We start from the raw sequence: 57,671 nt of genomic DNA, 5'->3' as shown, positions 1-57,671 counted from the left end.
AGCCTTTCTTTCACTACTTCCATATGCAAAAGCCCTAAAAAGCCTACCCTAAAGCCAAAGCCTAATGCCACTGAAGATTCTGGTTCAAAAACTAGGGCACTGTCATTAAGGCGAAGTTTTTTAAGCGCTTCTCTTAGATCTTCAAATCTATCAGTATCAAGCGGATAAATACCTGCAAATACAAAAGGTTTAGCTGGCTTAAAGCCTTCTATTATGTCTTTAGTAGGATTAGCAGCATCAGTTATAGTATCACCCACAGCTAGGGAATCTAAGCTTTTAAGACCAAGATTAAGTATGCCTATTTCTCCTGCTTCTAGGCTTGAAGTCTGCTCTTTATAAAGTGGGTGGGGATAAACAAGGCTAAGTACTTCATGGCTTTCTTTAGAGTTTACAAGCATCACTCTTTGGCCTTTGTTTATACTCCCTTCAAAAACACGAACCAGTGCTAACGCTCCAAGATAGTTATCAAACCATGAATCATAAATCAAAGCTTTTAAAGGTGCGTCTTTTGGGCTAGCTTTAGGAGGCGGGATAAGATCTACTATAGCTTTTAAAAGCTCATCTATCCCTCTGCCATCTTTTGCACTAACTAGCACGGCGTTAGAGCAGTCTATGCCTAAAGTAGATTCTATATCTTCTATGACAGCTTCTGGATTAGCAGCTAAAAGATCTATCTTATTAATAACTGGGATTATCTCAAGGTTGTTTTCTATGGCTATATAGACATTAGCTATAGTTTGGGCTTGCACGCCTTGAGCGGCATCTACTACTAATAAAACGCCCTCACAAGACTTTAAAGAGCGACTTACTTCATAGCTAAAGTCAACATGCCCTGGGGTATCTATAAGGTTTAAAATATACTCTTTGCCTTCTTGCTTATAATTAAGCCTTACAGACTGGGCTTTTATAGTAATGCCTCTTTCTTTTTCTATATCCATAGTGTCCATAACTTGAGAAGTCATCTCACGGCTTGATATACTCCCACAAGTGCTTATAAGGCAGTCAGCTATGGTGCTTTTACCGTGGTCTATATGGGCTATGATAGAAAAGTTTCTTATGTTCATAGGTAGTTTTCCTTATAAAAGGGCATTTTTAGTAAGCAGTGTATCAAAGTAACGCTTTTAGTAAGCTAAATGGTAGAATCTAACTCATTTTACTAAAGACATATAAGGACAAAACAATGCAAAAACAATACGTAGTAGCCATAGTTGGAGCAAGTGGTGCAGTTGGCTTAGAGCTTTTAAAGCTTTTAGATTCTGAAAAGTTTCCTATCTCAAAGCTAGTTTTGCTAGCAAGTAGCAAGAGTGCAGGTAAAAAGCTAAAGTTTAAAGGCAAAGATATAGAAGTAAAAGAAACTACAGAATCTATCTTTGAAAAAGAAGGCATAGAGATAGCCTTTTTCTCAGCTGGTGGAAGTGTAAGTGAAAAGTACGCACCTCATGCTGCAAAGGCGGGTGCTTTAGTTATAGATAATACTAGCTTTTTTAGGATGAATCCTGATGTGCCTTTAGTAGTCCCAGAAGTTAACCCACAAGATATATTTGAATATAAAAGTAGAATAATCGCTAATCCAAACTGCTCAACTATACAAATGGTGCATGTTTTAAATCCACTCCATAAAGCCTTTGGCATAAGGCGCGTTGATGTAAGCACTTATCAAGCAGTAAGTGGGGCGGGTCTTAAGGGTATGGAAGAGTTAGTTAATCAAACTAAAGAATATTTAGAAGGTAAGACTAAGCCAACTCCAAAGGCCTTTAAACATCAAATAGCTTTTAACCTCATCCCTCACATAGATGTCTTTTTAGATAACAGCTACACAAAAGAAGAGATGAAGATGGTTAATGAAACTAAAAAGATAATGCATGCTGATTTTGATGTAAGTGCTACTTGTGTGCGTGTGCCAGTTATCCGCAGTCATAGCGAAAGTATCACTATAAAGTTTGATAATGTCGTGGATGCAGATGACGCAAGAGAGGCTTTAAGCAAGGCAGAAAATGTCGTGGTGATAGATGAGATAGCAAAAGACATCTATCCTATGCCAACCATATCAACTGATACTGATTTTACTTATGTAGGGCGTATCCGCCAAGATATAAGTGATAAAAGTATCATACATCTATTTTGTGTAGCTGACCAACTTCGTGTGGGTGCTGCTACTAACGCACTTAGAATCGCACAAAAATACATAGCTAAAAACTAGCCTTTAACTAAGTCTAGATTCTACAACATAGAATCTAGTCCATATCTAGACTGTAGTAGTTTTCTAAAAAGACCTTATTTGCCTTCCCTTCAAACTTTCTTATACCTAAGTCTTGGAGTGCTAGCTCTAAAGCATTTAGCACAAAACTTGCTTCATTAACCGGCACATAGCCCATGTGATTAATCCTGCAAATCTTTCCTTTTAGCCTATCTTGCCCATTTGCTAATATAATCTTGTACTTTTTGGCTAAGAGTTTTATTATCTCATTTGCATCATCACTTTTAAACACTGACATGCAGTTAGCACTAACTTTTGGATATAGCTCTAAATCTATGGCTTGTAAGGCTTTTTTAGTGGCCTTAGATATTTTTAAGGTGTGATGATAGACAGATTCTAAGCTTTCTCCATAGGTATCAAAGTAGGCCTTAAGTCCTACTATCAAAGATGTGGCTGCGGTAAATGCTGTGGTGTTGTCATCTTGAGACTTTATCTCTTTAGCTAGGTTGAAGTAGTAGCCTCTAGAGTTAGTTAAAGCAAAGTTTTTAGCCTTTTTGCTTAGACCTAAGAGGGCAAGTCCAGGTGGCAGCATGAAGGCTTTTTGTGAGCCACCTATTAAGACATCTATATTAGTAGTGTCTATCTTTTCTACTCCTAGGGCAGTGATGGCATCTGCTATTACAAATATGTTTTTATTTATATTTTTTACAAAGGCGGCTATTTCTTTATAAGGGTGTTCTAGTCCACCAGAAGATTCACATATCTGAAAGCTTATAGAATCTATATCTGGGTACATATCTAGGGCTTCTTTAATGGAGCTTAGGCTTGCTGGAGTATCCCACTCATTAGTTATCTCTATGTGAGGGATATTAAAGGCTTTTGCTATTAAAGAGAAGCGTTCGCCAAACTTCCCACTATTAATAGTTAAAAGTCCTTTTTTGCTAAAAGTATTAAGAGCAGCTTGCATGGCACCTGTCCCACTGCTAGTTAGCATGACAACAGTTTCCATCCCGCACATGGCTTTTAAAGAAGCTTTTACGCTGCCAAAGATGGCTTCAAACTCCTTTGTGCGGTGGTGCATAGTGGGCTGAGCCATAGCTAAGCGCAAAGATTCTGGGGTAGGAGTAGGACCGGGTGTAAAAAGTAACGTAGATGAAAAATCTAGAAAAGCCATTCAAGTGCTCCTGTATAAAAATGTAGTATTATTTTACATAGACAAACATAAAAGTTTGTGAAAATATTTAGAAGGATTTTTTATGGCTATAGGTTTATTTTTTGGAAGCGATAACGGCACTACTACAGAAGTTTGTAACAAAGTGGCTAAAGAGTTAGGCGATGTTCAGCTTTTTGATGTAGCTAATGCTACTAAAGAACAGCTAGAAGGTTTTGATAAGTTAATACTTGCTAGCTCAACTTGGGGTGATGGCGAACTTCAAAGTGACTGGGAAAGCTTTGCTGAAACACTAAAAGGTGTAGACTTTAGTAAAAAAACAGTTGCTTTAATAGCCTTAGGAGATTCTGATAGCTATAGCGACACTTTCTGTGACGCACTAGCCGACCTTAAAGCAATTGCCAAAGGCGCTAAGTTTATAGGTGAAACTTCAACTGATGGTTATGAGTTTGAAAGCTCAAAAGCTGTGGAAAATGGTAAGTTTGTAGGTCTTGCAATAGATGAAGTTAACCAAGATGACCTAACTGATGAAAGAATCAAAAACTGGGTAGCTGAGATAAAAGGCAAATTCTAGTTTTAATATTTCATTTCTAGTTTTAGAATATAAACTTATGGAGAGGGGCTTTATAAGCCCCTTTTAAACTCTAAGTTCTGCATTTTGCTTTTTCTTCTTTTATGCTTTATTACGCACTTTTTAGCTGGCTAACTCTTAGTTTTATAGCTTAAAAATATTAAGATTAATTGTAATAATATTAGATTATAAGTTCTTGCACTTAGTGTAAAAATATAAAAGTAAAGTATGTTTTATCTTTTAAAAGATTTTTTATAAAGATATCATTTTGGCATTTGTCAAGATGCATGATAAAAGCCCGCGTTAATCTTCATAAATTTAAAAACACATATTGTAAATATTATTTTATGTTATATTTTTCCATTAAATTTTAAAACACATAAAAGAAGATAGATGAAACATAGACGCGATATTTTAAAACTAGCACTAAATCTCCCCCTAGTAAGCTTGCCTCTAGCAAACTCACTTTTTGCTAGCACAAGGCCTACTACAAGTGATCTAAAAAAGGGACTAAAGAAAGGCTTAAAGTTTGGCTATCTGCCAATAGCTGATCATCTTCTTATCTCAGCCCAAGATTTTTTTGATAATAAAACTCATACTTTAGTTCCTATAAAGTTTAGTGCTTGGAGTGATCTAGCTGAGGCTTTTAAGGCAAACGCTATAGACTTAGCCTTTATCCTAGCGCCTATTGCCTTAGAGTTAAAAGCACAAAACACCCCTATAAAAGCACTGCTTCGTGCCCATAGTGATGGCTCATCTTTAAATGTAAGGCTAGATTCTAAAATAGAAAGCTTCAAAGAGTTAAAAGGCAAAAAGATAGCTGTGCCCTCACGCTTTTCTTCTCAATACTTTTTACTAGATAGAATCTTGCATAAGAGTAATTTAACTCTAAAAGACATACAAACTATAGATATGTCGCCTCCTGAGATGCAAGCAGCCCTTTATCATAAAAGTATAGATGCTTTTATCGTTGCTGAGCCTTTTGGCGTCATAGGCAACTTAAGAAAGATCTCAAAAACCTTAGCTTATAGCAAAGATATTTATCCTAATCACAGCTGCTGTATCTTGTGTGCAAGAGAAGAGATTTTAACACCAAGTATCATAGCTTCTTTAAAAGATTCTTTGCATCAAGCTAGTATGCACCTCTTGCCTAATAAGGTAGGGCAAAAAGATGCGGTTATAAAAGTAGTGCTTGATAAACACCTAACAAGCTTTGATAACTTAAGACTTAAAAGAGAGCATTTAGAAGAGTTTAAAGACTTCATCATAAGAGAGAAGCTTTCAAGAAAGATGCATAATCTAAATCTTGATAACTTTATAGAGGACATAGCATGAAGATAAAACTACTTAGCATATTAGTTATTATCATCTTTGGCGGGATTTGGCAGGCCTTTAGTGGTGACATCATCCCAAGTCCTTGGCAAGTAGCTATCTTCCTGAAAGATTCTATTATGGATGGTAGTTTGCTTAAAAACATAGAATCTAGTCTCATAAGATATATCATAGGTTTTGTTATAGGCAGTGTAATCGCCATAGTGTGTGCTTTTATCATCTCTAGTTCTAAAACACTAAGCAAAGCCCTAGACCCATTAATCCAGATCCTTCGTCCTATCTCGCCTATAGCGTGGTTTCCTATCATAGTTATAGTTTTTGGTATAGGAGATCTTCCAACTATTTTTATCATAGCTTATGCTATCTTTTTTCCTATGCTTTTACTTACTCTAAGTAGCATTTATAGTATAGATAAAGTCTTTTATGATGCTAGTAAGAACTTTGGAGCAAGTGCTTTTCAAAGATTTATAAACGTCACGCTTCCGGGGAGTTTTGTAGGTATATCTAGTGCTTTAAAGATGAGTGCGTCCTTAGCTTGGATAAATCTAGTAGTAGGCGAGATGGTAGGGGCACAAAGTGGGCTAGGCTATATGATAATAGACCAAAGAAACCTACTTCAAACAGATGGCATCATAGCTGCTATGGTGGTTATTGGCATTATAGGCTACTGCTTACATCTTATCTTTGAGCGTATAGAAAAGGCTATAAAAAGAAGACTTGGGAGTAAAGTATGATAGAGATAACTAATCTTAAAAAGAGCTATCATGATAACCTTATACTAGATTCCATAAATTTGCATGTAAAAAAAGGTGAGTTTATCACCTTGCTTGGAGAAAGTGGCTGTGGTAAGACTACGCTTTTAAATATCATCTGTGGATTTATAGGCTTTGATTCTGGGAGTGTGTGTATAGATTCTAAGCTTTATGATAAGCCTAATAAAGAAGGTGAGATCTTTACTCCAGTAGCTAGAGATAGATTAAAAATCTTTCAAGACTATGCCTTGCTTCCTTGGAAGAGTGCTTTGCAAAATGTAGTCTTTGCATTAAAGGCTAATAAAGTCTCTAATCCTAATGAGGTTGCTTTAAAATATTTAGAGATAGTTGGACTAAAAGATCATGTCAATAAGTTCCCACGCGAGCTAAGTGGCGGGCAAGCCCAAAGAGTAAGCATAGCACGCGCTTTAGCTTTAAACCCAAAGATACTGCTTTTAGATGAGCCTTTTTCAGCCCTTGATAACTTTATAAGAGTTAACTTGCAAGTTTTCTTACAAAAGATGGTAGAGGCTAATGCCATGACTACTATCTTTGTAACCCATGATATACAAGAAGCCATCACCTTAGGAGATAGGATAGTTGTTATGAGTAAGGGACACATAGCTAAGATTGTAGAAAATCATATAAAGCCAGCGCGCGACACCAAAGACTTTATAGACTTAAAACATAAACTAGAATCCTTATTGCAAGGTGATAAGTCTATGTTTTATGATATCTAAGGGTTTTTTAAAGGCTATCTTCTTTGTGCCTTCATCTGTCCTAACATAGACATAAAGTCAGATGCACCTTTTTTGCCACTAAACTGTTTTGCCATCTTAGCTGCCATATCAAACTGTTTTAAAGCCCTATTTATATCGCTTACTTCTAAGCCACTTCCCTTAGCTATACGCTTTCTTCTTGAGCCATTAAGTATGCTAGGGTCAAGTCGTTCTTTTTTAGTCATAGAGTTAACCATACACTTTATGTTTTTTATCTCTTCGCTATTATCAAGATCCATATTTTTTAGATTACTAGCCATATTGCCAAGTCCTGGAATCATGCCTACTATTGAACTCATAGAGCCTATTTTTTTGACATTTTCTATCTGGGCTATGAAGTCTTCTATAGTAAAGCTTCCTTTTTTTATCTTTTTTTGTATGTCTTTTACTTCTTTATCACTCATGACTGAAGCAGTCTTTTCAGCCAAAGTCTGGATATCTCCAGCACCCATAAGACGAGAGATAATCCTATCTGGCAAAAAGACTTCTAAATCAGGCAGCTTTTCACCAACCCCTATAAAGCGTAAAGGCACACCTATCTGATAGGCAATTGATAGGGCGATACCGCCTTTGCTATCACTATCAAACTTAGTTAGGATGACGCCACTTATGCCTATTTTTTCATTAAAAGTACTAGCACTTCTTACGCCATCTTGCCCACTTAAAGAATCTGCTACATAAAAGATATCATGAGGCTTAACTAGCTTTTTTATAGAATCTAACTCATCCATTAAAGCTTCATCAATAGCAAGTCTTCCAGCTGTATCAAAGATTAAAACATCATAGTTTTTGCCAACCTTCAAAGCTTCCTTTGCAACCTCTAATGGCTTAGTGCTTTGGCTATCAAAGACATCTACTTCTATGCTTTCTCCTAGTGTTTTAAGCTGAGTTACTGCAGCTAGTCTTTGTAAGTCACAAGGCACTAAAAGTACTTTTTTATTTTTACCTTTTAGATATAGGGCAAGTTTGGCTGAAGTTGTAGTTTTACCACTTCCTTGAAGACCTGTCATTAGCACGCAAGTTGGCGGTACGCTTGAGTAAGAAAAGCCATAGTTTAGATTGGTTTTAAGTATAGATTCTAGGCTTAAAGATAGGGCTTTTAAGAAGTTTTCTTTACCTATAGGGTTAGTTTTAAAGTAATCTTTAGTTTGTGCAAGTATCTCTTTAGTGGTTTTGTGATAAACGTCATTTTTAAGAAGAGTTTTTTTAAGCTCATCAAGTGCTTTATCTAAAGCTTTAGAATCATCACTAAAACGTATCTTATTTAAGACTGTTCTAAAACCGCTTCCTAAGGTGTCAAACATACTTAGTCCTTTTACCAATTATAGTTGTGATTTTAATTATAACTTAAGCAAATACCAAATACATAAGTTTAAGATAAAATAAAAACTAAGTTTATAACTACCTATTTTTTTCTCAAGGTTAAAATGATGACTAAAATAATGAATTACGAAAACGAACTAAAAACCAAAAATTTAAAAGTTACGCCGCAAAGAGTTGCCATACTTAAAGAGATAGAAAACAGTGGTCATATATCCATAGAAGACATCTATGAAAAGATTAAAAAAACCTATCCGTCTATATCTCTTGCCACAGTTTATAAAAATATCAACACGATGCAAGATGCCCATATACTAAGAAGTGTAAAAGCCCCTTCACAAAAACAAAAGTTTGAGCTTTGTGATGACAAACATGTACATGTTGCATGTCAAGAGTGTGGCAAGCTAGAAGATGTTAGGCTTGATATGAGTGAGGCTATGAAGGCTTGTGCTGAGGCAACTGGATATGATATCTATGATGTAAGTGCTATCTTTATAGGCACTTGCAAAGAGTGCAAGCAAAAAGGCTAAGTCATTTTATTAAGTCATCAAAAAGGAAGTTTATGAAGTATGCACTTTTAAGTGTGAGTGATAAAAATGGCATTACAGACTTTGCTAAAGGTTTGGTGGCTAAGGGCTTTAAGATTCTAAGTACTGGTGGCACTAGGGCAGCTTTATCAAAGGCTAATATAGAATCTATAGAGGTTTCAGACTTTACTAAAAGCAAAGAGATTTTTGATGGAAGAGTTAAAACTCTTCATCCAAATATCGCAGGAGGTATCCTTTATAGAAGGGATAACAAAGAGGATCTAAAAGTCGCACGTGAGTTAGAGATAAAAGAGATAGCACTAGTTTGTGTTAATCTCTATCCTTTTAAAGCTACTACAAAACGCACAACTAACCTAGATGAGATAATAGAAAACATAGATATAGGTGGTCCAAGCCTCCTGCGCGCTGCTTCTAAAAACTATAAGCATGTTTATGTGGTTTGTGATTTTAAAGACTACTCTAAAGTGCTAGATGTTTTAGATAAGGACGAAAAAGCCCAAAGTGACTTAAGAGCTAAGCTTATGCTAAAAGCTTTTAGTCACACTGCAGATTATGACTGTGCTATAGCTTCTTTTATGCAAAAGCATTTTGGAGATGAGGCCTTGCCAGAGACTTTACTACTAAGTGCTACTAAGGCTTATGATTTAAACTACGGGGAAAATCCCCATCAAAAAGGTGCCCTTTACTCTAGTGATGTGCCTAATGACTTTGCAAGCTCTTTAAAAGCCCTAAAAGGCAACCCTAGCTTTAATAATATAGGCGATATAAATGCTAGCTTGAAATTAGCAACTTACTTTAAGGATTCTAAAATCGCTGTTATTATAAAGCATGGCAATCCTTGCGGTGTAAGTTTGAAAGACACTCACTTAGAAGCTTTTAAAAAAGCCCTTAAGTGTGATAGTGTGAGTGCTTATGGTGGAGTTTTAGCTATTAATGGTGTTTTGGACTTAGAGCTAGCTAAGGAGATAAATAGAGGCTATATGGAAGTTATAGTAGCACTTGATTTCACCAAAGAAGCACTAGAGCTTTTTAGTGCTAAAAAACGCATTAAGCTTTTTACTTATGACTTTAACCTCCCAGCTCCAAAGCTAGATATTAGAATCTTACAAGGTGGCGTGCTAGTCCAAGAGGCTGACTATGTAAAAGATTCTGAGATAGAAGACGCTAGGCTTGTTAGCAAGGCTTCTTTGCCAAAGTCACGCTTTTTAGACTTAAAGTTAGCTTATATAGTGGCTGGGCTTACTAAGTCTAACTCTATAGCTTATGTTAAAGATGCCTCACTAGTTGGCATAGGTATGGGCAATACAAGCCGTGTAGATGCCGCTTTTAATGCAGTTAAAAAAGCCAAAGATATGGGATTAGACATAAAAGGAAGCGTCATGGCAAGTGAGGCCTTTTTGCCTTTTAAAGATTCTGTAGAGATAGCTAGCAAAAATGGTATTAGTGCCATAATCCAGCCAGGAGGCAGCATAAGGGATGATGAAGTTATAGCTTGTGCAGATGAGCATAATATCGCCCTTTATTTCACAGGCACTAGGCACTTTTTACACTAAGTGATACTAAGCAGCACTTTTAGAACTTAGTCATAAATTTCACAGGCACTAAATTGCTAAAAGCACTTTTTTCTTTAGCGTGGCTTTACTGCCACGAAATACTTTCTAGTTATCAAAGCTACAACCTATCCATAAAAATTGAATAATTAGTGCTACTAAGTACTAAAATACTCTTAGCTTTTTACAAAAAGGAGAGAGTATGAAAAGTGTGATAGTTGCTCCAGATTCTTTTAAAGGCAGTCTTTCTGCGCTTGATGCTACGCGTGCTATAGTCATGGGACTTTTGCAAAATGTCCGTTTTAATGACCATGATTTTATAGCCCTTCCTATAGCTGATGGAGGAGATGGCACGCTTGATGCCTTAGTCAAAAAAGAAAAGCAAGAAGTTCTCACAGTTAAAGACCCGCTTAATAGGTCAATAAACGCTAGGCTTGGTTTTTTAGAAGAAAAAGAAGGCTTAAAGACTGCCATCATAGAAAGCGCTGAGGCTTGTGGACTTAACCACTTACAAAAAGATGAAAGAAACCCTATGTTAACTACCACTTATGGAGTGGGTGAGATGATGGCTTATGCCTTAGAAAAGGGGGCAGATTCCATCCTTTTAACTATAGGCGGCACTGCTACTAATGATGGTGGAGCGGGCATGCTTTGTGCACTTGGAGCGAAGTTTTACAACCATGAAGATAAGGAGTTTATCCCAACTGGTGGCACACTTATAGATATAAAAAGGCTAGATGTAAGTGGCCTAAACCCCCTCCTTAAAAAGTGTAAGATAGAAGTAGCCTGTGATGTTACTAATCCTTTGCTAGGGAAAGAGGGCGCTACTTATATCTTTTCTCCTCAAAAAGGTGCAAGTAAAGACATGCTTCCTCTTTTGGAATCTGGTATGGAGCACTACGCCCACAAGCTTGCCATAGCCGCTAGCATTAATCTTAAGCATATAGATATAGCAGGAAGTGGTGCAGGTGGCGGTTTGGCTACTCCTCTTATAGCACTTTTTAAAGCAGAGTTAAAATCAGGCATAGACTGCGTGCTTGACGCACTTAACTTTGACTCCTTACTTAAAGACTGCAAGCTTGTCATAACAGGAGAAGGCTGCCTAGATACACAAAGTATCAATGGCAAAGCAGTTTCTGGCATAGCTAGAAGGGCAAAGGCAAAAGGTGTGTCAGTAGTAGTTGTAGCAGGAATGCATAAAGAGTTAGATGAGAGAGTTTTAAAGTCTCTTGGCGTAGTTGGCTATAGCACCATACTAGATAGGGCAAAAGATGAAAAAGATGCTTTTAATAATGCTGCAAGCTACCTTAGTGAAATGGCAAAAAACATCTAGCCTTTAAAAGTTTTGTAAAAATAGCTAAGGATTCTATAAAAAATATTTAGAGGGTAAAGTTATTTTTACTTTAAATCTACTTTTTCATAAAAATATATAAAAATTAACATAAAAATTAGCATTTTTTAAGATTCCTAAATAATTTTAGTAAACAAAAGATTCTATAAGTAATAGAATCTGTCTTCAAGCAGCATTAAGCGTAAAACTAAAATAAGGAACTAAAAAGCATGAGTATTTCAAGAAGAAGTATATTAAAAGCAAGTGCACTTTTTGCACTAGTGCCACTAGCACCAAAACTACTAAGTGCAACTGAAGCAGATAAGTCTACTCACGCCATGAAGATGGGTGAAGTCATGAGTAAAGCGAAAGAGATGAGGTATGTAACTAAGCTAGTAGAAAACGGCGAAGTTCTAACTGGGGCACACTGGGGTATCTTAAAAGTAAAAGTAAAAAATGGCAAAGTAGTAAGCTCAAAAGGTGCTTATAAAGAAAGCCTTCCTAATCCACTCCAAAGCGTCACTAAAGATCTAATTTACACTAAGTCGCGAATCAAGTACCCTATGGTTAGAAAGTCTTTTCTTGAAAATCCACACAACAATAAACCTGAGCTTAGAGGCAAAGATGAGTGGGTGCGTGTAAGCTATGAAAAAGCTATAAAGCTTATAGCTACTTCTTTAAAAGAAACTAGAAAGAAAAAAGGTGCTAGTGGAATCTTTGCTGGAAGCTATGGCTGGAAAAGTAGTGGAAATATGCACAACTCCATAACACTTTTAAAACGCTTTATGGGCATGAGTGGGGGGTTTATAGATACTACTGAGACTTACTCAACTGCGGCTATTAGAGTTATTATGCCTTATGTTGTTGGTGGACTTCAAATCTATGATGCACAAACTACTTATCCAGTCATCCTTGAAAGCTCTAAAGTTATAGTTATATGGGGAGCTAATCCACTTAATACTCTAAAAATAGCATGGACTGTAAGTGATGGCACAGGACTAGAGTTCTTTAACAAGCTTAAAACTAGCGGCAAAAAGATAATCTTAATAGACCCTATAGGAAGTGAGACTGTAAGATTCTATAAAGATATAAAAGATGCTGAGTGGATAAAACCTATACCTAACACAGATGTAGCTTTAATGTTAGGAATCATGCACACAATGTATACAACTAAAAAGTATGATAAAAAGTTTGTGGATACTTACACTACTGGCTTTCCTCAATTCTTAGACTATATGATGGGTAAAACTGATGGAGTAGTTAAAGATTCTAAGTGGGCTAGTTCTATATCAGGTGTTGAAGAAAAGACTATAAAGCACCTTGCAAAAGTTATGTTTGAAAATAGAACTATGATAATGGCAGGTTGGGGATTACAACGTGCCCATCACGGTGAGCAACCTCACTGGATGCTTGTAACCTTAGCTTCTATGATAGGGCAAATTGGCCTTCCGGGTGGAGGCTATGGCTTTAGCTACCACTATGGTAATAATGGAAGTCCTAGAGCAAAGGCTGCAGTAGTAGGCGGTATGGATATGGGTAAACAGGGTAATCCTTCTAAAGTCCACTTCCCAGTTGCAAGAATTGCAGATGCTTTATTAAACCCGGGGGCTACTATAGACTATAAGGGAGAAAAGATAACTTATCCAGATATAGACTTAGTTTACTGGGTAGGTGGGAATCCTTTCCATCATCACCAAGATACTAATAAGCTTTTAAAAGCTTGGCAAAAACCAAAAACGATAATAGTCCATGAGCCTTACTGGACTGCTACTGCAAGGCATGCAGATATAGTTATGCCAATAACTACTGAGTATGAAAGAGATGATATATCTATGAGTGGTGAGTACTCTAACCTTAACATAGTCCCTATGAAAGCACTTGTAAAAAGACAGTTTGAAAGCAAAGATGACTATGAAGTATTTAGCGACCTTGCTAAAGAGTTAGGATTCTATGAAGAGTATACGGGTAATAAAACTCCTAGCGAGTGGATAGAAACTTACTATAATGAAGCTTTAAGTCAAGCTAAGGCTATGCATATAGATATGCCTGATTTTAAAACTTTCTGGAAAGAAAACAAACCTCTAACTTTTGAGATCCCAGAAGAAAATAAAGACTTTGTCTCAAGCACAGACTTTATAAGTGACCCTATATTAAACCCACTAGGCACTCCAAGTGGTAAGATAGAGATATATTCAGAAACTATAGCTAAGTATAACTATGATGACTGCCGTGCTTATCCATCTTGGTTTGAACCAGCTGAGTGGCTAGGTATGAAAGATAAACCTGCAGAATTCCACATGATAAGCTCTCACCCAGAATCAAGACTTCACTCTCAGTTAAACAACACTTCTTTGAGAGATAAGTTTGCCATAGCAGGTCGCGAGCCTATATGGATAAATGATAAAGATGCTAAGAAAAAAGGCATAAAAACTGGTGATCTTGTAAGGGTGTTTAACAAAAGAGGTGAAGTGCTAGCTGGGGCTTATGTCACTAAAGATATGAGAGAAGGCGTGGTTAATCTAAGTGAGGGTGCTTGGTATAATCCAGATTCTAAAGGTATGTGTAAAAATGGCTGTGCGAACGTGCTAACTATGGATATACCTACTTCAAAGCTAGCTGATGGGAACTGTGCACATACTGCTTTAGTAAACATTGAAAAGTATAAAGGTAAGGTAGAGAGAGTTGATATCTTTGAAGAGCCTAAAAATATGAAGGTCTAAAGATACATTATCTTTATACTAGATAAAAATCTTTAAAGCTTTTTTAAAGGTGGGAAACCACCTTTAAGCTGTGCTTACCACTTGTGCGTTTAAAGTATCAATGGAAGGAGAAAGCAATATTTGCTATGTCACATCATGTGTGTCTTTCTCCTAGCATCAAAACATAAAACAACTATCCATAAAAATAATCTTAAATCCAAGCTTTTCCATATAAACTAAAAAGTACAGGCCTTATCTTTGGAGGTATACCTTTTCTTCTATATAAGTCTTTTATCTTTTTAGGCAAAGTCACTTTAGAATCTAAAGTCTTAGCAAGATAGATAAAAGCATCATTACTTGCAACTATAAAGCGCGCGCCTAAAATGATGTCTTTTTTAGATTCTAAAGCTTCTTGCAAAAGCACTCTTTGGTCTTTACTCATCTGATAGCCTAGTGTTTTTAAAAGGCTATCAAGCAAGACTATATCTATATGTAAGGCTTTAGTTTTGAAGTAGTAAAGCCCCTTATCTTTGCAGACTAAAGGCAGTTTATAAAGCAGTCTAGATTCCTTGCTTAGTAGGTTAAGACTAGTTTTTATTTGCTCTCTTGCCATGTTAAGCAAAGGCGTGGCGTAGTTTTTTCTATAGATATTACGCAAGTATTTATCACTTAGGTTGCTTTCATCTAGAAAGTGCTTTATGTGACTAGAATCTAAAAATGCATTTATCTCATCTTTGCTAGTGTTAAGTAGGGGTCTTATAAGATAGATTAGCTTTGCATTTTCATCTTTACTTATCTCACGACTAGTTATAGCCTCAAAACCACTTAAGCCTTTTAAGCCTAAAGCACGACTTAGCCCCATCAAAAGCCACTCTAGCCTATCGTTTAGCTGGTGGGCAAGGACTAGATTTAAATAGCCCTTTTCAAACATAAGCGAGTAAAAAAACTCATATCTAATCTTTCTAGCCTCTGCTTCAAAGTTAGATTCTATCTTTGGTGCTTTTAAGACAAAGCAGTGCTTTTTGTAAGTTTTAGCGAGGCTTTGTGCGTAGGCAACTTCTTTTTTTGAAGATTCCCTAACTTGGTAGTCAACTATGGCTATATCAAAGTTAATGCATTCTTTTAAAAGCAAAAAAAACAAAGCACTAGAATCTAGCCCGCCAGAAAAAGCTAAAAGGTTTTTAGCGCTCTTAAGTCTTTTTATTGCACTACTTTCTAACACGCATCTTGCCTTTTACTAGCACGCCTCTTTTAAACTCATAGACTAAAACACTTAGAGTGACTATTAGACTAAGAATCTGTGCTATGACGTTGCTATACCAGATACCATAGAGACCAAAAAACTTAGCAAATATTGGGATGATGATGGCTGCAAAGACTAGCGTGTAAGAAAAAGTCACTATCAAAGAGCTATAAACCCTCTGTGTGGCTTGTAAAAAGACCGCTATAAAGAGATTAAAGGCTAAAAGGATATAGCCTATAAAGTAGATATGCATAGCGTGTAAGCCTTCAGTCCTTAAGGTTGCATCTTCTAAAAACAGCCTTACTAAAAGTGGACTAAAAAGAAAGACAACTATATAGATAAAGATAGAGATTCCAAAAGCAGCTTTTATCCCAAAGAAAAGTATCCCTCTTAGTCTTGCAAACTCACTAGCCCCATAGTTAAAGCTAATGATTGGCTGAAGTCCTTGAGAGATGGCAAAGACTAAAGTAAAGTAGATAAAGCCAGTATATAAAGTCGCCCCATAAAGTGCCACACCTATACTTCCAGCAACGATAAGTAAGAAGTAGTTATAAAGCCACATAGTAAAGCTAGCACTAAACTCACTTACTGCGTGAGGAAGCCCATACTTTAACGCCCTTAAAACCATACGGAATCTAAAGGCGAAGACAAAGTAGATATCGCCCTTTTTTAAAAAAAAGTGGCTTAGTAGAATAAGGCTTCCTATTAGATGCCCTATTAGGGTTGAGTAGGCTGAGCTTGCTATGCCTAGATTTAAGATGTATAAGAAGTAGTAGTTTAAGATGATATTACAAACTGCACCAGTTAGCATAGCTATCATGCCAAGGCGAGGGCGTTTATCATTAATTACACTAATATCTAGCATAGGATGAAGCATCAAGGCAAAAAGCCCTAAGAAGATAATCTTTAAGTACTCAACACTTAGATGAAAAGTAGTAGCATCAAGATTTGGTGCAAGCACTGAGACTATGTGCCCAGTTAGAAAATAGCATATCACTCCAACTATTAAAGAGAGGATAAAAAGAAAATAAAAGTTAGTATTAAATATCATGCGTGCGATATTAGGCTTTTTCTTCCCTAGAAAAAAGCTTGTAAGGGCTGAGGTTCCAAAGGCAAACATTATAGATATACCTATGATTAAAGGGAAAAATGGCCAAGCTACGCCAATAGCTGCTATGCCTTTATCACCTAGTCTATGGCTTACAAAGTAGCCATCAAAGACTGAGTAGCTAGACATTGCAAGCATGGTAAAAGTTATAGGCACAAAGTAGTGCAAGAAAAGCTTAAGTATGCTATCTCTTACAAGATCAGGCTGTTTTGAAGAGTGCATATATAAGTTTTACTTTGGGTTTATAGAATCTAGTTTTTTTTAGGTTTAGTTCTAAAAACTATGAATCTAAAAATGATTATTATCCATCTTACTATGCCATAGAGTACATAAAGACTCATCAAAACAGTTAAGGTTACAACTGGTTGTACAAAAACTAGGGCTAATAAGATAAGTACTATGATAAAAGACTTAAGATCCCACTTAAACTTTTTAAAGCTTGGATAGCGGATGTTACTAACCATAAGTATGGCACATACAAAGGCTAGAATTAAAAGAATATAGCCATGGGTTGTAAAAAGACTTCCTTTAAAAAAGCCATAGTCTCCATGCTCATCAAAAAGTATCCAAAGCACAAGTGTTGCAGCAGCACCCGGGATTGGCAAGCCTACAAAGGAGTTGGGCTCAGTGCCAGTAGAGATGTTAAACCTAGCTAGTCTAACAGCACCAAGAACTGTAAAAAGAGCGCTAATTGCTATACCATAGCGTCCATAAAAATCACCCACATAGAAGTATAAAACCATAGCAGGTGCTACTCCAAAAGCGACTACATCAGCTAGAGAGTCAAACTCAACTCCAAACTTACTAGCTGTGTTTGTAAGTCTTGCTACTCTTCCATCAAGTCCATCTAAGACCATAGAAAGCAGGATAAACCAGCAGGCGTGCACGAAGTTTTGATTATGTGCGAGGATGATTGCAAAAACTGCGAAAAATATACTAGCTGCTGTGAAAAGATTAGGCAGTATGTAAAGTGGATTGATCTTCATTGCTATCCTTTTTATGATCTTGTTTTAACAAAGGACTTACGCCTCCTTTTAAACTATCACCAATTGCCACAGCTAGACTTTCTTTGCTATCTAGCCTTATGACAAGTAGACCAAAGTTTAAAAACCCTATCTTGTCTAAAAAGTTTGGGTTACTCCTACTTATAGTAAGATTTGCTGACTTAAAGAAAGTTGGGTAGATACTTATCTCCATAGATTTTACACAAGAGTTGGCAAAATAGTTAGCCTTTAAGGTAGTGTTTTCATTAAGTATAGGCTTGATGTTTTCATCCCCGTAAAATAAACTAAAGCCATGAATCTCACTTACTTTAGCCTCACTTAGATCAAAAGGTGCATAGATTCTAGAGCTATTTTTAGTTTTTATATAGATAGTGTGGAAGTTAGAATCTGTTTTTATATCTTTTATCACTCCATTAATAGGTGCGATGATGTTTTCAGGTTGTGAAGGCAGTATAACCCTAGTGCTAAAAAGCTTAAGCCAGATTAATAAACATATAAAAATGATAATTGATATGGTATAAAGGCTTAAAAACAAAAAGATAAAAAGCAAGACTAAGATGACAAGTGCGCCTGCTTTTCCCTCTTTTTCTAAAAACATGTCTTCTCCTTGACTAGCTTAATCATATGACTAAATGTCATGATACCTTATAAGCCCGCAAACTTTGCAATAAAAGGCTTTGAAAGCATAATTTTACATCTTATTTTATAAAACTAGCTTTCTTTAAGCATGTTTGCTTTGCAAAAGGCTTTTCTAGTCATCATCCCTTGCTATAAGCCTGCTTTTTTCAACACCTTTTTCAGTTTCAAAGTTATAGATTATCTCTCTAACTCTAGCTCCATCTATGACTTCTTTATCAAAAAGCTCTTTTACCATGACTTCAACAGCGTCTCTATAGTCTTCTAAGGTTTGCTTTACAAACTTATAGCGCTCATCCAAAGTGCCCCTCACAAAGTCATCAATAGCTTGTGCAGTTTGCTCACTAAACTCACGCGCTTGACCCATACCGCCACCTAAGAAGGCATTTCTTGGCTTTTCTAAAACCATAAGACCACTTACTTCAGTCATACCATAGTAGCTAATCATAGCCTTTAAGATGTCAGTTGCACGCTCTAAATCATTACTTGCACCAGTTGAGATTTCTTTTAAGAAAACTTCTTCAGCAGCACGTCCACCAAGTAAAACATCTACTTTTGCGATTAATTCATGCTTTTGTAAAAGATACTTGTTTTCATCAGGAGTATTTAGCGTATAACCAAGGGCTGCCATACCACGAGGGATGATAGAGACCTTATTAACCCTATCACTTCCTTCTGTCATCTCTGAGATCACTGCGTGCCCACTTTCATGGTAGGCAACTATCTTTTTCTCTTTAGGGGAGATTCTGCGTGACTTTTTCTCTAAGCCTGCTATGCCTCTTTCAACTGCTTCTTTTAACTGGGCTTGATTAACCTCTTTTTGGTTAGAGCGTCCAGCAAGGAGGGCGGCTTCATTAATGATATTTGCAAGATCAGCACCTGCAAGTCCGGCTGTAAGCTTAGCTATTTCTTGTAAGTCTACATCACGCCCTAAAACTACATCTTTAATATGTACTTTTAAGATCTCAACTCTTCCATTAAAGTCTGGCTTATCAACTAGCACTTGCCTATCAAAACGTCCCGGTCTAAGAAGGGCTGGGTCTAGTACTTCAGGACGGTTAGTCGCAGCTAAAACTATAACAGGGGCGATATCAGAGTTAAAGCCATCCATCTCAGCTAAAAGCTGATTTAGCGTTTGTTCCCTTTCATCATTCCCACCTACCATACTCCCAGCTGCACGACTTTTACCTATAGCATCTATCTCATCTATAAAGATGATACTTGGTGCATCTTTTTTAGCCATCTCAAAAAGATCTCTAACCCTACTTGCACCAAGCCCTACAAACATCTCTATAAAGCTACTTCCACTCATAGAGAAAAATGGCACGCTTGCCTCCCCTGCAACTGCCTTAGCTAGTAAGGTCTTACCAGTCCCTGGAGGTCCTACTAAAAGCACACCGCGTGGGATCTTTGCTCCAAGACGTGAGTATCTATCTGGGAACTTTAAAAAGTCCACCACTTCAACGACTTCTTCTTTGGCTTCTTTATTGCCCGCCATATCATCAAATCTCACATTAGGCCGCTCGCCACTTACTAGCTTTTTAGAGCTTCCCATACCAAAGATTCCACCGCCCATAGACTTTTGCATACGACTTGCCATAAAAAGCCAAAAAGCGATAATTATGATAACTGGAAGTAGCCAGCCTATGATCTCAGTAAAGAAGTTAGATTCGTTATAGCCGCTATATTTTATATGTTTAGAATCTAAAAGAGGCACAAGGGTTGCATCTTGCACGCGTCTAGTCATATAAAGCATCTTAACGCCAGATTCCTCACCTCTTGCTCTAATAGTGGTTTGGCCAATTTGCACAGAATCTATCTTTCCACTTTCTACAAGGTTTTTAAACTCAGAATAATCTATGTTTCTGCTAACGGCACTTCCACCGCCAAAGCCGCTAAATATGCCCCCACCTTCGCTTGGTGTAAAAATCTTAAAAAGTATGACTAGTACTATAACTAGTACTATAAACACCAATAATGGGTTTTTATTCATAGGTTTTTTATCATTTGGACCATTCATCTAATACCTTTTATCTAGTTTTTTTTATTATATTATCTTTTAACAAGTTTTAAACATGCCCATTCATCCTTGCAGACTTGGGTAATAAGCCTGAAGTCTGAAAAACTTTCAACTATTTGTTTTTGCCTTCCTTCCATGATTCCAGAGAGTATCAAAACTGAATCTTTTTTAGTTATCTTTGAAAATGCATCTTTTAAAAGCAATATCACATCTGCTACGATATTTGCTACGACAACATCATATACTCTAAAAGATAATTTTTCTCCTTTAGTTATAGATCCGTGGAATAAATTGTGCAAATTTTCTCCATTTTTGTGAAAATTAAGCCTAGTTTGGTTTAATGCCTCTTCATCTGTATCGCAAGCTTCTACTTCAGCACCAAGCTTAGTGGCTATAAGACTTAAGATTCCACTGCCACAGCCTACATCAATTAACTTTTTGCCTTTTAAGTCAAGCTTAGCAAGCTCTTCTATACACATAAAAGTAGTGGCATGGTGCCCACTGCCAAAGCTAAGAGAAGGGTCTAATACTAGCTCAAGCAAGCCTTTTTCTTTTGCTTCTTCTAAAGATAGGGGCTTTTTAAAACTAGGTCTTATGTAGAATCCTCCAGCACTTATAGGCTCTATACTATCTTCATACTCTTTTATCCAGTCTATGTTTTTGCTTTCATAGATTGCATATTCAAAGCTATCTTTTGTTTGTAAGTCTTCTTGATAGTCTTTTAAGATAGCTTCTATCTCTTCTAGGCTTTTTGAAGTTCTCCAAATGATGGTGTGCTTTTTAAGCTCTTTTGGCTCGCCTTTTAGGGTGCTAGCCTTTAGCTTGCCTTTTATCTCATAAACTAGCATCTTGCTTTATCCTTTTTAAAGTGCTTTTTACATTCTTGTATCTGTTGTATTAGTTAGTGCTATATTAACTGGCTTTTTTAACGTATGGCTAAAAGAGAGGCTAACTCCTAGCAAGAGGTTGCTTCCTATGTCTTTTATATATCGCCCTTTTAGCATATAAAATCTTAAAAATGGCGAAACCGCCAAGTTTCCAAAAAGTATAGAATCTATAGTAATATCAGCACTTAGCTGGTACTTTGGGTTAAAGCTAGGCTGTGCTGTATTTAAGATATAGTCTTTAAAACTAAAATGTGAAAGTAGATTAACTTTATCATTAATCTTATACTTTAGTTCAAAGCCTCCCTGCCAGCCAAAGCCTTCATAGGCGTTAGATTCTGTAAAGTTTTGCTCGCCAAAAAGCGATACATAGACATTATCTATATACTTACCTTCAAAAAGCTTTATGCCACTACTTAGGTTTAAGATTCTCATCCTTCCACTTGGAGTGCTTGGAGTAAACTCAGTCTGAAAGCTAAGCTTTGCAAATGGCCCAATCTCTAGCTTATCAACCCAAAGATTTAGCTTTGCTATCCTTTGAGTATAGTCACTTGCTAAAACTACGCTATCTCTGGTCTCATTCATAATAGTTTTTTTAGCTTGATTTAAAAAAGTCACGCCATAGTCAGTTTTAAGATAGTTGAAAACGACAAAGTACCTAGCGTGATAGTCTATGTTAAACTTAAAATACTCTTGTACTACAAGCTGAGAAAAGCCAGTAAGGTTAGTATCTCTAAAAGAGGCGTATTCTCTTTGATTGTTTAAAGAAGTTTGAGAGAAGTTAAGGGAAATCTTTTCAAGCTTTATCTCCCAGCCTTTTGCGTAAGAAGTTCTTGTATCTTGTGTTTTGGTATCTTTTTTACTAGTTTCTACTTTTAAAGAATCTGTCTTTGTGCTATCTACTTTTTTGTCATCAGCACTTAGCTGTGTAGTGCTATAAGCCCCAAGGGCAAGGATAAAAATAAGTGCTAGTTTTTTCAAAGGAAGTATCTTAGTTAAAAATCTTAGGGGAGTTTTAAGATGTTGTCTTCTAAAAACTCTATGCCTTCACTTTCGCTTAGCCCAAGTCCAAAAAACTCTAAAACTTCTAAGTCATCACTGCTTATAACTACTTCATAGTAGATATCATCTTTAAGCTTTGTGCTTTGTTTTAGAGTCTTATTTGGCTCTGAAGTCTCATTTGAAGTTTGCATATTTTTGTATGGTCTTTCTTTTTATGTATGGTCTTTTTTGATTGGCGTGATTATAACAGTTATTACCACTTAAAAGGCTAGATTTTTAAAACCAGCCTTTAGAATCTAAAAAAGATTCTAAAAGCTTTTTGTGTGCTAAGACTTATTAGCTTTTTCGTCCATATCACTTAGTATGTTATAGCCTTTTGCCCAGTTAGTTCTATCAAACTCAGTAAAAGTTATATAGATGCTATCTTTTGGCTTGCCAGCTACTTCATTAATCACATCTGAGATGCCTTTAGCTATCTCTCTTCTTTGCTCTATTGTTATCTTTCCGGCTAGTTTTACATCAACGTATGGCATGTTTTTCCTTTTTATTAGAATGTATACATTACTTGCCATCTTAAGATATTAAAGCTTAAATCGCCAACTGCAAACTTCCAGTATCCTATAAGTGCAAGATTGTTAGTAAAGTTGTATCTATAAGTTGGTCCTATCTCAAAGAAGTGGACTTTAAAGCCACTAGTTACTGTTGGGTTTTTACTACTTCCAGCTTCAACAGCCTTTGATGTAATAGTTCTATGTGTATCTTTTGCTGCCCCACTCATACTTCCAGTTGTTGAAGCCTTGCGAAGTACTACATAGTTATTAGTATCTATAAACGTTACATTAAAGCCTAGATTTAGCTTTCCATACTGTCCATTAATAGTGGCATAGCCTAAGTTTAGATAGCTACCTTTTAAAGCTCCAGCCCCAGTTATGCCATAACCATTTCGCTCAGCCCCATCAAAGGTATTCCATATATTTCCACCTAGTTTTAGCCCACCTGTGTTATCTATTAGTGCACCATAGCCATCTCCAAAGCTACCAGCACCCCCAAGGTTTACATCAAAGCTAAATTTAGATTCTGGTGGGGCGTACTTATAGGTTGCATTAATGTTATACACACCTCTATTTTTTGCTATCTCTGCAGCTGAGTAAGGACTACTAATCGCACCACTTTCTTGGAAAAACTTAGACTTTGATAAGTACTGGAAGCGGTTTTGAAAACCTGTAGCAGCTATCTGACCTAAGATAGTAAAGCTATTAGCATCATTTAGATGATAGGTATAGCTAGTATCAGCAAAGATCATGTAGTTAAATAGCTTTTCTCCATAGGTATACCAAAGTCTATACTTAAAATCACCTGTTTCTTTGCTTAGTCCTATACTTACAAGGTCATTACCTATACCTGCTCCTATGGCGTTATTAAGCACACTACTTCCTGTAAGGTCGCCATTAGCCACACCACCTTCATATTTGTGCTCATCTCTACCTTTATAACCAAAAGATCTTATATACATATCATCACTCATCCAGCTATCTAGCCAAAGGAAAGTGACATTAGCCCACTCTAAGCTTTTATTAGTTGCATATACTCCTATACCTCTATCTAGGTTTACATCATTCATAGGAGTTAGAGGGTTCATAACACCTGCTCTAAGCATAGTCTGCCAAGAAGCTATATTTTTAGTTACATAAAAGTTAGAGATATTAAAGACATCAGAGCCACCCATATCTGTTCTAAAGCCACGAGATCCTTGAATCTCATCATTAGTATAGTTGCCATCTGGAGTAGCACTACCTATGGAAAAGAAGATTCCCGCACTTGCACTCCAGCCATTAACCTCACCTGTAGTTACAGTAGGTTTAAATCTTAGCTGGTATCTTTGACCATCGCCATCTTTACCATTTACCACAGCCCATCTCATGAAACCAAAGCCATCTACACTTGCATTGCTTACAACATCCATAAGGCTGGTTTTTGCTTGTAAAGAGCCAAAAGACCCAACTGTGCCTAGTATTAACATAGCATACACTGAAGACTTAAGTGCGGTTTTTATTTTCTTTTCCATCGCGTTTCCTTTTGATTGTTTAGTTTGTGTCTTTTCGCCAAAGCTTCTTATATACTACACAAATGCACCTAAAATATAACAAGAAATCTTAAAAATGTACAAATAAGATACATTTGCAATATACCTTATGTTACTTTTATATACATTAAGGAATCTCCATTAAATAAAAAAGCCTTAAATTGCACACTTAGGCTAGTCTTAATTATGTAGTGGCATTAATGTAACAAGAACGTAGGCAGTAAGCAATGCACGCCATTAAGTGGGGTAGTGAAAGCTTTGCAAAGAAGCTTTGCTAAAAAGTTTTATAGTAAAAGCAAGCATAAAAAGAAGTGTTTTTATCTTAAAAAGTTATACTTAAAAGATACTTTCAAATACAAAAGGATAGTTATGGGCATAGACCTTTTTTCACCTTATAGGATAAGGGACTTAGAGATAAAAAACCGTATAGTTTTACCACCTATGTGTCAGTATAGTGCTGAACATGGCAGGGTTAATAGCTGGCATAAAACCCACTATGAAAGCCGTGCTATAGGGCAGACTGGACTTATCATCATGGAGGCTGCTTCTATCTCTAAAGATAGTGGTATAACTGAGCGTGACTTAGGGCTTTATGATGATAGTCAAATAGAGCCTTTAAGGCAGCTAGCACTTTGTGTAAAAGCACTAGGGTCAGTTATAGGTATACAACTAAACCACGCTGGACGTAAAAGCAATCTTCCGGGCATCACTCCTAAGGCACCTTGTGAAGTTAGATTTAGCAGTGAGTATAAAGCGCCAATAGCACTAAGCAAAGAAGAGATAGTTGCAGTTGTAAAAGACTTTGGAAGTGCAGCTAAGAGAGCAGAGCTTGCAGGATTAGACTTTATAGAGCTTCATGGGGCACATGGCTATTTAATCTCTAGCTTTCTTTCTCCACTTACTAATACAAGAGAAGATGAGTATGGGAAAGATAGAGCACTTTTTTTAAAGCAAGTTTTAGAAGAAGTAAGAGCACAAGCTAAAAATATAATCATAGGTCTTAGAATCTCAGCCTTTGACTACAACCCAAAAGGCAACAAGCCAGAAGACTTTTTGACCTATCTAAATCCTATTAAAGAAAAGCTTGATTTTTTAGATGTAAGTACAGGTGGGGTTACTGAAGAGCCTATAAAAACTTATGATGGCTATCAGATAGAGCCAGCAAGATTTTTAAAAGAAAACTTAGGACTAGTTACTTTTGGTGGTGGGCTAGTTACTAATGCACGCTTTGCTAATAGACTAGTTAGAAATGAACTAGTAGATGCCATCTATATCGGCAGACATATGCTTTTAGATCCTTACTTCCCTATAAAAGCAGGGCTTGAGCTAGGGCTAAAAGTAGAAATCCCTAGTCAGTATGAAAGAGGACTTATCTAGAATCTATGGGTAGCTTTTTTCAAGATGTTATAGATTTGCTAAGAGGAAAGAAGATTCTAAAAAGCAAGGTTAAAAGTTATGGGGACAATGAAGTTAGTGTCCCCAAACACCCAAAACTTTATGTAGAAATACATGGAGAGGGTAATAAAGTCTATATACCAAAAACTGGTAGAGCCTTTACGGGTAGAGTACAAATAGGAACTGCTGACTGTCCGGTTAAAAACTGCATCGTTAGTGTAGGAGAAGATTCTGGTGCATTTGAAGTAGAGATACTGCTTTTAGAAGATGATAGTGAAGTTACCATAGGTAAGGACTGCATGCTTTCAAGCGGTATAAAACTTTCTTGCACTGATACTCATTCTATCTTAGATAAAGAAGGCAGTCTTTTAAACGTCGGCAAGTTTATAAGGCTTGGAGATCATATCTGGGTTGGAGCTGATGTAAAGATACTTAAAAATGTATCTATAGCTAGTGGCTGTGTGGTTGGTACTGGAAGCGTTGTAGCTAAGAGCTTTGATATGCCAAACTGTGTTATCGCTGGCAATCCTGCTAGGGTTGTAAAAACTGATATCAGTTGGGATGTAAAACGTCCTAATCACTACATTTTAGAGCCCAAAAAACCTTAGCGATAGCTATATGATAGCAGTTTGTAAGATAAGCGAGTAAGTGGCTTATCTTGCTTTAACTGTACTCTAGCCCTTTCTTAGTTCTTCATATTCCCTAGGGATTAAAAACTTTCTTGCATCTATTTGTTCTTTATAAAATCCATGCTTAAAGCCTATCTCATAAAGCTTGTTTATAGCATTTAGTTGCACTTCGCTTAACTCACAAGAGTTTTCATTAGCATATAAATCTAAGTAAGTATCTAAATCTTTTTCATTAACCCTTACAAGATTTTGTGCTATAAGCATCTTTGAAAGCAGGGGCTTAAAATTAAGAGCGATTTTTACAGCTTTTATCAAAGCGTCTTCTAACACTATGGCCTTATTAAGAGGTATACTCCTTCTTAGTGCCATCCCACCAAGTGGCAAAGGAAGCCCACCACCTGAAAGCTCTTGCCATATATCCCAGATAAATCTTTCAACTTCAAGCTTGCTTTCATCAAAAGTTAAAATAGATTCATGTATCAGCACGCCTGCGTCTACTTGCCCTTTTAAGACTGCATCTTCTATATCTAAAAAGTTCATATAAGTTATGCGGGCTTTTGGATAGGCTATCTTAAAAAGAAGGGCATTAGTAGTATTAGTCCCAGACAAGGCTACTTTAAAGTTTTCTTTTAGTCTTTCACCTTTTCGTTTTATCATCTTAGGGCCATAGCCCTCACCAAAACTAACGCCAGTCCTTAAGAGTGCATAGTCTTGCTTGATAAGTGGATAAAGGCTAAAAGATATGGCACTTATATCATAGGTAGATTCTAAGGCTGCGACATTTAGGCTTTCTATATCAAGGGCTTTGCTTTCTAGCTTATAAGGGCAGCTAACCCAGCCAAAGTTTAAAGCGTAATACATAAATACATCATCAGCATCAGGGCTGTGGGCTACAGAGTAGGCATTATCTTGCATGGAATCTCACTTTTAATTTAGTGTTATGGGGGTTTAACCCTTTTAAGAATAGTGTAGTATAAAACAAAACCATGTTTTAGTCTTTAACTAATATATTTATAACTAAAAGGCACATAGTTTCTTTGCTTTATTTCTTTTTCTTTTGGCTTGCTAAGGGTCATCATTAAGATGATGGCTGCTAGGATAGAGTTCTTGACTTCTAAAAGTCTCTTATACACTACTAAAGATGGATTGACATTAGCTAGCTTTCTAGTTGCTAAAAAGTTTGCTATCTAAGTCAAAACGCATAGAATCTATAATCTTACTTCTTACTTTTTATTAAGTCTAGATTCTAATTTACCTACATTTTTTATAAGTTTTAGCGGGCTAAAAGAGTAGGGGTTTTTAGTCTTGCTTGCTAGGGCGTGGGCAAGGCTAGCATTTATTGCAGCACTCTTGACTGAGTAGCCTTGGGCTAGCAAGGCACCACTTAGCCCACTTAAGACATCACCACTTCCACCTTTTGCAAGGCTTGAGTGTCCTAGTGGGTTTATATAAAGCTTGCCGTTATTAGCAATTATGGTATTAGTCCCTTTTAATACAAAGCCAACGTTTGGATACTCAAGAGTTAGGCTACTTGCGACTTTATGCATATTATCAAGTAGTTTTTCTAGACTATCAAAAGGAGACTTAAGCATAGAAAAAAGCTCTTTTGGATGAGGTGTTAAGATGATGTCTGCTTGCTTATAGCTATCAAGTATCTTCCAAAGGCTAGGAAGATAAAGCATATCTGCATCAAGTACTACTTTTAGATTCTTATTTAGTGCTTCTTTAAGTAAAGATTCATATCTTAAAGTGTTGCTTCTGCCAAGTCCGGGCCCTAGTACTAAGACATTTGCATGAGGGGGTAATACTTCAGCATGCATCAAAGTTGGGTCTAGTACGCTTGGGTCAAAGCCAAGCACACTAACTAAAGCACTTCCAAAAGCACTAGCAGCCTTAGCACAAAGCAAGCTAGCGCCTTTAAACTCTCCACTTACTACGCAGACATGTCCAAAAGTGCCTTTATTGACATTTTGGAGTTTTCTTGAAGGAAGGACTAGATCGCTTTTTTCTAAGACAAAGTAGGGTGAGTTAGCACTCCCACTTTCATACTTTTGTCTTTTAAGTCCTAAAGGGGCTATCTTTATCTTGCCTACATAGTCTTTTGCCTTGCTTTCATAAAGGTTTAGGCTTAAAGCACCCATAGCTATGGTTAGGTTAGCTTTTAAGGAGTTAGTGCTTCCTAGCATTGAAGGGCAGTCACAAGCTATCTTAAAAGCACTACTTTTATTAAAACTCAAAGCAAAGTTAGTTATATGGCTTTCTTTGGCTTCTAAGTCAAGGGCTGTTTTTATATCAAGCTTGGCATCTAGTCCTGTGTTAGTTTTGGCACTTTTTGGTTTAAAGCCAGTGCCAAAAACGCAGTCTACTAAGATATCAGCTTTTTCAAAGCTATCTACAAAAGTTAGGTTTAGGTTGCTTGCCCTTTGGCTTTGAAGCTTACAGAGGTTGGATTTAGATTCTAAGACTTTATATATTGATATATCTAGGTTACTTATGGAATCTAAAATCCTAGCAGCTGCTAAGCCATCAGCGCCATTATCCCCACTTCCTATGCAAAAAAGCACAGTTTTTAGTCCTCTTTTTAGGGCTTGCTTTTTTATGTTTTTAGCTAGGGTTAGGCTTGCATTTTCCATTAAGACTTCATTACTTAGTGCAAGTTTAGTTACGGCATTAGAATCTAGTATGCCTTTGTTTTCAAAAAGAGGTTTCATTGACTTAACCTTATCTTTTTACAAACTTGATAGAGACTGAGTTCACGCAGTGTCTTTTGTTAGTATCTGTAAAGCCTTCACCTTTAAAGACATGCCCTAGGTGGCCGCCACAGTTTTTGCACATTATCTCAGTTCTTCTTCCATCAGCATCAGTTGCATACTCTAAAGAATCTAACATCTCATCATCAAAGCTTGGCCAGCCACAGCCTGAGCTAAACTTAGTTTTGCTATCAAAAAGCTTAGCGCCACATCTTTTACAGATGTAGATTCCATCTTCATAGAAGTTGTTGTACTCGCCAGAGAAAGGTTTCTCAGTGCCTTTATTAAGGATAACTCTTTTTTCTTCTTCACTTAGTTTAGAATCTAAATCTTTATCTTGTAAGTTTTTATTTGTCATATTGCTTCCTTTATAAAAATTAATTTAAAAAAACTTTAAGTTTAAGTTGTTATAATCATCACTTTTAAATCGGACCCTTAGCTCAGCTGGTTAGAGCGCTCGGCTCATAACCGATCGGTCGTAGGTTCAAGTCCTACAGGGTCCACCACTTTTTTTACTTCTCTAACATCTTCCATTTTATTTAACATTTTTGTATCAGTAAGATTTTGATTTTCATTAAGTTTTTGACTTTGCATAGCCTCTTTTTCTAACTCATGCTCTTGTAGTCTTTCTGTTTTTAATTCTATATTTTTCTCTTTTTCTAATTCTAGATCTTTTTCTAGATCTTTTTGTCTTTCTCTTTCAGCTATAAGTTTAAGTCTTACATCTAGCTTTCTACAAAACCTCATTGCTATTAAAAATATAAGCCATGAGACATATACCCAAAGCATCAAAAACATCACAACTGATAAAGATCCATAAATAGTGCTATAAAACTTGTTATAAGACATATAGTAGAAAAAAACTAGCTTTGAGACAAACCATACAACAGACCCAAGCAGGCTAGATATGGCTAGGGCAAAAAAGTTTAAGTGGCCATTAGCTGAGATTCTAAAAAGTATGCCAAAAAGTAGCCAAGTAGCTATAAAAGGAAAAATCTGCCATAAGTCTTTAAATACGCTTTCATTATAAAAAAGGCTGCCAAAGTAAACTGATAGGGCAAACATTAGCGGTATAAGTGTTAAAAAAAGCCAGTAGGTTATAAAGGAGTCAAAAAAGCTTCGTTTTTTGGAGTGAAATATCCTAGCACTTATATCATCATAACTCCTAAAAAAGACAAAAGAAGATATCAGTGCTACTAAAAAGCCAACTATCCCAAGCTCTTTTCCATTAGTTAAAAACTTGTTAACTATCACGCTTACATCTTCTAGGTTTGAAGGTAGGACGTTTTCTAAAAGGGTGTGTAAGAAAAGGTGTATCTTATCTCTAAAAAAAGGCACGCCTTGTAAGAAAGAGATAGTTACTAGTAAGATTGGGATGAGTGAAAAGATGTTATAAAAGCTAAGACTTGAGGCATAGTGGAAGATCTTTTCATTAGACGTAAAGTCAAGATACTTAAACTTTAGGCTTTCCCAAAAGAGAGAGATTTTACGTCTAAACTTCATCAACTAGGCTCTAAAGCTATAACTTTTTTACTATAAAGCTTACCTATATAAAAGCCTACTAAAAAGCCAAGTAGTGCCCCAACTAAGACTTGAGTTAAAGTGTGCCTATTAACATAAAGTCTACTACAACAAACTAATGCACAAACTACACTTACTAAAAAGCCAACTTTGTAGCCATAAAGGGCAGTTGCAAAACCTGCTCCTATAAAAGAGCCAGTTGAGTGTCCACTTGGGAAGCCATCATAGTCACTTAAGACATCAGGCCTCCTTGAAATCTCAGCCATGTTAGGGTTATATAGACTAACTATGCCAAAGAAGTTTTTTATAGTTCTCATGATTAAAAAAGCTATTGCCGTTGCAAAAACTAGGCCAATAGCAGGCCTGTAAGCCCTAATCCATAAAAGAAATATAAAGACATAAAGCGGCATATACTGAAACACATCGCCATAAAGCCTAAAGCTACCAAAGATGATGATAGCAAAGGTCACTATAAAGCTTAAAACTAAAGCAAGATTCTCTCTCATCCCTTAAATCCTAGCTCAATTTGAGATTTGGCATTAATATTAACTATAACACACTCTAAGCTTTGACCTTGGGTGATGGAGCTTATATCTTGTATCTTTTTAGATGGAAGTAAGCCATCTGTCCCACTGCCATTAATCTCTAAAAAGATTCCAAAGTCTTTTATATTTTTTACAACTCCTACTACTTCTTGACCCACTTTAAAGCTAGGCTTTTCTTTATGGATGATGCTTTGTATGTAGTCTTTTGCCTCACTTAGATTGGCTTTATTATTAGAAGTTATAACCACCATAGAGTTATCTTTATCTATATCTATAGATATATTAAAGCGAGAGATGATATCTCTTATAGTTTTTCCACCTTGACCTATGATGTCTACTATCTTATTTGATGGGACTTGAAAGCGTTCCACACTAGGCAAGATGTTAGGATTAGGCGTGATGGTTACAGCCTCCATAAGACCTAATATATGATCTAGTCCACTTCTTGCTTGGCTTAAAGCAGCTTTTAAAACTTCTAGGCTTAAGCCACTAGTTTTTATATCAAGCTGTAAGGCACTAAAGCCAAGGCGCGTTCCAGTTACTTTAAAGTCCATGTCTCCATAGTGGTCTTCTAGCCCTAAGATATCACTTAAGATGACAAAGTCTTTAAAGCCTTCATCATGGACTAGCCCCATGGCTATGCCAGCTACTTTATTTTTCATCTTTACATCAGCCCCAAGTAGTGAAAGCGTTGCACCACACACACTAGCCATAGAGCTTGAGCCATTAGATTCTAAGATCTCACTTACTATCCTTATGATGTAGTAGTCTTCTAAGATATTAGATTCTATAGCTTTAAGTGCGAGGTTTCCGTGTCCTAACTCTCTTCTTGAAGTGCCAAAGATAGGCATAGCTTCTCCCACACTAAAGGGTGGAAAGTTATAGTGAAGCATAACTCTTTTTTTAGATAGCAAGCTTAGGCTTTCTTGGGTTTGGGCGTCGTTTTCAGAGCCTAGTGTTACACTTACTAGGGCTTGGGTTTGTCCTCTAGTAAAAAGTGTGCTTCCATGCACACAAGGCAAGATATTACTTTTTATATCTATCTTTCTTATCTCATTAAAGTCTCTACCATCAGCCCTTAGCCTATCTTTTAAGACAAGGTCGCGAAACACTTCATGCATGATCTCTTCTATATAAGGCTTGGTATCAAACTCATACTTAGTACTACTTTCTTTGACAAAGCCACTCATCAAAGTACTTCTTTCGCTTTTTGAAAGTGTTTTAAGCATATCTTTTAAGGTAGAAAAGTATTCAGCTTTTAGGCTTTCAAGCTTGGCTTTATCTAAGCTTTTAGATTCTATAACTAGCTTTTTGTTGCCCCTATCTTTAAAGGCTTCTTTATAGATAGTAGAGTTTTTTAAAATCTGCTCTTTTGCTAGCCTTAAAGCGTCTAATAGCTCATCTTCTTCTATCTCTTCTATGACTGCAGCAGCTTCTTTGCTTTGTGGAACCTTAGGTGTTTGCATCTCTATCATAAGAAGATCTTCTTCTATCCCACTTACAAAAAGATCTAGGCTTGAGCCACTTAGAGACTTCATCTGTGTTGCTACATTAAGCCTTGCATCAACTGGAAGGCTAGGAAGCCTTACTATCCTGGTTGCATTTAAGATAGCATCTCTTTTTAGAGGTATGGAAGAAAGATACAAACAAAGACTTGCTGCATTTAGTGCATCTTTGCTTAGGTCACTTTTGCCATCATAAGAAAAAACCATAACAGTTATCTGCACGCCATATCTAAAGTCTTTAGGAAAAAGTGGTCTAAGACTTCTATCTATAAGCCTTGAAGTTAGGACTTCTCCTTCACTAGGCTTGCCTTCTTTTTTATTAAAGCCTTGAGGGATGCGCCCTATAGCATAGTTTTTTTCGATGTACTGCACACTTAAGGGTAAAAAATCTAGAGTTTCATCAGTTTCTAAATCTATACAAATAGTCGCCAAGATAACGCTTTCTCCGATTTGCTGCATCAAAGAAAAGTCGCTTGATCTTGCATAAGTGTTAAGAGTGTAGGTTTCTACTACTCCACTAGCGTTAGTAACTGAAATCATGTCCATTTAGTGCCTTTATTATTTCTTGCAGTTGCAAGTATTTAGTTTGTTAAAAAAAGATTCTAATTTAGTAGTGTCTTTTATGCCCTTGCTGCTTTCTAGGGCTGAGCAAAGATCTATTAGCTTTGGACTAAGGTTTAAAAAAGATTCTAAGTTGGCTTCACTTACCCCGCCTGCTATTGCTAAGTTATCAAAGCCTGATATGGAATCTAAGTCAGCCTCAATACCTTCTCCATGACTACTATCTAGTAGATTTAAAAGACTATCTTTGGAATCTACATTTTTAACTGCCTTATAGTAGCAAAAAGTAGCCTCTTTTAAATCTAAACCAAAATATAAACCATTATCTAAGTCTTCAGCTTCGTGAAGTTGTAAGCAGTCTAGTAAGTTTTTCTTTATTAACTCTAATCCTAGCTTTAAACTTTCTTTATCAGCTACTACGCCAATTTTAAGTGCATTTTTTATATTTTCGTATTCATTAATCTTTTCTAAAAACTTAGCATCCACAAAGCGTGGGCTACTTTTTACTAGCACAAAACCTAGCAAGTGGGCGTGTTTTGAAGCACTTAAAGCAAAGTCTATATTATTAATGCCACAAACTTTTATAAGTGGTGGCTTTTTAGTTACAAACATATTTACAAGCTTGTAAAAGAAGTCTCTTTGTGCACCTGCTTTAAAGCTAGCTATTAGATTTATAAGTCTAGAAAAGAGGGTTTGTTTCATATTAGGCATATTTAGGGCTTGCATAAGATAGCTTCCAACCAAAAAGCCTTCAAACCTCACACTTCCTACTATAAAAGCATCATAACTATTATCTATCCCACTTTCAAATATAACTGGAATCTCACTTGGGACTTTTTGACGAAGGATGAAGGCATTAAGCTTATTAATCTTTAAAGTATCTAGGTTTCTAGAGTTTATACCAAGGATTCCATAGTCTATATCTAACTTTAAAGCCATCTCTAGTTCTTTTTCATCATGGACTTCAACTAAAGGCGTTAGATTAAACTTAAGGCAGGTGTTAAAAAGTAGCTCTAGCTTTTTAAAGTCATCTAAGAAAAGGTTAACTATTAAAAGCACCATATCAGCCCCAGCTAGATAGCTTACTTCTACTTCTTCTGGCTCTAAGATAAAGTCTTTTCTTAAAACGCAGATTTCTGGTAAGGCTTTTTTAACTTCCATTAAGTCATTTAAGCTTCCTCCAAAGTAGTCTTCTTCACAAAGCACTGAGATGGCATTAGCCCCGCAGTCTTTATAAGCTGTAGCTAGAAGGGCAGGGTGTTTGATGTCTTTTAAGCTTCCTAGGCTTGGCGATTTTCTTTTAACTTCAGCTATGAAAAGCGGGAAGGTTGGCTTTATTATTGGATGGGTTCGGCTATAAGGTATAACATGACCTAGTGTAAAGCCTTTCTTGGCTATCCTTTGCCTTTTTGCGTTGCATATATCTAACAAAACTTCAGTCATAAAATTATCCTTATATCCCGTTTAATTACTATTGCGTAAAAAGTCATTATAAAATAATAGCTTATAACCACAGTGGCAAGATATAACAGAAAATAGCTAAATACAGTTAAAAATATATTATCAGGCTCAAAATGATGTAGTTTTATAGCACAGATTGCAAGTAGACCTATAGGGAAAGAAGTCCTCCATAAAGGAAACTTAAAAGGGCTTATAAGCATTTTTATGATGCGTGGACTTAAGGCTACAAAGATAAAAAAGGCAGAGTAAAACAGTCCATAAGAGATATAGTTTATATTAGCTATACCTTCTAGGGCTATAAAGATTACACAAAATGGCGCTGAGATGATGGCTAAGCTTCCATTAAACTTTGCTGCCTTGCGGCTCATAGGTATATTTATATACATGATTCTAATAATCAAAATACTAATTATAGGTACGGCAAAAACTACTCCTATGCTTATACTTATTATAGATAAGTCACTAAAGAAAGGAGTTTTAAAAAGAGGCAAAGCAGAAGAGATATTTAGCAAGCCTACAAGAGGCACTACAACCCCACCTGTAAGATTTTTAAAAGTATGTCTTGTATTAAACCACATAAGTGTTATGTAAGTAGAAAAGATAAAAATAGTAACTATTCCAAATATCCATAGATAGTAGCTTAGTGTCGGTACGAATCTATGTATAAGATTAGGAAGCAAAAGACAAGCTATGCAAAAGGTTGAATAAAATGGCTTTTGACTTTTGTCCATGAAGTCTTCTTTTAAGGTTGTAAAGCAAGTTTTATTAGTAAACTTTAGTATAAAAACTATGCAGCCAAAGATAAAAGTTATCACAGCTAGTGCCGCATAAACATAGGATACATAAAAGTGAGTGCTTACTATCCAAGCCATACTTAAAGCACTCATTCCCATAACCGAGCCAAATATATCTACTGGCAGATACTGAATTGTTTTCATAGATTCCCACCTTTTGCTAAAAATGACACTAAGGCTAATGTGCGTTGCAATTATAGTAGTTTGTATTAGCTTTGTATTTTATATAGAATATATTCTTATATATTTAAAAAGGAGATAGGTGCAAGCTATAAAACTCTTAAGTGTAAATGCCCTCTTACTTTCAAGCTATGTTTTAGCTAATGAAGAGGTTTTAACCAATAAAACAAAGCCTTTAAACACGCAGGCAGTAAAGCAAGTAAGCCCTAAAATGGATGCTAACATCTTTAATACTAATAACTTCTCTTTCAAAGCTGGCGCTGAAGTTTTTAGCAAGTCTGGGCTTAATAAAAATGCTATAGATAAAGCTAGGCAGATATATCCTACAGAAAGCTATGCTTCAGTTTTAGCACATCTTGGAATCTACTATGAGTATGAAGGCTTTAAGCTAGGGCTTGGTGGTGTGGCTGGAGGACTATTGCAAGATTCCACCCGTGCTACTTTTGGTGTAGAAAACTCTTTAGGTCATGACTACATAGGCTTTTATGCAGGCTACTTAGGGCTAGGTCAAGCAAGCAGTGCTAATACTAGAAATGTTATAGTCTATGATGCTTACTTGCAGTATGCTAATAAGTATCTAGATATAACCTTAGGTCGCTTTGAGAAAGCTAGCACTTGGTTTGGTGGCTATGCCCAAGGGGTAAATCTTGCTTTTAAACTAAGCGAAGGGCAAAAACTTACACTTTTTGGAACAGATTCCATGTCTATATGGGGGAGTGGCTGGCTTTATGACTTCTCACGCCTTTATATACCAACAGGCGTGATAAATGCCGAGTATGAACTAAAAAGAGATTTTTACAACTTCAAGCTTTATGCCTACTATGGGATAGAAGACTATGTAGCTCCCGGGGCTAGCTTAGACTTACTTTTTGGAGATAGCAAGATAAGTTATCTAACTAAGATAGTAGCCGCCTTGCCAATTTATGACCCAACTATTAATAGATGGGGTGTAGGGCAGTTTTTTGGAAGCACTAGTGGAGTGACTGGGACTATATTTTTAAGACAAGATGTAGTCTTTAATGAAAAGTACTCACTTGGGCTTGGGCTTTATAAAAACTTTGGCAATGCAAATGCGAGATTTGGCACTTATGGGAATCCTATGGATATAGATATATGGGATAGCTCAGTTTTTATAAATGGCCCCTCACTTAATGCCGCTGTTAATAAAGACGTATTTAACATTTTACTTTACTCAAACTTTGAGATTGGCAAGTATCTTGATATAAAGCTTGATGGACGCTACTCTAATAGCCCACTTGCGACTGAGTACTCTTTAATCTTAGGGCTTGATGTCTTTTTAACTAGCCATATAACCTACTCTTTAAAAGCAAACTACTTTACTAATATCACCAATGCTGGCTTTGATGTGCTAACTGGCTTGCAAAGAAGTGGTGCCCCAAAAGTGCTTAGTGATAGAAGCTATGTTATGAATACTATTAAGTTTGAGTATTAAGCTAAGGTTTTATAGATAGCATAATTTTTTATGTATTGATGCTATCTTTCTCCCTCTAGACCATGAGAAATGCTAAATCCCTAAGCCTTAGTTATATTAGGTTTTAAAAGGGCTTTGTGAAGATTTTCATAGTTTATCTTCTTGCCTTGGACTAAAAAGCCAAAAAGTGCTACAAAGCTATCTACAAAGCCATTTAGCATATCTATGTGGAAAGGCAGCACAAGGGTTAAGAAAAAGCTTATAAGAAGCAAGATTCCTAAGTTCTGATCCATGAGGTAGAGTATAGCTATGATTAAGGCTGTGATTAAGATTTGATCATTATACACGCCAAAGCCTATGTGAAAAAAGCCTAGTGTGTTTAAAAAAAGCAGTATCCAAACTACAAAGATGCTTATAAAACCAGCACGTGATATAGAAAGTGGTGTAGCTTTTACAAAGGTTCTAACTAAACTTAAGATACATATTAGTAATAAGAGTATACTTGGCATATCGAAGACGCTATATATAAGTTTAGCTATGCTTATACCTTCTATGCTTATGTTAAGAACTATTAGTATTAGCACAAAGATGGCTAGCTTGGTATAGATTCTTAGTTTAAGAGGGATCTTAAGAAATATTAGGCCTAATGCTAGGGAATATACAGAGACAGCATACAGTGATATAAAATTAGTCATTAACCTACCTAGGTGATTTTTATGTATTTTACTATTTTTAATCTAGTATAATGTCTATTTTCTTTCATTTAACCAAGGATTAATAGTAATGTTAAAATTTATAACACTGGCCTTTTTACTTCTCTTTCAGTTCGCACTTGCGGCTGAGATCTCAAAGATTGACTATAAGGGCTTAAGCTATATCTCATCTGAGCTAGCTTCTGATATAAGTAATATTAAAGAGGGCAGTACGCTTGATGAGGCAGCCATAGATAAGGCAGTTGTAAATTTTTATAATCAAGGCTATTTTAATGACGTATATGCCACTTTTGATAAGGGTGTACTAACTTTTCACTTCAAAGAAAAACCAAGTGTTGCTAGTATTGAGATTAAAGGCTGGGGTACTCAAAGTGAAAAAGATACACTTTATGGGCAAATAGGCATCAAAAAAGGCGATACCTTTGATAACACCAAGCTAAAAAATGCAAAAGATGTCATCTTAAAAGCCCTTGAATATAAAGGCTTTTATGGCACGGTAGTACAAGATGAGATAACTAAGCTAAGTAATGCAAACGCAGTCTCTATAATCCTTAATGTAAACCGTGGTAACACTATAGTCATAGATAAAAGCACTTATAATGGTGCTAAAAACCTTAAAAAAAGAACTATAGAATCTCTAAGTGCTAACAAGCAAAGAGACTTCTTAGGCTTCCTCCCCGGACTTAACAGCGGTAAACTTATACTTAACGAACTTGAAGTTGACCCTCTTAGAATCCAAGATGTTTACATGAGACATGGTTACTTAGACGCCCATGTTTCAACTCCTTTCTTAGAAGCTAATATGGACAACTATAAAGCTAAGCTTTATTACAACGTCCATGAAGGTGTTCAGTATAAAGTTAAAGATGTAGAGTTTAACCTAAGCAAAGATGTCATAACTAAAAAAGAGTTAAGTAAAAAACTTTTAACAGTCAAAGGATCTATCTTTGATATACAAAATGTAAGAACAGATATAGAATCTTTGAAGTTTAAGATAGCTGACCTTGGCTATGCCTACGTAGCTATAACTCCAGATCTCAAAAAAGATCCAAAAACTGCAGAAGTAACCGTAGACTTTAGGATAGATGTAGGGCAAAAAGTACATATTAATGACGTCGTTATAACTGGTAATACTAGAACAGGCGATAGGATAATCCGCCGTGAAGTCTTAATAGCCCCCGGAGATCTTTACTCTCTAACTAAGATAACCCAGTCAGAAAATGCCCTTAAAAGGCTAGGCTACTTTGATAAAGTGCGTATTGATTCAAGGCGCGTTACTAACGACTTAATAGACTTAGTGGTTAACGTCTCTGAAGGAAGGACAGGTGAGCTAGTCTTTGGTGTGGGTTATGGAAGCTTCTATGGTCTTATGGTTAATGCTAATGTTAATGAAAGAAACCTTTTTGGAAGTGGTTTTTCAGCAGGTATCGGGGCTAATGTAAGTTTTGGTGGGCAAGTAGGCTTACTAGGAAGTGGACTTAACTCTAGCTTGCTAAGAGGTCTAACCCAGCAAAACTTTAATGCCTCTTTGACTAACCCTCGTATATTAGATTCTAAGTGGAGTGTGTCATTTAACGCTTACTATGCTAACTCTTTAAGTTATGTCTACTCTCAAGAGACTATAGGTGGAGGCTTTAGCGTAGGTAGACTTTTACTTCCTAACCTAAGGCTTAATGTAGGCTATGACTTAAATAGGACTAATACCTATGGCTTTATAGATCTTTTTGGGAATTCTCAACCTTTATATAATAGATACTATGCAAGCCATGATGAGCGTGTATTTCCCACAAATATACCTGGCATAGATAGTCAAGTGTTGCATAATGCTCCAGATACATTGCTGAATGCCGTTGGTATTGGTGTAATAAGAGGTATATGGGATAGAAACTATGTTGGCTCTAACGCCCCTATAAAAAGTTCAGTTACACCAAGTCTAAACTTTGATAACACTGATGACTACTACTTCCCTAAAAACGGTATAAGTGCTTCAGTATCTGCCCAGCTTGCAGGTCTTGGAGGAGATGTTAGATATGTAAAACTTTATACTAAAAATGCCTTTTATTATGATCTTTCAAAGCTTTTGCATATAGACTTGATAGCTAGATATAAAGTCCAAGCAGGCTATCTTTTAAGATACTCACAAAATGACTTCTTTTCTTTAAATGATACTTTTTACATGGGTGGAGTTGGCACTATAAGAGGCTTTTATAGCTACTCTATCTCTCCAAATGATGAGTTTGGTCTTCGCGTAGGTGGAGATGGTATCTTTACTAACTCAGTAGAGCTAAGCTATGGTCTTATACCTAGTGCTAAGATGAGACTTAGCCTTTATGCAGACTATGGTTTCTTAACCTATAAAGGAACAAACAATCAAGCTAACTTTAAGCAGTTTGGAACCTTTAGCGGTCCTACTTCACTTTTACCTAGAGGTGCGGCAGGGGCGGCTATAGAGTGGGTATCTCCTATGGGTCCTATAGTACTAGTCTTCCCTTTCTTATGGTATAACGGGACTTCAGTCTTCTCATATCCGGGTGCTTCTAAGATTAGACAAAATAACAACTTCTTAAGTGACTATCCAAGCTACTTTGAGTTTACTATGGGGACAAGATTCTAAAAGATATCTTTTAAGTTATATGCTTACTTATAAAGCTATATAACTTAAGCCACTTACTGCCACAGCCTTAAATCTCTTTTTCAATTAAGGATTATTTTACTCTCCCTCTCTTATTAGGAGGGATTATCTTATTACTCCTTTTTTTATTGCTTCCTTTTTAGTCCATGATAAAAATATTAATTTTGATGCTAGAAGATACTTGCATCGATATGACATAGTAGATATTAAAAAGCTTTGATTACAGTTAAAATCCCCTTCATATCGTCTTTTTATCTTAAAACTTAAGACTTTGGAACATGACTTGCTTAAAAAGTATCGTATTTCAAATTTTGCAAAGGATGCGACATGAGTTTTAGGATTAATACAAACGTGGCTGCGCTTAACGCACATGCTATAGGTATGCAAAACAACAGAAATCTTTCGGATGCGTTAGAGAAGCTTAGCTCTGGTTTAAGGATAAATAAGGCGGCAGATGATGCATCAGGTATGGCTATAGCTGATGCTTTGAGAAGTCAAAGTGATAGTTTGGGTCAAGCTGTTAAAAATGCCAATGATGCCATAGGTATGATTCAGATAGCTGATAAGGCTATGGATGAGCAAATAAAGATACTTGATACTGTAAAAACTAAGGCCATACAAGCAGCCCAAGATGGTCAAACTACAGAATCTAGAAAAGCCCTTCAAAGCGACATACAAAGACTGCTAGAAGAGTTAGATAATATAGCTAATACCACAAGCTTTAATGGTCAGCAGATGTTAAGTGGGTCTTTTTCTAATAAAGAATTTCAAATCGGTGCTTACTCTAACACTACTGTAAAAGCTTCTATTGGGCCAACTGGTAGCGATAAGATAGGTCAAGTAAGGATGGAAACATCTTCTATGAATGGCATAGGCATGAAAGCTAGTGCTGGAGCGTCTAACTTAACTGAAGTAGCACTAAAGTTCAAAGAAGTAGATGGCGCTAAAGACTTCACTATAGAAACTGCTAAAATCTCTACGAGTGCTGGAACTGGGCTTGGTGCTTTAAGCGATATCATTAATAAACATTCTGATCAGCTAGGAGTTAGGGCTTCTTATAACGTTATGGCTACTGGTGGAGTGCCAGTTAAGTCTGGGACCATAAGAGGACTAGTGATAAATCACGTCTCAATTGGTACTATAGATGATGTGCAAAAAAATGACGCTGATGGAAGATTGATTAATGCTATTAACTCTGTTAAAGATAGAACGGGCGTTGAAGCTTATATAGATATAACAGGCAGGATAAACCTAAAAAGCAACGACGGTCGTGCTATAGCAGTTCACGCACAAAGTGCTAGTGGACAAGTCTTTGGTGGAGGAAGCTTTGTAGGTGTATCTGGTATGAATAACACCACAGTTGGAAGACTAACTCTAGTTAGAACTGATGCAAGAGATATTATCATAAGTGGTACTAACTACTCTCACATAGGCTTCCACTCAGCCCAAGGTATAGCAGAGTACACAACTAACTTAAGGGCTTTAAAAGGCAACCTTGATAAAAACATAGCCAGTGCTAGTGGGGCTAATGCCAACTCTGCACAAGCTGATCTTAATAAGCAAGGACTAGGGGCTGGTGTGACTACTTTAAGAGGTGCTATGGTTGTTATGGACATGGCAGATTCTGCTAGGGCTATGCTAGATAGGATAAGGGCTGATATAGGTTCTGTGCAAATCCAGCTTACTTCAACTATCAACAACGTTTCAATCACCCAAGTAAACGTAAAAGCAGCTGAAAGTCAGATAAGAGATGTAGACTTTGCTCAAGAAAGTGCAAACTTTTCGAAATACAATATCCTAGCTCAAAGTGGAAGCTTTGCTATGGCACAAGCAAACGCTGTACAACAAAACGTACTAAAACTACTTCAGTAGCATCCTTTTACTTTAGAATCTTTGACTGGATTCTAAAGTAAGTTTGATAGCTTGCTTTACTAACTTTAAGCTTAGTCTTAAAGTAACTTCTAAATATTTCTACTAATCTATAAACTATAATTACAAAACTACAAAAGCATAAAGCTATGCGATAAAAAGTCAAAGGAAAGATATGTTTAGACGCGCTAGAAGACTTAGGATAAATAGTAATGTAAGAGAATTAGTAAGAGATGTTAGACTAGATATAAAAGACTTTATCTATCCTCTTTTTGCAGTACATGGAGAGGGCATTAAAAACGAGATAGGCTCTATGCCCGGTGTTTTTCAGATGTCAGTTGATGAGATACTTATAGAGTGTGATATCTTGCAGACTTTAGGCATTAATACTATCTTGCTTTTTGGGATTCCAGCTAAAAAAGATTCTATAGGAAGTGAGGCACTAGATAGTGAAAACTTTATAGTCGCTAAAACTATAAGGGCTATCAAAAAAGCCTTTCCAGAGATGTTAGTAGTAGCTGATGTGTGTTTTTGTGAGTATACAGATCATGGTCACTGTGGAATCTTAGATAAAGACACTGTTAATAATGACTTAACGCTTATAAACCTAGCTAAGCAGTCAGTCATCCTAGCAGAAGCTGGGGCTGATGTCATAGCACCTAGCTCTATGATGGATGGGCAAGTTTATGCTATAAGAAAAGGGCTTGATGAAGCAGGCTTTATAAACACGCCAATTATGAGTTACTCTACTAAGTTTTCTTCAAGCTATTATGGACCTTTTAGAGACGTGGCTAATAGTGCACCTAGCTTTGGCGATAGAAAGACTTACCAGCAAGACTTTGCTAATACTAATGATGCTATCTTAGAATCTTTAAGCGATGAAAAAGAAGGCGCTGATATATTAATGGTAAAGCCAGCCTTAGCTTATCTTGATGTAGTACACGCTATCAAGCAAGCCTCGCTTTTGCCTCTAGCAGTTTATAATGTAAGTGGTGAGTACGCACTTTTACAAGCGGGTAAAAAGCTAGGCGTTATAGACTATGATAAATTAGTGCTAGAAAATATGATAGCTTTTAAAAGGGCAGGGGCTGATATCATTATAAGTTATCACGCTAAAGAAGTAGCTAAGATGCTTAAAGCATAGTTTTGTAAGGTTAGATGTAGTAGGCTTGCTTAAAAAGGCAAAATTTACTATAATCTACCTCTTTTTACTAGCCTTATATTTTAATATCGTGCTCATAGCTCAGCTGAATAGAGCAACAGGTTGCGGTCCTGTAGGCCGGGGGTTTGAATCCCTCTGAGCACACCACCTACTTTTTAAATCTTTAATAACCTTTTTTATCTTACTAGTTGCTTGGTGTGTGTAGTGTTTTGCATTATGCTATGTGCTGCGTGATAATTATATATTTCTAGATTCTATAAAACTAAAAAGGCTTTTATAATATATAACTACTTGTAAGCGATCTACCTTAGTGTTTTAGGAGTACGGCAAGGAAGTGGGGTATATAAAAGATGCTTTTGCTAATTAAATATTAAGGCTTTATTGAAGTATGGAGGGCATAGTTGTGCATATTGTACTTCTTGGTATCTTATATAGTTGATAGAGTGCCACGTTATACACGCTACACCCTAAAATCAAGTTATAAAATAACTGCTTATAAAAGTGAGATTATAAAAGTGATGTTGTCGCCTAGGGCGACAACTAGAAGTGATTAGAGTTGTTTGTGATATAGCTTTATAGTTTTTAGTTGATGCTAGCATTATTTTTTTGGCATTTAGAGCAGATGACAAAAAGTCTCATATCATGACTTATAAGCTGGGCACCAAACTTCTCAGCTATAGAGATTTGTAGTCTTTCGATATCTGAGTCTACAAACTCTATGATATTTCCACAGTTTAAGCAGATGATGTGATCGTGGTGCTCTTTTGCTGCTATCTCATAGCGTCTTCCATTTTTATCAGCTTCAAGAGTTGTTATAAACTTTTCTTTTTCTAAAAAGCTTAAGATTCTATAAACTGAAGAGATGCTTGTGTTTTTATCTGTTGTTTTTATCTGAGCAGTTATCTCTTCTGGACTTAAGTGGGTGCCGTTTTTATAAAGCACAGAGATTATTTCCTCTCTTTGTTTTGAGTTTTTAAGCCCATTTTTCTTTATAGACAGTCTCAGTCTTTCTAGTATAGATTCTAAAGTTTCTAATCTTTTCGTCATTTTGAATCTCCTTGTATGTATGTATAACTTCTTATTTAATAATAAATAGTGATTATCATTTTATCACACAGAGATGAAGGCTTCCTATTTTTGTCATATTTTAATAACTTTGCACCACCATAGGAAACACTGGTGATAAAAAGTTAGAAAAAAGTTTATTTTTTATAACCATTTTAATATTTCGTCTTTTATGTCCCCTGATCTATAGATCTCAGTATGGACAACTTTTTTATTAAAGAGTGACTTTATGGCGTTTGGAATCTCGCTTTTTGTTTTAAGAGAGACTTCTAAAAGCGCTGTCTCATCGTTTGCGTCTTTGTCAAGCAAGGCTTTTAGCATAGTTTCTGGGAACTTACTCCAGTGTGCAGTTGAAACTATAACGCTAGGAAGTGGACAAGTAGAACTTATAGCATGCATGTAGGCGTTACTTGTGTGAGGGTCTAGGATGTAGTTTTTAGAGTAGGCGTCTTTTATCCCTTCTAAACACTCAGCCTGAGAGATGCTTTTTGACTTAAAGGTTGCTTGTAACTCTTTTAACTCATCTTTAGTAAGCTTGAAAAAGTTGTTTTTATCAAAGTGCTCATAAAGCTCTTTTGTCCTAGCAGTACCAAAGTAAGCATAAAGCAGCCTTTCTATATTAGAGCTTTTTAAGATATCCATAGCTGGAGAGCAAGTTAGGATAAGGTGTTTGTTTCTTATGTCATAGATTCCTGTTTTGAAAAAGTGATCTAAGACGTCATTTGGATTAGTGGAGATGTTTATAGTAGATATATGAGCACCTAGTTTTTTAGCAAAAAACGCCCCTAAAGCATTGCCAAAATTACCACTTGGTACAAAAACATTAAACATTCCATTTTCATTAAAGCTTTCAAATCTAAAAGATGCCCAGATGTAATAGACTATCTGAAAAGCTATGCGCACGATATTTACAGAGTTTGCCACACTTAGTTTATAGCCTTTAGCTTCTACTTGCTTTCTAAAGTCTGGGTCATTTAACAAAAGTTTTAAAGTACTCTGGGCTGTGTCAAAGTCGCCTTCCATCTTGAAAACATTAAGATTTTTAGAATCTATGGTGCTAAGTTGCAACTCTTGTATCTTGCTTGTGCCTCCACTTGGGTACATGCAAATAGCTTTTATGTTGTGTGCGTTTCTTAAAGCATTAAGCGCTGCTGGGCCTGTGTCTCCACTAGTGGCAGCAAGGATTAGATATTTTTCATTATTTTTCCCTGCCATAGAATCTAGCAAGTCTCCAAAAGGTGCTAGTGCCATGTCTTTGAAAGAAGAAGTTGGACCGTGATAGAGTTCTAGTGCATATAAGTGGTTGCTAATCTTTTTAAGTGGAGCTATCTCTTCAAACTTATCGTAAGTTTTTAGTGCGTGGTCTATTAGAGAGGATTCTATGTTTAGATGTTTAAAAATGGCAATTGAGAGTTCTTGATAGCTTAGATTCCTAAGTGAGTTTATATTAGGTATAGGAGTTATACCTTCAAGTGTGTAAAGTCCATTATAACTTGCCTTTGGGTTCAATAAAGCGTCTATGAAGCTTATGTCATCGCGGTTGCAGTTTGTGTCGTTTGGATCTATACCTCTTGTCTGAGCTATTCTTGTTTGTGTTTGCATTTTTAGAGCCTGCCTTAATCAAATTTTAGTTGGTTGTTTTAAGTTTTGATTGCAAAATTATATCTAATGCATGGATATAAATAATTTAACTTGCTATAATAAAACTCATTTGATTGCTAGCATTTCAGAGCAAAAAAGTGCCTTTTAGTAAAATATTTTTTACTTTTTTAGGTATAACAGGCAGGGAAGGTTAAGATGGACTTTACATACAAGTTGACTATGTTTGGTTTTCCAGACTTATGTGTTTCTTTAGAAGATGTGTATAGGCATTTAAAGCAGATACCAGTAGCTAGGGCTAATCTAGAGACACTAGATCAGTGCTATCTTATAGACTTAAAGACTGGAGAAAAGTTTGATATAGCTATAGATGGCGAGCGATTTTATATAGTGGGGTTTGAAAAGCTATGAAAAAGTTACTAATGTTGGTTTTTGTAGTATCTAGCCTATCACTTAGTTATGCAAACACCATATTAGATTCTTTATATCGTCTAACTAGGAATCCTTCCATAGTTGTAAGCACTTCAAAAAGTAGTACTTCACAAGAGCGTTCTTACTATGACGACAAAGGTAAAATAGTAAGGATAGAAAACTACGTGGATAACGTCTTAAATGGCGTCTCTTATGTGTTTTATAATAATGGGACTTTGAAAGAAGAAAAAAACTATGTTGATGGAAGTTTGAGTGGGGTATATAAGTCTTATTATGAAACAGGCGAGCTTAGAAAGCTTGCAAACTATACTAATGGCAAGCTAGATGGAAGACTTACTATGTACTTTAAAGATGGCAGTATGAGTGCACAGATGGAGTTTAAAAATGGCAAAAGAGATGGGCTATCTTTTGTGTTTTATAATAATGGCAATGTAGAAACTTACTCTACTTATAGAGATGGCAACTTAAATGGTAGTGTTAGCAGCTACTGCCAAAATGGACGCTTAGTTTTTAAAGGCTACTATAAAGATGGAGTTTTGATGCAAGGGCATAACTACTAGGCTTTAAGATATTGCACTATGCAAGCTTAAAGAAGATGACACAATGGTCATATGCATTAGCAATGTATAAGGCACAAGCTTTACTTCTAACTATTGCAATTAAATATTAAAAATATCACTACTTTTTCCTACCTACTCCACCTACTACCTCCACCTACTCCTGTGCTTCTTTGTACTAGGAAAGGGGGGATAGCTGCTTATTATTATTACTAATATAGTCTAGTGTTAAGGTTAAATAATGCTAAGTCATAAAACAATCATAAAGCCTAGATTTTTTTAGTTTAACCTTATTTTCATTTTTGTGCATCCTCTTTGACATCTTGCTTCACTAAAACCAAATGCAGGGTTTTGGAATCTTAAAATTTATAAAATCCAGATTTTAGACGATATAGCAGGATATAGTAATATATAGAATAATTGACATAAGGAGATGTAATGCAAATACAAGGAAGTAATCTAACATTACAACATAAGCTGATGCAAATGGCCTCTAGTGCGGGAGAGGAGATAAAGCCTAGCACACCAAAGATAGCACCAAATATGCCACTAGGAAAGTCAGGCATAAATGAAGAAGATGATAGTAAGCTAAAAGAGCAGTTAACTAGTTTAAGCCACGAGCTAAACAAAGAGATGAAAGAAGTTAACACTAGCATAAACTTCACCTACAACGACGATATAAAAGGCCTTGTAGTTACCGTCGAAGAAGCCGGGGATAAGAAGATTATAAGAGAGATTCCATCTAAAGAGGCTATAGAGCTTATGAAGAGGATGAGGGATGTTATAGGTAGTATTTTTGATAAAAAGGTTTAGATTTTTTAAGAATCTAGTTTCAAAGTAGGAGTTATTATAATGGCTATGGGTAAGTTAAGCTCTCTAGGCTTAGGAAGTTCTGTATTAAATTACGATGTTATAGATAAGCTTAAAAAGGCTGATGAAAAGGCGTTGATAGGTCCTACTGATAGAAAACTAGAGCAAAATGTAGAAAAGCAAAAAAATCTAATCGAGATAAAAGAAAAGCTAAGTGCACTTTACTCAAACGTAAAGTCTTTAAGTGACTTTTCAAGCTATATAGCAAGGGATGTGCACGTTTCAGGGAGTGCCATAGAAGCAAGTGCTGCACCGGGCGTGCCTACTCAAGATATAAATGTAGCTATAAGAAGCCTAGCAAAAAACGATATCAATGAAGTAGATACAAAGTATGCATCTAAAGATGCTGAGTTTAGCAAAGAAGATGGAGTCTTAGAGTTTTTTAGTAATAGTAAAAATTACAAGGTAAATATAAAAGCTGGCATGACTCTAAGTGATGTAGCTCAAGCTATAACTGATGCTACTAATGGAAGTGTGCTAGGCATAGTTATGAAAACAGGGGGGCAAAACCCCTATCAGTTGATGATAAACTCAAAATCTAGCGGAGAGGAATCAAGAGTTTACTTTGGGTCTATCTTAAAGTCAGAAAAGATCCCTCAAGCGCCAATTGACATACAAGGAGAGCAAGACTTTTTCGTAGAGATAAAAGATAAAAATGGTCTTCCACAAAAAGTAAGTATCAACCTAAAACTAGGTGCTAACTCAGCAGCTGAGCAAAAACCAGAAGCCATAAGAGATGCATTAAAAAAGGCTTTTGAAGATAGTCCTAGCTTAAAAGAGCTTTATGATAAGGGAGATATAAACGTAGGGCTAAGTGATGAGGGTAAGAGTGTATTAATCAATGATAGGCGTGGTCTTCCAGTCATAGTTGGGGGAACAAAGGCTGGAACGCTAGGCTTTTATAAAAACAACTTAGAATCTAAAAGCGATGATATGCTTGAAGCTAAGACTGCAGTTAAAGCTGGTCAGATTCTTGGAAGTATAAAAGTAGGTGATACCTCACTTGATCTATCCACTCTAACCAAAGAAGGCAACACTTCAGAAGATAACGCCAAAGCTATAGCAGAAGCGCTTAATAAGATAGATGGAGTAAACGCTAAAGAAGTAGATGCAAAGCTAGCTTTGAACTCTTCAAAAGGCACTATAAAGCTTAGTGCTGATGGTAAAGAAAACAAAGAAGCCCTAGAAGCTTTAGGCTTAAAAGAGGGCGAGTTAGCTGACTACTCTAAGATACAAAAAGATATATTTAGATTTAAAAACATCCAAACTGCAAGTGATGCTGAGTTTACCTTTAATGGTGCTGAGATAAGAAGACCTACTAATCAGGTAAATGACATCATAGGCGGGCTTACTATTACTTTAAACTCTGTGACGCCTAAAGACTCTCCAGTAACTATTAGCGTTAAAAACAACACTAAAGGGATAATAGATGGGGTTAAAGACTTTGTTAAGGCTTATAATGAACTAGTCCCTGTGCTTGATGCAAGCACTAGATATGACCCAGAGACTAGAAAAGGTGGCGTGTTTAATACAGAATCTACTATTAGAGAGATAAGACCTAATCTAAACCAAGCCATACTTCACTCAGTAGGAGTTGGTATAGATGTAAAAAGCCTAGTAAGCTATGGCATAACTATTAATGATAAAAGTGTTATGAGTTTAGATGAATCTAAGCTTAGCTCTATGGTTAATAGCGACCCAGAAGCTGCTAAGAATCTCTTCTATGGGAAAGATGGCAAAGATAGTTTTGGTAAAGATAAGTTAACTCCGGGAGTTTTCCCGCAAATTAGCAAAGTTTTGGCCGATTTACTAGATGGCGGTAATGCGAAACTAAAGATATTTGAGCAGAACCTTGAAAAAGAAGTTAAAAGCCTAGATAAGGATAAAAAGCAGGCCATGGAGTTACTAAACTCCCGCTATGACACGATGGCGTCTAGGTTTGCTGCTTATGATGAGCAGATATCAAAGGCTAATAACTCTTTTAGTTCAGTCCAAATGCTAATAGATCAAGCTGCTAATGCTAAAAAGAAATAAGGAGTACTTATGCGTGCAATGAATGCTTATAGCATGTATAGACAAAACTCTATTAATGTAGAAAGTCCTTCTAAGCTAATAGAAATGCTTTATGAAGGCATCCTTCGCTTTCTAGGACAGGCAAGACGCCATATAGAAGATGAAGACATAGAAAAAAAGATCTACTACATAAACAGAACTGTAGATATCTTTACTGAGCTTTTAAATGTGCTTGATTATGAAAGAGGTGGTGAGGTAGCAGTATATCTAACTGGACTTTATACCCATCAGATAAAAACGCTAACTCAAGCAAATATGGAAGATGATGTAGAAAAGATAGATATAGTAGTAAAAGTTACTAGAGGTTTACTTGAAGCGTGGCGTGAGATCCACCAAGAAGAGTTAAGATAGGTTTATGATTAAAGGGTGAGAGGTTTATAGATAGTGAGTGAAGATTCTATAGACATTAGTTCATGGATAGATAGCATGAAGGTAGCCCTCTTAGAAAAAGATTCCAAAAAAGCCTTTGAGTTAACACAAAACCTCCCTAACTTAAAAGATGACACAGCTTTAGAGAATCTAAATATAGTTCTTAATCTAATAAAAGAAGCCATAAACTTGCTAGAAGATGAAAAAGCCCTCACAAAGGCTAATCTAGATAAGATGAAGCAAGCTAAGAAGTTTTTTAAATAGATGCTTCTTTGAAATGGTTTTTACATTAATTTTAATAATTTAATTTTTACACTTGCTACTTAAGCGGCTTAAATTAGCTAAAACTTCTATCTACTAAGATAATGGCTTATCTTAGTAGATGATAATTGTTTGAGTTGGCTTTTAGGAAGTGGCGAAATGCTTTTTTTGTTAGTATTTATAAGTTAGCTTAAAAGATTTTTAACGCACTCTGAGATTCTTTTCCCACTTGCTACATCGCTTAAAGCCTTAGTTTCTTTCATAACAGCACCTAGGTCTTTTAAGCTAGTAGCACCAACTTGTTTTATGATCTCTTCTATCTTTGCTTTTAGCTCATCATCACTTAGCTGGGCTGGCATATAAGATTCTATAAGTTTTAGTTCATACTCTTCTTTTTGTGCTAGGTCTTCACGCCCAGCTTTTTTGTAGCTATCAATTGCATCTTGTCTTTGTTTAGCAGTTGTTTTTAGCAAGCCTAAGACTAAAGCGTCATCTGCTTCTACTCTTTGGTCTACTTCAACTTGCTTGATGTTTGCACTTATCATCCTTAGTGCGTCTCTTTTTTGTGCATCTTTGCTTATCATGGCTTGTTTTATATCTTCTAAAATTTTAGCCTTTAAAGTCATGTGTTTCATCCTTTGGAATGTGATTTGCTTTTTATTATACATCTAAAACAAGGATGTGTTATGAAAAAAGTTCTTCTTATGCTGGTAGCATTAGCAGCCTTAGTGCGTCTTTTAGCCTATGAGCCAGAGATTAATCTAAACCCACCAAGATACGTAGAAGAGATGCCAGATAAAGACTTTGTACCTGAGATCAGTAAGCCCGGATCTCTTTTTGGTCAAGGAGATAGACCACTTTTTGCTGATAGACGCGCTATGAAGCCAGATGACTTAATAACAGTGCTTGTTAATGAGACTAGTAGCTCAAAGTTTGACACATCTAAAAAGTATAATGGTGCAAGTGGAGGCAATATAACTCCACCCCAACTTGTCTATAACGGCACAGATGCACAGCAAAGGGCTAACACTCAGTACCTAAATGATCAAAATAACTACACCTTAAATAAGGCTAATAACACTTCAAACTTTACAGGAGGAGGCTCAACTTCTAACTCTGGGAATCTTAGCCTTACAGTTACAGCAAGGATTTTAAAAGTCATGCAAAATGGTAACTACTTCATATATGGTAAAAAAGAGATGTTAGTAGATGGTGAAAAGCAGATATTTCAGATAAGTGGCGTGATAAGACCTTATGACATAGCCCGCCAAAATACTATCGATAGTAAGTACATTTCAGATTCTAAGATCTCTTTTGTGACTGTTGGCAAAGCTAGTGATACTACTAAGATGAAGCCTACAGAAGACGCTGTTGAATCTGCTTGGCCTTACTAAGACAAACATACACAAGATGATTTTTAAAAATATTCACTCTAAAAAGATAAAAAATATTTAAAGGTTTTAAAAAAAGCCGATATCTATTTCAACCGGGCAAGGATGCCTTGGGTAAAAATCACAAGGAGTGAAAGATGGCTTTTGAAGTCAATACAAATATTAACGCATTAAACTCACACGTCAACGCAGTTGCTACTCAAAGAGGTCTTAAAGATTCTCTTGAAAAGTTAAGCTCAGGTCTTAGGATAAACAAAGCAGCAGATGATGCTTCTGGTATGACAATCGCAGATAGTTTGAGAGGTCAAGCTAGCTCTTTAGGTCAAGCTATAAGTAACACCAATGATGCTATGGGTATCATACAAATAGCTGATAAAGCTATGGATGAGCAGTTAAAGATTCTAGATACTATCAAAGTTAAAGCTACTCAAGCTGCACAAGATGGTCAAACTACGCAATCTAGAAAGGCTATCCAAAGTGACATCACTAGACTTATACAAGGTCTTGATCAAATCGGAAACACTACAAGCTTTAATGGTCAAAAGTTGCTATCTGGTTCTTTTACTAATAAAGAGTTCCAAGTAGGTGCTTACTCTAATGAAAGCATTAAAGCTTCAATAGGTTCTACAACTAGTGATAAGATAGGTCAAGTAAGAGTAGAAACTGGATCTTTGATCACTGCTGCTAGCGTTGCTAATATCACTTTTAAAAACGTAGATGGTACTAACAACGTAAAACTAGAATCAGTTAAGATCTCTCACTCTGTGGGTACAGGTCTTGGTGTGCTAGCTGAAGTTATCAATAAGTCTTCTGATAAAACAGGAGTTAGGGCTACTGCTAATGTTGTAACAACTTCTGATGCTGCTATCAAGTCTGGTTCTTTAAACGATGTAGTGCTAAATGGCGTAACTATAGGAGATCTTGTAGGTATAAAAGCTGCTGACTCTGATGGTAGATTAGTTCAAGCTTTCAATCAAGTAAGTGATCAAACTGGTGTTGAAGCTTACACAGATGCACAAGGTAGACTAAACCTAAGAAGTATAGACGGAAGAGGTATAGATCTAAAAACTGCTGCTGGTGATAAGAAAGAAGGTCCTATGGCCATAGAATCAGTCAACGGTGGTCAAGAGCTTACTAAAGGTTCTACTAACTACGGAAGACTAAGTCTAACTAGACTAGATGCAAGAGATATCATCGTAGCTTCTGCTGCTGATGCTAAAGGTGGCTATGGTGCTATAGGTTTTGGTGATGGAAAAGTTGCTGAAACTGTTGTAAACCTAAGAGATACTATGGGTGATTTTAACGCTTCTGTTAAGTCTGCAAGTGGTGCTAACTATAACGCTGTTATGGCTAGTGGTAACCACTCTTTAGGTGCTGGTGTTACAACTCTTAGAGGTGCTATGGTTGTTATGGATATAGCTGAGTCTGCTACTAAGATGTTAGATAAGATTAGAGCTGATCTTGGTTCTGTACAAGGTCAAATGATAAGTACAGTTAACAACATAAGTGTTACTCAAGTGAATGTAAAAGCTGCTGAAAGTGGTATAAGAGATGTAGACTTCGCTCAAGAAAGTGCTAACTTCTCTAAATTCAACATCCTTGCTCAATCTGGTGCTTTTGCTATGAGTCAAGCTAACGCTACTCAACAAAACATCTTAAGACTACTAGGTCAGTAAGTTTGATGTAAGAGTTTAAAGGCGTGATTTAAGCTTTTAAAACTTTCTTTTTGTGACTTTGATAGTTTAGAGGTCTTTTAAAGACCCTAGCCATCAAAGGAAGCAAAGCCTTATAAAATCCCCCCTTTATATTTTAGAATCTAATATTTTTAAGATTAGTACAGATTATTATGCCTTAGATGCACTAGATTGGAGTTTGATAATAACCACAAGGGAAGTGCTAAACTATGATGTGATTACTTAGTTTGCTTTAAGTACTCTTTTTAATAGTATTTTCACTGCTTTCCTTTTATAGTTTTGTTTTATGCTCTTTATGTAAGATTCTTTTAATCACAAGCTCTAGTATTTCTTTTTCTTTTAGGCTTTCAGCATCATATTCATACACTTTGGTGTTTTCCATATCTGGCAAGTATGTAAGACTAAAGGCATCAATTACTATGCTGGATTCTAAGTCCTTTAATTCGTATCTATTAGTAAAAGATTTATATATGGCATGTATCTCTTTAGCACTATTTCCTACAACATCTAAAAAACCACTTCTTACGCCTATTACACACTCTGCCTTGCTTGCTACATATCTAGCTTCATCTATTTGTAAAAAGCAAGTTTTTCCATAGCTATTGCACTCACTATTTGCCATTACATTAAAGACTACGTCATATCCTTGTATTAAAAAAGCTTTTGATAGTTTTATCCAAAACTCTGGTGATACACTTAAGTTTGATTTAGCTTCTGGTGAGATGAAGATGAATTTTGCATTGAGACTTAAAGTGTGCATTTTGAGTATGGCGTTATTTACTGAGTTATTTAATATTGTAGGTTTTTTGTAGATTGGGCTTTGCAGATTTAAGGTATTTTTAACTTCTGTGACAAAGTTTTTTTGCTCTCCTTGACAAAGTTTGGATTCTAAATCTACAAAGTGACTATGAGGAAGGAAGTTAAAATATCTTGTTATACCATCTTTTAAGACTTGCTTTTTTATAGGGCTAATTTGTAGTTCAAAAAAGATATTTGGTACTTTTAAGAATCTAGCTTGTGGATAAAACATGCTAATTAGATATCGATAATACTCTGAGGTTGATATAAAGACTGGATTACTTATGTTGCTAATTTGCATGTATTTTTCTAGGTGAGAGAGCAATAAGAATGTTTCTCCAGACTTTGTAAATAAAGCTATTATGTCTAATTTATCAAAATCAAATTTTTGTCTTACAAAACTTGCAACTAGCTGGAGTAAAAATGAAGAAGACTTTCCAGTATAGAATCTAAAAAATTTAAAATTAGCATATTTATTACCAAGGTGAAACTCCACACGACAACATTTGATTCCAAATAGTCTATAAATAAGAAATAGGTTTTTGAAATGTAGTGTTTTGGTGAAAAGCCCACCAAAAAAGCTTTCCTTATACTTATGGTCATCAAAAAGACGAGTATATATCTTAAAGCCTAAAAACTTTACTGTCTTATCCACCATTAAATCCTATAGCTATCATAAAGTGCCATTTTGGCATTTTTATTTGAGGTATTATTATCCCCACCTGCCTTTAAGCTTGTCTCACTAACTATGATTTTTACAACCTCACTTACATCTTTGTTTTCTATATCCATCTCAAAAAGCAAGGACTTATTAACACTTGGCAAGTAGCTAAGATTAAACCCAGCAAATACATGTTTGGAATCTAGGGCATTAAAAAGAGATCTATTTTTAAAACTAGTATATAAAGCAAAGATTGGAACATCTGCTTGAAGTAAGTTTTCAAGTAGTCCACTTCTTAGTCCTACTACTCCAAGAGAAAGCCTAGCAAGCATATAGACTTCACTAAGGCTAAGATAGCAGTGCTTGTATCTAGTAAGTTTTATATCACTGTTTTTATGAACTGCATTTATAAAGATATCTATGCCTTTAGCTTCTAAAGCCTTAGTTAACTCCTTCCAAAAGCTTGCCTTTATACTTTTACAAGAGGCTGCTTCAGGAGCTAGTATTACAAAGTTTTCTAAGTTAAGGTTTATGCTTTGTATCTTTTCTAACATAGCGTTTTTAGCTTTTTTACTAAAAGCAGTATTAAGATTAACTTTTTTGTAATCTAAGCTATCTTTAGATATATCTAAGTGTTTTAGCATTAAGTCAAAGTAGTGGGCGTTATCTAGCTTGGAGTTTCTTATAAGGTCTTCTACTTTCATAAAATAGCTACTAGTAAAGATGGTAAAAAATCTTTGCTTGTCTATAGTTTTAATCTTTCCGTAAAAAAGACCTATATCTTCTACTAAGATATAAGGCACTTTAATATCTAAGAGATTTAATATATCTATATGGTAGTTTTTAGTTAGTATAAAAAGTAGATTCTTAGAGTTAGTTTTTTCTATAAAAGGTTTTAAAACATAGGTTAAAAAAAGATATATCTCCCCACTATTAGAACTAAAGATAAAGATATCACTATAAGCTTTTAACTCTAGATCATGCTTTTTTACTTTATCTTCATACTTTTTAATCATAGCTTTATCATAGGTCTTGTTTAACTCTAGGATTCTAACTAGCCTTCGTCCTTGATAGTCTTTAATGTAAGTTTCACTCATAACCCTTTTATAAACTACTATATTTAATATGCTAAAAGTCTTAGTTAGCACATCACTTTCATCAACACGTGCTTGCCACATAAAGATACAGTTATTACAAAGTGGTTTTATGAGCTTTTTTATATTTTTTAAGATCTTTCTTTTTTCTAAGCTCATATCTAAGTCCTAGCTTTTATTTAGACTTGCTTTATCTAAGGTCTTATCTGTGCTAGCTAAGTCTTTATTAAGGCTTTGGTCTTTAAAGCCTATCTTGTCACTTATCCCGCAGCTTTTTAGGCAATCATGTATATTTATAACACCTATAGGTTTTTTATCTTCTAATATGAAGATGCTAGTTATCTCCTTAGCTTGCATTAAGTCTAATGCAGTAGCTACAAGCGTAGTAGGAGCTAAAGTTATAGGGTCTTTAGTCATAAGCAAAGAGATATCTTTATCTAAAAAGTCTCTATTAAGTATCCTTCTTAAGTCTCCATCAGTTAGTATCCCTATTAGATAACCTAAGTCATTTACAAAACCCACACAGCCAAGACGCTTTAAAGTCATCTCTAAGAGGGCATCTTTAAGGCTGGCTTTTTCATGAAGTAAAGGCAAGGCATCATCTTTATGCATGATGGATGAAACTTGTAATAAAGAAAAGCCAAGCTTGCCACCGGGATGGAAGTTTTCAAACTTAGCTTTAGAAAAGTTTCTTCTTTCCATAAGTCTTACAGTTAATATGTCTCCTAAGACTAAAGTAGCAGTAGTAGATGAGGTTGGTGCTAGGTTTAAAGGGCAAGCTTCTTTGCCGCTAGGTAGGCTTAGCACCACGTTTCCAGCTTTGCCTAAAGTGCTGTCTTTGTTTTTAGTTATAGAGATTAAAGGAAGCCTAAACTTTTTGCAATAAGCTAGCACGTCTACTAACTCTTTGCTTTCTCCACTATTAGATATAGCTACTACTAAGTCTTTATCTTTTAGCATGCCTAAGTCTCCATGGCTTGCTTCACTAGGGTGGATGAAAAAAGATGGCGTTCCAGTTGAAGCAAGGGAAGAGACTATCTTTTTAGCAATGATCCCAGACTTTCCCATACCAGTAAATACTACTCTGCCTTTAGTAGATGTAATTAAGTCTAAAGCTTTGCTTAGAGGTGATGCTTTAGGATAGTTTTCTAGCTGCTTAGAATCTAGACTTTCTTTTATTAGCCCCTCTTTTAAAAGCTTTAAGTTTTCTATCTCTATATCTATAGTTTTTAAAGCAGATTCTAAATCTTTATCTAAAGATATGGAATCTAAGGCCTTAGCATCACCCATCTTATACGTAACATCTAGCCTAGCATCCCTTTTTACATTGAGTGCATAAGCACACTTTAAACCACTAGGTTTAGTGTCATTAACTAAGATTCTTTCTCCTACTGGAAGAGAGTGAAGCAAGTAGTCATATCTTATGTTA

51 protein-coding genes and 2 tRNA genes (1 of these 53 running past the window's edge) are annotated in these 57,671 nt (G+C 36.0%); 26 read left to right on the top strand and 27 right to left on the bottom strand.

Going from position 1 to position 57,671, the window contains the following annotated elements; all coding sequences use genetic code 11:
• Positions 1-1,064 carry the 5' portion of a translation elongation factor 4 gene (gene lepA, locus BKH40_RS06770; RefSeq protein ID WP_095278068.1) on the bottom strand. It extends 727 nt beyond the left edge of the window, so only the first 1,064 of its 1,791 coding nucleotides appear in the window; it begins with the start codon at positions 1,062-1,064; the stop codon falls past the left edge of the window.
• A 116-nt stretch (positions 1,065-1,180) separates the two neighbouring features.
• Here lepA and BKH40_RS06765 point away from each other — a divergent pair, with 116 nt between their 5' ends.
• Complete coding sequence (locus BKH40_RS06765) at positions 1,181-2,200, top strand: aspartate-semialdehyde dehydrogenase (protein WP_095278067.1); 1,020 nt, start codon at positions 1,181-1,183, stop codon at positions 2,198-2,200.
• A gap of 34 nt (positions 2,201-2,234) precedes the next feature.
• Here the strand turns inward: BKH40_RS06765 and BKH40_RS06760 are convergent, their stop codons facing one another.
• On the bottom strand, positions 2,235-3,371 hold the full coding sequence (locus BKH40_RS06760; protein WP_095278065.1) for an aminotransferase class V-fold PLP-dependent enzyme: 1,137 nt from the start codon (positions 3,369-3,371) through the stop codon (positions 2,235-2,237).
• Between the two features lie 82 nt (positions 3,372-3,453).
• Between BKH40_RS06760 and BKH40_RS06755 the strand changes: the two genes are divergently transcribed.
• From BKH40_RS06755 to BKH40_RS06740, 4 genes are all read left to right on the top strand, one after another.
• Complete coding sequence (locus BKH40_RS06755; protein WP_095278064.1) at positions 3,454-3,942, top strand: flavodoxin; 489 nt, start codon at positions 3,454-3,456, stop codon at positions 3,940-3,942.
• 390 nt (positions 3,943-4,332) lie between these two features.
• Complete coding sequence (locus BKH40_RS06750; protein WP_095278062.1) at positions 4,333-5,274, top strand: ABC transporter substrate-binding protein; 942 nt, start codon at positions 4,333-4,335, stop codon at positions 5,272-5,274.
• Complete coding sequence (locus BKH40_RS06745) at positions 5,271-6,005, top strand: ABC transporter permease (protein WP_095278061.1); 735 nt, start codon at positions 5,271-5,273, stop codon at positions 6,003-6,005. The genes BKH40_RS06750 and BKH40_RS06745 overlap by 4 nt, the downstream gene beginning before the upstream one ends.
• Entirely contained in the window at positions 6,002-6,763 is a 762-nt protein-coding gene (locus BKH40_RS06740) for an ABC transporter ATP-binding protein (protein WP_095278059.1), read from the top strand. The genes BKH40_RS06745 and BKH40_RS06740 overlap by 4 nt, the downstream gene beginning before the upstream one ends.
• A gap of 14 nt (positions 6,764-6,777) precedes the next feature.
• Here BKH40_RS06740 and BKH40_RS06735 read toward each other — a convergent pair whose 3' ends face one another.
• Complete coding sequence (locus tag BKH40_RS06735; protein WP_095278057.1) at positions 6,778-8,106, bottom strand: signal recognition particle receptor subunit alpha; 1,329 nt, start codon at positions 8,104-8,106, stop codon at positions 6,778-6,780.
• A gap of 126 nt (positions 8,107-8,232) precedes the next feature.
• Here BKH40_RS06735 and BKH40_RS06730 point away from each other — a divergent pair, with 126 nt between their 5' ends.
• From BKH40_RS06730 to BKH40_RS06715, 4 genes are all read left to right on the top strand, one after another.
• The gene (locus BKH40_RS06730) at positions 8,233-8,652 is read left to right on the top strand and encodes a Fur family transcriptional regulator (protein WP_257842533.1); all 420 of its coding nucleotides are present in this window, start codon (positions 8,233-8,235) and stop codon (positions 8,650-8,652) included.
• A 32-nt stretch (positions 8,653-8,684) separates the two neighbouring features.
• A complete protein-coding gene (gene purH / locus BKH40_RS06725; protein ID WP_095278056.1) occupies positions 8,685-10,223 on the top strand; it encodes a bifunctional phosphoribosylaminoimidazolecarboxamide formyltransferase/IMP cyclohydrolase in 1,539 nt (512 codons plus the stop codon).
• 199 nt (positions 10,224-10,422) lie between these two features.
• Positions 10,423-11,553 carry a glycerate kinase gene (locus tag BKH40_RS06720; RefSeq protein ID WP_095278054.1) on the top strand — a complete coding sequence of 377 codons (1,131 nt, stop codon included), beginning with the start codon at positions 10,423-10,425 and terminating at the stop codon, positions 11,551-11,553.
• Positions 11,554-11,780: 227 nt separating this feature from the next.
• A complete protein-coding gene (locus BKH40_RS06715; RefSeq protein ID WP_095278052.1) occupies positions 11,781-14,270 on the top strand; it encodes a molybdopterin guanine dinucleotide-containing S/N-oxide reductase in 2,490 nt (829 codons plus the stop codon).
• A gap of 190 nt (positions 14,271-14,460) precedes the next feature.
• On the opposite strand, the gene tilS is transcribed toward BKH40_RS06715, so the two are convergent.
• From tilS to BKH40_RS06665, 10 genes are all read right to left on the bottom strand, one after another.
• Positions 14,461-15,471 carry a tRNA lysidine(34) synthetase TilS gene (tilS, locus tag BKH40_RS06710; protein WP_095278050.1) on the bottom strand — a complete coding sequence of 337 codons (1,011 nt, stop codon included), beginning with the start codon at positions 15,469-15,471 and terminating at the stop codon, positions 14,461-14,463.
• Complete coding sequence (locus BKH40_RS06705) at positions 15,458-16,822, bottom strand: MATE family efflux transporter (RefSeq protein WP_095278049.1); 1,365 nt, start codon at positions 16,820-16,822, stop codon at positions 15,458-15,460. The genes tilS and BKH40_RS06705 overlap by 14 nt, the downstream gene beginning before the upstream one ends.
• 29 nt (positions 16,823-16,851) lie before the next feature.
• A complete protein-coding gene (pssA, locus tag BKH40_RS06700; RefSeq protein WP_095278047.1) occupies positions 16,852-17,586 on the bottom strand; it encodes a CDP-diacylglycerol--serine O-phosphatidyltransferase in 735 nt (244 codons plus the stop codon).
• Positions 17,555-18,202 carry a hypothetical protein gene (locus tag BKH40_RS06695; protein WP_095278045.1) on the bottom strand — a complete coding sequence of 216 codons (648 nt, stop codon included), beginning with the start codon at positions 18,200-18,202 and terminating at the stop codon, positions 17,555-17,557. The genes pssA and BKH40_RS06695 overlap by 32 nt, the downstream gene beginning before the upstream one ends.
• A 153-nt stretch (positions 18,203-18,355) precedes the next feature.
• Positions 18,356-20,260, bottom strand: coding sequence for an ATP-dependent zinc metalloprotease FtsH (ftsH, locus tag BKH40_RS06690; RefSeq protein ID WP_095278044.1), 1,905 nt, complete (start codon positions 20,258-20,260; stop codon positions 18,356-18,358).
• Between the two features lie 32 nt (positions 20,261-20,292).
• Positions 20,293-21,108 carry a 50S ribosomal protein L11 methyltransferase gene (locus tag BKH40_RS06685; protein ID WP_095278042.1) on the bottom strand — a complete coding sequence of 272 codons (816 nt, stop codon included), beginning with the start codon at positions 21,106-21,108 and terminating at the stop codon, positions 20,293-20,295.
• A gap of 27 nt (positions 21,109-21,135) precedes the next feature.
• On the bottom strand, positions 21,136-22,125 hold the full coding sequence (locus BKH40_RS06680; RefSeq protein ID WP_095278040.1) for a hypothetical protein: 990 nt from the start codon (positions 22,123-22,125) through the stop codon (positions 21,136-21,138).
• Between the two features lie 23 nt (positions 22,126-22,148).
• The gene (locus tag BKH40_RS06675; RefSeq protein ID WP_095278038.1) at positions 22,149-22,337 is read right to left on the bottom strand and encodes a hypothetical protein; all 189 of its coding nucleotides are present in this window, start codon (positions 22,335-22,337) and stop codon (positions 22,149-22,151) included.
• Between the two features lie 135 nt (positions 22,338-22,472).
• The gene (locus tag BKH40_RS06670; protein WP_095278036.1) at positions 22,473-22,679 is read right to left on the bottom strand and encodes a tautomerase family protein; all 207 of its coding nucleotides are present in this window, start codon (positions 22,677-22,679) and stop codon (positions 22,473-22,475) included.
• A gap of 14 nt (positions 22,680-22,693) precedes the next feature.
• Complete coding sequence (locus BKH40_RS06665; protein WP_095278034.1) at positions 22,694-24,211, bottom strand: hypothetical protein; 1,518 nt, start codon at positions 24,209-24,211, stop codon at positions 22,694-22,696.
• A 387-nt stretch (positions 24,212-24,598) separates the two neighbouring features.
• On the opposite strand from BKH40_RS06665, the gene BKH40_RS06660 reads away from it, so the two are divergent.
• A complete protein-coding gene (locus tag BKH40_RS06660) occupies positions 24,599-25,606 on the top strand; it encodes an NADPH dehydrogenase (RefSeq protein ID WP_095278071.1) in 1,008 nt (335 codons plus the stop codon).
• A gap of 5 nt (positions 25,607-25,611) precedes the next feature.
• Positions 25,612-26,232 (top strand): acyltransferase, encoded by a 621-nt coding sequence (locus BKH40_RS06655; protein ID WP_095278032.1) that lies wholly within the window; start codon positions 25,612-25,614, stop codon positions 26,230-26,232.
• Between the two features lie 66 nt (positions 26,233-26,298).
• Here the strand turns inward: BKH40_RS06655 and BKH40_RS06650 are convergent, their stop codons facing one another.
• The 3 genes from BKH40_RS06650 to BKH40_RS06640 all read right to left on the bottom strand — a co-directional run bounded on the left by BKH40_RS06650 (position 26,299) and on the right by BKH40_RS06640 (position 29,361).
• Positions 26,299-27,168: an MqnA/MqnD/SBP family protein gene (locus tag BKH40_RS06650; RefSeq protein WP_095278030.1), complete on the bottom strand. Its 870-nt coding sequence runs from the start codon at positions 27,166-27,168 to the stop codon at positions 26,299-26,301.
• A gap of 308 nt (positions 27,169-27,476) precedes the next feature.
• Positions 27,477-28,964 (bottom strand): NAD(P)H-hydrate dehydratase, encoded by a 1,488-nt coding sequence (locus BKH40_RS06645; RefSeq protein WP_095278029.1) that lies wholly within the window; start codon positions 28,962-28,964, stop codon positions 27,477-27,479.
• Positions 28,965-28,974: 10 nt separating this feature from the next.
• Positions 28,975-29,361, bottom strand: a complete 387-nt coding sequence (locus tag BKH40_RS06640; RefSeq protein ID WP_095278027.1) for a methionine-R-sulfoxide reductase — start codon at positions 29,359-29,361, stop codon at positions 28,975-28,977.
• A 71-nt stretch (positions 29,362-29,432) separates the two neighbouring features.
• On the opposite strand from BKH40_RS06640, the gene BKH40_RS06635 reads away from it, so the two are divergent.
• Positions 29,433-29,509, top strand: a tRNA-Ile gene (locus tag BKH40_RS06635).
• Between the two features lie 401 nt (positions 29,510-29,910).
• Positions 29,911-30,033, top strand: coding sequence for a hypothetical protein (locus BKH40_RS08980; RefSeq protein ID WP_257842532.1), 123 nt, complete (start codon positions 29,911-29,913; stop codon positions 30,031-30,033).
• 472 nt (positions 30,034-30,505) lie between these two features.
• Here BKH40_RS08980 and BKH40_RS06625 read toward each other — a convergent pair whose 3' ends face one another.
• Genes BKH40_RS06625 through BKH40_RS06610 form a run of 4 tightly spaced genes read right to left on the bottom strand, consistent with a single transcriptional unit; the run spans position 30,506 to position 35,534 of the window.
• Entirely contained in the window at positions 30,506-31,030 is a 525-nt protein-coding gene (locus BKH40_RS06625; protein WP_095278025.1) for a phosphatase PAP2 family protein, read from the bottom strand.
• Positions 31,027-33,120, bottom strand: a complete 2,094-nt coding sequence (locus BKH40_RS06620; RefSeq protein ID WP_095278023.1) for a polyribonucleotide nucleotidyltransferase — start codon at positions 33,118-33,120, stop codon at positions 31,027-31,029. The genes BKH40_RS06625 and BKH40_RS06620 overlap by 4 nt, the downstream gene beginning before the upstream one ends.
• Positions 33,121-33,132: 12 nt before the next feature.
• Positions 33,133-34,578, bottom strand: a complete 1,446-nt coding sequence (locus tag BKH40_RS06615; protein WP_095278021.1) for a bifunctional indole-3-glycerol phosphate synthase/phosphoribosylanthranilate isomerase — start codon at positions 34,576-34,578, stop codon at positions 33,133-33,135.
• Positions 34,575-35,534 carry a hypothetical protein gene (locus BKH40_RS06610; RefSeq protein ID WP_095278019.1) on the bottom strand — a complete coding sequence of 320 codons (960 nt, stop codon included), beginning with the start codon at positions 35,532-35,534 and terminating at the stop codon, positions 34,575-34,577. The genes BKH40_RS06615 and BKH40_RS06610 overlap by 4 nt, the downstream gene beginning before the upstream one ends.
• A 118-nt stretch (positions 35,535-35,652) precedes the next feature.
• On the opposite strand from BKH40_RS06610, the gene BKH40_RS06605 reads away from it, so the two are divergent.
• The gene (locus BKH40_RS06605; protein WP_095278018.1) at positions 35,653-37,023 is read left to right on the top strand and encodes an outer membrane family protein; all 1,371 of its coding nucleotides are present in this window, start codon (positions 35,653-35,655) and stop codon (positions 37,021-37,023) included.
• 80 nt (positions 37,024-37,103) lie between these two features.
• Here BKH40_RS06605 and BKH40_RS06600 read toward each other — a convergent pair whose 3' ends face one another.
• A complete protein-coding gene (locus BKH40_RS06600; RefSeq protein ID WP_095278016.1) occupies positions 37,104-37,697 on the bottom strand; it encodes a hypothetical protein in 594 nt (197 codons plus the stop codon).
• 88 nt (positions 37,698-37,785) lie between these two features.
• On the opposite strand from BKH40_RS06600, the gene bamA reads away from it, so the two are divergent.
• The 4 genes from bamA to BKH40_RS06580 all read left to right on the top strand — a co-directional run bounded on the left by bamA (position 37,786) and on the right by BKH40_RS06580 (position 43,525).
• Positions 37,786-40,329 carry an outer membrane protein assembly factor BamA gene (gene bamA, locus BKH40_RS06595; RefSeq protein WP_095278014.1) on the top strand — a complete coding sequence of 848 codons (2,544 nt, stop codon included), beginning with the start codon at positions 37,786-37,788 and terminating at the stop codon, positions 40,327-40,329.
• A gap of 345 nt (positions 40,330-40,674) precedes the next feature.
• On the top strand, positions 40,675-42,219 hold the full coding sequence (locus BKH40_RS06590) for a flagellin B (protein WP_095278012.1): 1,545 nt from the start codon (positions 40,675-40,677) through the stop codon (positions 42,217-42,219).
• 172 nt (positions 42,220-42,391) lie between these two features.
• Positions 42,392-43,360: a porphobilinogen synthase gene (gene hemB / locus BKH40_RS06585; RefSeq protein ID WP_095278011.1), complete on the top strand. Its 969-nt coding sequence runs from the start codon at positions 42,392-42,394 to the stop codon at positions 43,358-43,360.
• 88 nt (positions 43,361-43,448) lie between these two features.
• A tRNA-Arg gene (locus BKH40_RS06580) sits at positions 43,449-43,525 on the top strand.
• A 435-nt stretch (positions 43,526-43,960) separates the two neighbouring features.
• Here the strand turns inward: BKH40_RS06580 and BKH40_RS06575 are convergent.
• Entirely contained in the window at positions 43,961-44,425 is a 465-nt protein-coding gene (locus BKH40_RS06575; protein WP_095278009.1) for a Fur family transcriptional regulator, read from the bottom strand.
• A gap of 162 nt (positions 44,426-44,587) precedes the next feature.
• Entirely contained in the window at positions 44,588-46,045 is a 1,458-nt protein-coding gene (thrC, locus tag BKH40_RS06570) for a threonine synthase (protein ID WP_095278007.1), read from the bottom strand.
• 195 nt (positions 46,046-46,240) lie between these two features.
• On the opposite strand from thrC, the gene BKH40_RS06565 reads away from it, so the two are divergent.
• The 6 genes from BKH40_RS06565 to BKH40_RS06540 all read left to right on the top strand — a co-directional run bounded on the left by BKH40_RS06565 (position 46,241) and on the right by BKH40_RS06540 (position 50,607).
• A complete protein-coding gene (locus BKH40_RS06565; RefSeq protein ID WP_095278006.1) occupies positions 46,241-46,453 on the top strand; it encodes a hypothetical protein in 213 nt (70 codons plus the stop codon).
• Entirely contained in the window at positions 46,450-47,034 is a 585-nt protein-coding gene (locus BKH40_RS06560; protein WP_095278004.1) for a toxin-antitoxin system YwqK family antitoxin, read from the top strand. The genes BKH40_RS06565 and BKH40_RS06560 overlap by 4 nt, the downstream gene beginning before the upstream one ends.
• A 435-nt stretch (positions 47,035-47,469) precedes the next feature.
• Complete coding sequence (locus BKH40_RS06555) at positions 47,470-47,844, top strand: FlaG family protein (RefSeq protein WP_095278002.1); 375 nt, start codon at positions 47,470-47,472, stop codon at positions 47,842-47,844.
• Between the two features lie 39 nt (positions 47,845-47,883).
• Positions 47,884-49,935, top strand: coding sequence for a flagellar filament capping protein FliD (gene fliD / locus BKH40_RS06550; protein WP_095278000.1), 2,052 nt, complete (start codon positions 47,884-47,886; stop codon positions 49,933-49,935).
• Between the two features lie 9 nt (positions 49,936-49,944).
• A complete protein-coding gene (gene fliS, locus BKH40_RS06545; RefSeq protein ID WP_095277999.1) occupies positions 49,945-50,325 on the top strand; it encodes a flagellar export chaperone FliS in 381 nt (126 codons plus the stop codon).
• Positions 50,326-50,358: 33 nt separating this feature from the next.
• The gene (locus tag BKH40_RS06540; RefSeq protein ID WP_143428464.1) at positions 50,359-50,607 is read left to right on the top strand and encodes a hypothetical protein; all 249 of its coding nucleotides are present in this window, start codon (positions 50,359-50,361) and stop codon (positions 50,605-50,607) included.
• 182 nt (positions 50,608-50,789) lie between these two features.
• Here BKH40_RS06540 and BKH40_RS06535 read toward each other — a convergent pair whose 3' ends face one another.
• Positions 50,790-51,230 carry a GatB/YqeY domain-containing protein gene (locus tag BKH40_RS06535; protein ID WP_095277995.1) on the bottom strand — a complete coding sequence of 147 codons (441 nt, stop codon included), beginning with the start codon at positions 51,228-51,230 and terminating at the stop codon, positions 50,790-50,792.
• Positions 51,231-51,290: 60 nt separating this feature from the next.
• Between BKH40_RS06535 and flgH the strand changes: the two genes are divergently transcribed.
• Positions 51,291-51,998 carry a flagellar basal body L-ring protein FlgH gene (gene flgH, locus BKH40_RS06530; RefSeq protein WP_095277993.1) on the top strand — a complete coding sequence of 236 codons (708 nt, stop codon included), beginning with the start codon at positions 51,291-51,293 and terminating at the stop codon, positions 51,996-51,998.
• Between the two features lie 134 nt (positions 51,999-52,132).
• On the top strand, positions 52,133-53,671 hold the full coding sequence (locus BKH40_RS06525; RefSeq protein ID WP_095277991.1) for a flagellin A: 1,539 nt from the start codon (positions 52,133-52,135) through the stop codon (positions 53,669-53,671).
• Between the two features lie 289 nt (positions 53,672-53,960).
• On the opposite strand, the gene BKH40_RS06520 is transcribed toward BKH40_RS06525, so the two are convergent.
• From BKH40_RS06520 to BKH40_RS06510, 3 genes are all read right to left on the bottom strand, one after another.
• Complete coding sequence (locus BKH40_RS06520; protein WP_143428463.1) at positions 53,961-55,142, bottom strand: hypothetical protein; 1,182 nt, start codon at positions 55,140-55,142, stop codon at positions 53,961-53,963.
• A 2-nt stretch (positions 55,143-55,144) separates the two neighbouring features.
• Positions 55,145-56,401, bottom strand: coding sequence for a hypothetical protein (locus BKH40_RS06515; RefSeq protein ID WP_095277988.1), 1,257 nt, complete (start codon positions 56,399-56,401; stop codon positions 55,145-55,147).
• A gap of 9 nt (positions 56,402-56,410) precedes the next feature.
• A partial coding sequence (locus BKH40_RS06510; RefSeq protein WP_095277986.1) for a KpsF/GutQ family sugar-phosphate isomerase occupies positions 56,411-57,671 on the bottom strand: 1,261 nt, incomplete at its 5' end.

Source organism: Helicobacter sp. 11S02629-2 (genome assembly GCF_002272875.1).
Taxonomy (GTDB): domain Bacteria; phylum Campylobacterota; class Campylobacteria; order Campylobacterales; family Helicobacteraceae; genus Helicobacter_I.
The sequence above is the reverse complement of the archived record's forward strand: the minus strand, read 5'-3'. Positions and strand labels throughout refer to the sequence as shown.

What these genes read in the sequence shown, in the direction of transcription:
- BKH40_RS06720 (WP_095278054.1), top strand. Translation starts at nt 10,423, where the DNA reads ATGAAAAGTGTGATAGTTGCTCCAGATTCTTTTAAAGGCAGTCTTTCT.
- BKH40_RS06565 (WP_095278006.1), top strand. Translation starts at nt 46,241, where the DNA reads ATGGACTTTACATACAAGTTGACTATGTTTGGTTTTCCAGACTTATGT.
- BKH40_RS06765 (WP_095278067.1), top strand. Translation starts at nt 1,181, where the DNA reads ATGCAAAAACAATACGTAGTAGCCATAGTTGGAGCAAGTGGTGCAGTT.
- BKH40_RS06740 (WP_095278059.1), top strand. Translation starts at nt 6,002, where the DNA reads ATGATAGAGATAACTAATCTTAAAAAGAGCTATCATGATAACCTTATA.
- BKH40_RS06745 (WP_095278061.1), top strand. Translation starts at nt 5,271, where the DNA reads ATGAAGATAAAACTACTTAGCATATTAGTTATTATCATCTTTGGCGGG.
- BKH40_RS06655 (WP_095278032.1), top strand. Translation starts at nt 25,612, where the DNA reads ATGGGTAGCTTTTTTCAAGATGTTATAGATTTGCTAAGAGGAAAGAAG.
- bamA (WP_095278014.1), top strand. Translation starts at nt 37,786, where the DNA reads ATGTTAAAATTTATAACACTGGCCTTTTTACTTCTCTTTCAGTTCGCA.
- fliS (WP_095277999.1), top strand. Translation starts at nt 49,945, where the DNA reads ATGCGTGCAATGAATGCTTATAGCATGTATAGACAAAACTCTATTAAT.
- BKH40_RS06560 (WP_095278004.1), top strand. Translation starts at nt 46,450, where the DNA reads ATGAAAAAGTTACTAATGTTGGTTTTTGTAGTATCTAGCCTATCACTT.
- BKH40_RS06650 (WP_095278030.1), bottom strand. Translation starts at nt 27,168, where the DNA reads ATGCAAGATAATGCCTACTCTGTAGCCCACAGCCCTGATGCTGATGAT.
- BKH40_RS06665 (WP_095278034.1), bottom strand. Translation starts at nt 24,211, where the DNA reads ATGGAAAAGAAAATAAAAACCGCACTTAAGTCTTCAGTGTATGCTATG.
- BKH40_RS06535 (WP_095277995.1), bottom strand. Translation starts at nt 51,230, where the DNA reads ATGACTTTAAAGGCTAAAATTTTAGAAGATATAAAACAAGCCATGATA.
- BKH40_RS06625 (WP_095278025.1), bottom strand. Translation starts at nt 31,030, where the DNA reads ATGAGAGAGAATCTTGCTTTAGTTTTAAGCTTTATAGTGACCTTTGCT.
- BKH40_RS06755 (WP_095278064.1), top strand. Translation starts at nt 3,454, where the DNA reads ATGGCTATAGGTTTATTTTTTGGAAGCGATAACGGCACTACTACAGAA.
- flgH (WP_095277993.1), top strand. Translation starts at nt 51,291, where the DNA reads ATGAAAAAAGTTCTTCTTATGCTGGTAGCATTAGCAGCCTTAGTGCGT.
- BKH40_RS06600 (WP_095278016.1), bottom strand. Translation starts at nt 37,697, where the DNA reads ATGACTAATTTTATATCACTGTATGCTGTCTCTGTATATTCCCTAGCA.
- fliD (WP_095278000.1), top strand. Translation starts at nt 47,884, where the DNA reads ATGGCTATGGGTAAGTTAAGCTCTCTAGGCTTAGGAAGTTCTGTATTA.
- BKH40_RS06615 (WP_095278021.1), bottom strand. Translation starts at nt 34,578, where the DNA reads ATGACTGAAGTTTTGTTAGATATATGCAACGCAAAAAGGCAAAGGATA.
- BKH40_RS08980 (WP_257842532.1), top strand. Translation starts at nt 29,911, where the DNA reads ATGGCTAGGGCAAAAAAGTTTAAGTGGCCATTAGCTGAGATTCTAAAA.
- BKH40_RS06760 (WP_095278065.1), bottom strand. Translation starts at nt 3,371, where the DNA reads ATGGCTTTTCTAGATTTTTCATCTACGTTACTTTTTACACCCGGTCCT.
- BKH40_RS06715 (WP_095278052.1), top strand. Translation starts at nt 11,781, where the DNA reads ATGAGTATTTCAAGAAGAAGTATATTAAAAGCAAGTGCACTTTTTGCA.
- BKH40_RS06555 (WP_095278002.1), top strand. Translation starts at nt 47,470, where the DNA reads ATGCAAATACAAGGAAGTAATCTAACATTACAACATAAGCTGATGCAA.
- BKH40_RS06610 (WP_095278019.1), bottom strand. Translation starts at nt 35,534, where the DNA reads ATGAAAACAATTCAGTATCTGCCAGTAGATATATTTGGCTCGGTTATG.
- BKH40_RS06695 (WP_095278045.1), bottom strand. Translation starts at nt 18,202, where the DNA reads ATGTTTTTAGAAAAAGAGGGAAAAGCAGGCGCACTTGTCATCTTAGTC.
- BKH40_RS06590 (WP_095278012.1), top strand. Translation starts at nt 40,675, where the DNA reads ATGAGTTTTAGGATTAATACAAACGTGGCTGCGCTTAACGCACATGCT.
- BKH40_RS06620 (WP_095278023.1), bottom strand. Translation starts at nt 33,120, where the DNA reads ATGGACATGATTTCAGTTACTAACGCTAGTGGAGTAGTAGAAACCTAC.
- BKH40_RS06575 (WP_095278009.1), bottom strand. Translation starts at nt 44,425, where the DNA reads ATGACGAAAAGATTAGAAACTTTAGAATCTATACTAGAAAGACTGAGA.
- hemB (WP_095278011.1), top strand. Translation starts at nt 42,392, where the DNA reads ATGTTTAGACGCGCTAGAAGACTTAGGATAAATAGTAATGTAAGAGAA.
- BKH40_RS06660 (WP_095278071.1), top strand. Translation starts at nt 24,599, where the DNA reads ATGGGCATAGACCTTTTTTCACCTTATAGGATAAGGGACTTAGAGATA.
- pssA (WP_095278047.1), bottom strand. Translation starts at nt 17,586, where the DNA reads ATGAAGATCAATCCACTTTACATACTGCCTAATCTTTTCACAGCAGCT.
- BKH40_RS06675 (WP_095278038.1), bottom strand. Translation starts at nt 22,337, where the DNA reads ATGCAAACTTCAAATGAGACTTCAGAGCCAAATAAGACTCTAAAACAA.
- BKH40_RS06525 (WP_095277991.1), top strand. Translation starts at nt 52,133, where the DNA reads ATGGCTTTTGAAGTCAATACAAATATTAACGCATTAAACTCACACGTC.
- BKH40_RS06640 (WP_095278027.1), bottom strand. Translation starts at nt 29,361, where the DNA reads ATGACAAATAAAAACTTACAAGATAAAGATTTAGATTCTAAACTAAGT.
- ftsH (WP_095278044.1), bottom strand. Translation starts at nt 20,260, where the DNA reads ATGAATGGTCCAAATGATAAAAAACCTATGAATAAAAACCCATTATTG.
- BKH40_RS06750 (WP_095278062.1), top strand. Translation starts at nt 4,333, where the DNA reads ATGAAACATAGACGCGATATTTTAAAACTAGCACTAAATCTCCCCCTA.
- BKH40_RS06685 (WP_095278042.1), bottom strand. Translation starts at nt 21,108, where the DNA reads ATGCTAGTTTATGAGATAAAAGGCAAGCTAAAGGCTAGCACCCTAAAA.
- BKH40_RS06705 (WP_095278049.1), bottom strand. Translation starts at nt 16,822, where the DNA reads ATGCACTCTTCAAAACAGCCTGATCTTGTAAGAGATAGCATACTTAAG.
- thrC (WP_095278007.1), bottom strand. Translation starts at nt 46,045, where the DNA reads ATGCAAACACAAACAAGAATAGCTCAGACAAGAGGTATAGATCCAAAC.
- BKH40_RS06670 (WP_095278036.1), bottom strand. Translation starts at nt 22,679, where the DNA reads ATGCCATACGTTGATGTAAAACTAGCCGGAAAGATAACAATAGAGCAA.
- BKH40_RS06735 (WP_095278057.1), bottom strand. Translation starts at nt 8,106, where the DNA reads ATGTTTGACACCTTAGGAAGCGGTTTTAGAACAGTCTTAAATAAGATA.
- BKH40_RS06515 (WP_095277988.1), bottom strand. Translation starts at nt 56,401, where the DNA reads ATGAGCTTAGAAAAAAGAAAGATCTTAAAAAATATAAAAAAGCTCATA.
- BKH40_RS06730 (WP_257842533.1), top strand. Translation starts at nt 8,233, where the DNA reads ATGACTAAAATAATGAATTACGAAAACGAACTAAAAACCAAAAATTTA.
- BKH40_RS06645 (WP_095278029.1), bottom strand. Translation starts at nt 28,964, where the DNA reads ATGAAACCTCTTTTTGAAAACAAAGGCATACTAGATTCTAATGCCGTA.
- purH (WP_095278056.1), top strand. Translation starts at nt 8,685, where the DNA reads ATGAAGTATGCACTTTTAAGTGTGAGTGATAAAAATGGCATTACAGAC.